Origin of the sequence: Halorubrum sp. Atlit-26R (genome assembly GCF_003666015.1) — an archaeon.
GTDB lineage: Archaea > Halobacteriota > Halobacteria > Halobacteriales > Haloferacaceae > Halorubrum.
Genome location: NZ_QPLT01000021.1, coordinates 1 through 55,828, shown reverse-complemented (window position 1 = coordinate 55,828; position 55,828 = coordinate 1). Strand labels below are relative to the sequence as shown.

The window sequence follows — 55,828 nt, the reverse complement described above, 5'->3', positions numbered from 1 at the left end:
GACCTCCGGGACGTTCCGGCGACTGAACGCGACGTCACTTCCGTCGAGCGGGTGATGCGGGACGCGGTCCGCGTCCGGTCGACGGCCGACGCGTTCGAGACGCTGACGACCCTCCAACAGGCGGGAACGTCGGCGCTCCTCGTCGAGGAGGGCGGCGTCGTCACCGGTGTGCTCTCCGACGCCGATTTCGCGCACGCGCTCACGATACAGCGCGGATTCAGATCGAGCGTCGGTGCGTGATAGCGGAGCGATACGACTCAGCGACCCCCTCGTGTTCCCCACCACCGCGCTCGACGGAGAAGACGCCGGAGCGCGGACACGTGGGCGCCGACCGCGTCGCGTAGATGCCCGAATGCGAGCGCGTCGCGTAGATACCCGAACGCGAGCGTGTCGCGTCGCTCGTTGTCGCGGCCGAAACCCTGGTGGCGCTCGGCGGAGACTGTCGATCCGGGTGCGCCCACAGTGACAGAGACAATCTACGCGGTCGAGCGTCGAGAGAGCGGCGTGTGGCGAGTCGTCGGGGAGCGCGTGTTCGCTGCTCGCGGTGCGGCGGAACGCTTCGCGGAGCGGTACGTCGAAGACGACCTCAGCGGGCGGGCGACGACGGTCGACGTTCGGGTCACCGCCTACGCTTTCAAGGAGTGACGGGCCGGGATCGGTGCTACCGAGCGAGGGTCGGGCGACGTGGTCGACCCGGCGTCGAGAGACGCAGCCGACCGACCGTCGAGCGATGTTGCCCGGCACCGGCGAAAAAGCAATCAGGGACCGCTCGGAATAGTTGGTATGGCTAGATCTCGCTAGAGTGACCTCGACGGAAAGGAACTGCGCTACCGCGACCACGCCTGGGAGCTCACCGGGGACGTCGACGTCCGCGAACAGGGCGAGCTGCTCGCGGTCGAGGCGCGACAGACCGACGACGTGGCGCATCCGACGGCGACCCTTCGGTTCGTCCTGTCCGCCGACGGCGACTCGCTCAATCCGGGGAACCTCGGCGCTCACTTCGACAGGCTCGAACGAACGGACGAGGGACAGTTCCTCCTCGTCAGGAAGGAGCGACGGACCTACCGGTACGCGCTGCGGGGACTGACGTACGATTGATCCGGCTTCGGGAAGACTCGATGAGCGTTCCGGGAGACCCGAGTCTCGCACCGAATCGGACCGAGCGACTCCGTTCCGCACGGAGTAGGCGGTGTATACGCCGCGGAAGGATCTTCCTACTCACCTCGGGGACTACCCGTGACGGGCCGTCCGTCACCCCGTTCCATTACACTTGTATGATTGTAATTTTCGAGGTATTGTACGGCTAACACACCGAACGAGGTACTCGCCCTCGGGTCCGATGAACCGCGCGTCGTTGCGCTCCAAGACGTCGCATCCGTGCCGACGGCGATGGCGACCTGCGGGGGATCCTCGAACGGGGGATGGAGTGGATGCTCGACAACGGCCACGCGACGGCGGCCGACCTCGATCACTGCGAGGAGAACGGTCGGCTCGACGGCGACCCCGACGAGGTCCCCGCGGAGGCGCGAAACCGGGGCCGCAATCAGGTCGGATCGCTCGGCTCCGGGAACCACTTCCTCGAAGTCCAGCGCGTCGCCGGCGTGTAGGACGAAGCGACCGGGGACGCGTTCGGCCTCGCGCGCGACCGCGCGATCATGAAATACCGATACACTCCGGGTCGCGGGGGCTCGGCCACCAGACGTGTACCGAACACAGCCGCCGGTTCGAGAGGTCATTCCCGGAGATGGCCGACTCCCGTCCCGACCGACAGCTGATCGACGCGCCGCTGCGCGAGCGGGTCACCGCCGACTATCGGGCCGCGATGTACGCCGCCGCGAACTACGCGTGGGCGAACCGGGAGGCGATGACGCAGGCAGTCAGCCGGGCCCGTCACGACGCCGATTGTTCGGCGTTATAACTCTCCTACCAGCTCGTCTGCCACGCAGCTGTCGGGTATGAACCTCCTACCGGACCGTCGAGGCGGGAGACACACCGCTATCGATGTGTTCGACGGTGCCGTCGAAAGGGACCCACACCCCCTTATCGATCTGTTTTGACCGCCTGGTCGACGCTCGCGGATGCGATCGCGAGTCGCCCCCGACGCACAGGCGCCGACGGTCGACGGTTCGGGCGTCAACCTCGGGGAGAGAGCGGATAGACCGTCGGCGGTCGTTCGTATCGAACACATCGATAGCGGTGTGTGTGTGTCGTCGATAGCGGTGTGTGTGTGTTGATAACGAAAGTAGACAGACGGAACAGACGAACGGGAGGAGAGGGCCGGTCGCGTGGTGAGACCGGCCGCCTCGCATCCGGACACGGTGATATCCGCCAGCGATCGGCGCACCGCGCTCGACGCCCCCACCGCCCGTCCGAAGCGCAGAACAGATCGATAGAGGGGTGTGTCTGCTCGCTTCGTCGAACGAGTCGTCGGAACCTGTCGGACTGAGCGAAGCTTTTTATCCGCCCGCCGTCTCCCCCGGTCCATGGGGATCGACCGCTCCGAGAACGCCCGATCCGGGGCGGGCCAGTCAGAGGACGGGTCCGGGAGAGAGACGGAGGCCGCAGCAGACGCGGCTCAAGGGAACTCCGCCTACCGGGGCGGCTCGGCCGCCGCGGACGCGTCCGGCTCCCAGTCGATCGAAGACATGCTGCTCGAGTTCGACGACGAGGACGGGTTGATACGCGACCGCGCCCTCCTCGATCCGAACTACGTCGTCGAGGAGGACCGGATCGTCGGCCGCGACGATCAGCTCCGCGAGGTCACCAGAATGTTGCGGGTCGCGCTCGGCGACAACCGACCGCCGAACCTCTTCCTCTACGGACCCTCGGGGACGGGGAAGTCCCTCATCACGAAGGCGGTGTGCAACAACATCGCCCGGATCTGCGACGGTCGGGAGCTCGGCTTCGGCACGATCGAGGTCAACTGCCAGGACCTCGACACCCTCGGCACCGCGGTGTACGAGCTCGCGGAGCAGGCGGCGGAGCAGGCCGACGTCGAGGTCGCGGTCCCGAAACACGGGGTCGCGACCAAAGAGAAGTGGGACGAGCTCTTCAGAATCCTGAACGAGAACTTCGACTCCGTCGTGTTCGTCCTCGACGAGCTCGACATGCTCGTCGGGCGGCGCGACAAGCAGGAGCCGGCGTTCTCACGCCTGTTGTACCAGCTGTCTCGGGCGGGAGCGGACGACGGGCTCTCGGCGTTCGTCTCGGTCGTGGCGATTTCGAACGACACCAAGCTGATGGAAGCCGTCGGCAGCCGGGCGCTGAGTTCGTTCACCCCCGAGGACGTCCACTTCGACGACTACGACGCCGACCAGCTCCAGTCGATACTCCGCCGCCGGAAGGACGCGTTTCGCGAGGGGGTCGTCGACGACGACGTCATCCCGCTCGCGGCGGCGTTCGCGGCGCAGACGCACGGCGACGCGCGGAAGGCGATCGACCTGATGCGGGTCGCCGGTGAACTCGCCGAACGCGAGGGGGAGAGTCGCGTCACCGAGTCGCACGTCCGCCGGGCGCAGGCGCGGGTCGAGAAGAACCGCGTTCTCGAAGTGATCCGGGGCATAAGCACCCAAAAGAAGCTCTGTCTCTACGCGACGGCGGCGGTCGCGGCCCAGCGGAACGACGGTTCCGCTCGCAGCACGACCGGGTACCGCGTCTACCAGTACCTCACGGACGCGATCGACGTCGACCAGTACCACCAAGAGACGTACGTCAACAAGATGAAGGAGCTGACGACCTACTCGCTCGTGGACTTCGAACGCCGCAGCCACGGCCCGAGCTCCGGGATGTTCCTCGAGTTCCAGTTCGGCGAGCGGCCCCAAACGATCCTCGAAACCCTGCGAGAGGACTCCCGGCTCGGGTCCATCTCCGCGGACGCCGTCCGGTCGGTCGTGAACGCGCAGACCTCCGGGCGAACCTGAGACCGCCCGCGCCCTCCGCTCGTCTCCGGAACCGCTCACTCGGGGTGCGGCAAAAACTGTGCGTGTGACACACAGACATGCTCATTAGTTGGCGTTGCTGCCGCATCGTCGTATTTTTCCTGCGTTAATAGCCTGTACGTCCGCTATAACAATGCTCGCATCGGCCCCAGAACGAGCCGCAGGTGTTCAACACGTGAACCAACCGTCACAGACAGCGATCGCGGCGCAGGCACCGATCTCCGAACAAGCGGCGGCCCAGCAGGCCGGACAGTGGCAGGCCGAGCAGTTCTTCCGCGCGCCGGACACGGGGCGCTACCTCACGACCGCGGAACGCAACGCCGTGGCCCAGCTCGCGCAGCGGTACCCGCAGCAGGTCAAACAGGCGTACGCGCAGAACGTCCCCTTCGAGGCGGTCGGCCTCTCGATTCAGGACGTCCAGCAGCCGGTTCAGGCGCAGACGGGGCTAACCGCCGCATCGTCTCTCGGCGCACCGGCCCCAACCACACCGGCCCCCGCCACGGCGGAGGCGGCATCGCAGCAGGTCGCGATGGAGCCCGCTCAGGCGGCGCCGCTCGCGACGCCGACTCCGCAGCTCGCGGCGGCCGGCCAGGCACGGCTCGGTCCGGAGGCGGCTCAGCCCGTACAGACGGAAACGCAGCCCGTGGCGCAGTCCCAGCCCGGCGCGGTGACGGCTCAGCCGTCGGCACCGGCCGCTTCGACGCCGGTTCAGGCGGCACCGCCGCTCGGGGAAGCGGCGAGGGCGCAGCCGACGGCGACACAGACCGGACGGGCGGCACAGCAGCAGGCGACGCAGCCGCAGACGGTACAGACGCAGCTGCCGGCCGGCACCGCCCAGCAGACGGCGACGACGGGCGGGCGGATCGCCGCCGAGGCCGCGCTCGGCCAACCGGCGCAGACCACGGCACAGCCGGCTCAGGCAGCGTCCCAGCCGGCTCAGGCAGCGTCTCAGCCAGCCCAGCCCGCTCAGGCGACACGGCCCGTCCAGACGCAGGCGATGGCGCAGCCAACTCAGGAGACGGCACAGCCCGCACAGACGATGGGGCAGCCCATCCGGGAGGGGATACAGCCCGCACAGGCCGGATTCGGGGCCGAGCAGCCGGCGGTGAGCCAGCAGTTTCCCGCCACACAGCAGTTCCGGACCACCGGCGCCGGAACCACACCGGGTTCGTACTAAGATACCCATGACGGTTCCAACCGGACCGAGGGCGAACTCGCCGGACCGTCGTTCGATCCCGGTAACCCGAGCGTCGGCCGGGGCCGAGTTCGGATCGTCGGCAGTCGGGGTTCAGGCCGCTCCCGCGGGGGCGACAGCGGCGCGGGCGACCGGGCATGCGGCGCGGACGGTCGACGAGTCGCCAGCGGCGGCCCAACCGCTCTCGCCGCGCCTCGACATAGTCGAGACGGCGGACGAGCTCCTGCTCGCCGCCGAGTTACCGGGGTTCGACGAGGACGACATCGTGCTCGAAGCGATCGACCAACAGATACGGATCTTCGCCGAGCGAGAAGGCGAGGACGACGTCGAAGACGGACGTCAGCACCTCAGAGAGCGCCTCTCGCGGGTCGAACGCACCGTCGCTCTCCCGACGCCCTCGACGTCGAGCGCGCCGACGCGTCCTTCGAGGACGGGATCTGCCGCATCGAGATTCCCAAGATCGAAGAGAGCAGAGCGCACCGCATCGGGTTCCACTGACCACGGTCCCTCCCGATCGGCGTTCCTCGACCGGTCCGCGGTTCCGCCGGGGGACGCGCCTATCGAACCGCACGGGTTTCCGCGGCCTGGGACTGCTTCCACAGCTCGGTAGTCGTATCGGCGTCCGAGGGGTCGCGTCCTCGCGGTAATAAAGACCTACATAACCAAGGGCCGGTCGGCCCGTGTCCGAGGCGAACGCATGACTGTCTGTACGCGTGTTTCCGTCGCGGCCGACGACTTCCTCCTTCCGTCGGTGCTCGCCGAGTGGCCGGCCGAACGGGCCGAGATCGAACGGTCCGTCCCGATCGGGTGGACCGTCATGCCGTACTTCTGGTGGTCCGGCGACGACACAGATCGGCTCAGGGAGCTGCTGGACCGCGATCCGACGGTCGAGCGGGTCGCCGACCTCGAACCCGTCGACGACGGCGTCGTCGCGGGAGTGACGTGGACGATCGACGCGCCGGCGCTCCTGCGCTCCGTCGACGGTCCCGAAGTGACGTGTCTCCGTGCGACGGGGCGCGAGGACGCGTGGACGCTCACGCTGCGGTTCGATACGCGGGAGGCCCTCGCGGTCAGCAGCGAACAGTGGCGCTCGTTCGACCTCGACGTGACCGTCGAGAGCATCAACGAGACGATGGAACGACCCGCAGGCGGGTCATCCCCGTCCCTGACACGATGTCAGCGGGAAACGCTTCGAACCGCGCTTCGGTCGGGCTACTTCGACGTTCCGCGCGCGGCGACGCTTCAGGACCTCGGGCGGGAACTCGGGGTTTCGGACACGGCTATCTCACAGCGACTCCGCCGCGGGCTCCGGTCGCTCGTGGCGACGAACGTCGGCTGACCGGGCGAGAACGCTCCGGGCCGACCGGTCCCGAACCACCTCAGCGCCAGGTGACAACCGACACGAACGATCCCTCGTTGGCCGTGATCCACGCCGTCGTCTCCCGGCCGTCGTCGGGCTCGACCGGATGGAGCGTACACTGGTCTGGCCCGTCGTCGCAGCTCACGATGGTCGCCTGGATCCGTTCGTCCGCGTCGGTCCCGTCGGCGGTCGTGCTCATGCCGATCGACTGGTGATCGATTGACACAATAGTTACACGGAGCCTACGCCGGTATCGGCCCGGCCCGTCCGGCGGGAGTCCGCCGAAACGCCGCGCGACCAGCCGCGCCGGTGACGACGCGGCGCAGTTTCCCGTGTGAATCCCTCTGTCAACCAAAGACGGACAATACGACCCATCTGGAACATAACGGTTTATTCATCGCGTCGCTGCGTGAGGTATGGCTACAGAGCTAGATACCGAGCGGACCGACCGGAGAGATTCCGTCAAACGCCGGCGCGTCGTCTCCGGCGCGGCGGGCCTCGCGCTCGTCGCGCTGGCGGGATGCGGTGGCAACGCTGCCGACGAAAACGGAACGAACGGAAACGACACGAACGGGGGTGGAGCGGACGGCAACGACACGAGCGGCGACGGAACGGACGGCGACGACATGGACGGGAACGGAACGGACGACGGGAACGAAACGGACGGGGAGGACGGGGCCGACGAAGAAGCGTTGGTCCGGGTCGTCCACGCGTCGCCGGACGCCCCGAACGTGGACGTGTTCGTCGACGACGAGTCGACGCTCCAGGACGTCCCCTTCCGGACGGTGAGCGAATACCTGTCGCTCCCGGCGGGCGAGTACGCCGTTCGGATCACGGCCGCGGGGGACGCCGACACGGTGGTCTTCGACGACACCGTCGCCGTCGAGGCGGGCACGGCGTCGTCGCTCGTCGCGCTCGGCGAGCTGAACGACGACTCCTTCGAGGTGCGCGCGTTCGCCGACGACGTCTCCGCCGTCGCCGACGGCGAGGCGCGCGTCAGGCTCGTCCACTGCTCGCCGGACGCGCCGGCGGTCGACGTGGTCCCGGCGGGCGGGTCGGACCCGCTCTTCGCCGACGTCGCCTTCGGCGAGGCGAGCGACCACGCGACGGTTCCGGGGGGCGCGTACACGCTGGAAGTCCGACCGGCGGGCGGCGACACGGCGGCGGCGACGTTCGACGTCGAGCTGGCGGGCGGCACCGCGTCCACCGGGTTCGCGATGGGCTACCTCGACCCCGAGAGCGCGGCGGCGGACGAGCCGTTCGACCTCACCCTCGCGGTCGACGTCGGCGGCGAGTGATCCGCCGGACCGAAGCCACCCGAGGATCGGTACGAGTTCGCGACGGCGGAGCCCGAGACGTCGGATCGGTAGCGCGACCGTACGCGCTACCGGCCTTGAGAAGGCGCTGACGCGTCGCAGCCGCCGGACTCGGGACGGCCGCTATTCAGGTTATAATAAAGTCCGGACGCGTGTTCGCCTCCGGTGATGACCGACAACTGGGACGAAGTGAGCTACGTTATCAGCTCTCAGTACAGAGTCGCCGTCATGGACGAACTCGCGGACGAACCGGCGACGCCGACCGAGATCGCGAGCGAGGCCGAGTTCGCGACCTCGCACGTCTCGCGGGCCGTCGGTCGGCTCCACGACCGGTCGATCGTCGAGCTGACCGTTCCCGAGTCGCAACACGTCAACCGACAGTACCGTCTGACAGAGAAGGGGCGACGGCTCTGGGACAACATCACCGAGGCCGAACTCGTCGGCTGAGGCGGGTGAAGGGTCAATTCCGAAAACGCGGTCGACTTCGAACGCTTCAGGCCTGATCCGGGTCGTCTGCCAGTCCCTGCCGAGTGATCTCCGCCCAGATGTCGGCGCCGTCCTCCGTGATCCCGTAGACGCGTCCCTTCCGGCGGTCCTCGGAGACGAGGAGATCCACCAGCCCCCGCTCGCGGAGACTCGAGAGCGCGTGCGAGACGGAAGCGATGCCGACGCTCTCGTCGCTCGCGATCTGCGACGGAGTCGCGGGGCTCTCTGACAGCCGATCGAGCACCGTGAGTCGGTACTGCGAGCTGATGACGAATCCGATCTGGTCCCAGTCGTCGCTCACGGCTCCCCCCCGCTGTCGGCGCGACGGGGCCGCCCGCCGTCGTCACCGAGTCGGTTCGCGCGTTCGCGGAGGCGGAGGCGCTCCGCGGCGACGTCGAGCGCGGACCGCGGTGGGAGCCCGGCGAGGCCCGCACGCCCGGCGGAACGCCGTCGCTCCCGCGCCTCGGATCGACGACGCCTTCGGGTCGCGGCGCCCGCGACGACGCCTCGTTCCCGGGTGGTGTCCGTATCAGTCATGTGAAGCTCCGGCTTGGTGCGTTTCGTCTCGCGGTGACGGTCGGGACGGTTTGTTATCATGACCATAGTCTCCGGCGACCCGGCCTCCCGGCCTCGACCGGGTCGGTAGCCGTGTCATTACCGTTGCGACCGCCGAAGCGAGGCTGCCAGCGCTCCGATCGGACCGTCTCCGGGCACCGGAAGGGCTAATTGGCCGCGTCGAGTCGCCCGACGCATGCCGCTTTACGCGCTCGAAGACCTGGAGGAAGCCTTCGACGTCACCCGGGAGTTCCTGACCCCGCTCGACGTCCGGCAGTGGCTGAAGCTCGTGTTCGTCGTGTTCTTCGTGGGGAGCGGGGTGAGCCTCCCGACGACGGAGTTCGGGACGTCGGCGCCGTCGGGGACGCCGCCCGCGGGCGAACTCCCGTCGGAGGTGCCCGCCGACGCCGTCGCGATCGTCGCCGCGGTCGCCGTCGCCGGACTGCTCCTCGCCGTCGGCGTCGCGCTGATCGGGGCGGTCCTGGAGTTCGTGCTGATCGAGTCGCTCCGGAGCGGCGAGGTGTCGATCCGACGGTACTGGCGCCGCCGCTGGCGACAGGGCGTCCGTCTGTTCGGATTCCGGGTCGCGATCGGACTCCCCGTGATCGCGCTGTTCGTCGGCTGGGTCGGGCTCCTCGTCGTCCCCCTCCTCGCCGGCCGCGAGGTCGCCGCCCCGTCTGCGGTGTTCCTGATCGGGCTGCCCGTGGTGGTCGTCGTCGCCGTGGTGTACTCGCTCGTGTCCGGCCTGACCACCGTGTTCGTCGTTCCGATCATGGTCCGCGCGGAGGTCGGCGTCCTCGCCGCGTGGCGGCGGCTCTGGGGATCGGTCCGAACGGCGTGGCGACAGTACCTGGCGTACGTCGCGGTCGCGTTCCTGCTGACGGTCGGGGCGAGCGTCGTCGCGTCGGTCCTGGTGGGGCTCGTCGCCCTCGTGTTCCTCGTGCCGGCGCTGCTCGCCGTCGGGGTCGCGAGCGTGACGGTCTCGCTGTCGTCGTCCGCCGGACTCGCCGTTCTCGCCGCGCTCGCGCTCCTGTTCGGGCTGGCGGTGCTGGTCTGCTGGCTGCTCGTTCAGGTGCCCGTCGTCGCGTACCTCCGGTACCACGCGCTACTCGTCCTCGGGGACATCGAGCCGTCGTTCGCGCTCCTTCCCGACCGCGGCCATTCGCCGGAGACGCCCTGAGCGCCGTCAATCGAGCCGCTCGACGACGCCGCGCGTCCCGTCGACGCGAATCCGGTCGCCCGTCTCGATCCGGTCGGTCGCGTCCGCCACCGCGACGACGGCCGGGATCCCGTACTCGCGGGCGACCAGCGAGCCGTGCGTCAGACGACCGCCGACCTCGGTGACGACCGCGGCGGCGTTTAAAAAGAGCGGCGTCCACCCCGGGTCGGTGTACGGGGCGACGAGGACCTCGCCGCGCTCGAGTCGCTCGCGCCCGGGGTCGGTGACGACGCGGGCGATCCCCTCTGCGACCCCCGGGGCCGCGCCCGTCCCGGTGAGCGCGGTCCCGGATTCCCGTTCCGGACGCGCTCGCGGCACCGTGCCGTCGCTCGTGACGATCCGCGGCGCGGACAGCCCTCGGAACCGCTCGAACTCGCGGCGCCGCTCGGCGAGTCCGATCCCCGCGAGCGTCCGCGGATCGTCGAGCCCGGCGAGCAGCTCGTCGTACGACAGCAGCCACACGTCGTCCCGGTCGGACAGCGCGCCGGCGGACTCCAACTCGGAGCCCGCGTCGAGGACGGCGTCCCGGAACAGATCGAGAAGCCGCGACAGCGCGAACTTCGGGTGTTCGCGGATCCCGAGGTTCCCGCGGTACACCGACGCGAGGCGCCCCACGATCGGTCGGATGAAGGGGGGTGACTCGCGGAGCAGGGCCCGCCGCGCCCGCCGCGCCCGCGATCCGAGCGCCGCCGTTCGCTCCCGGTGCTCGCCGCCGGCGGTTTCGAGCCGCCCGGCGACGGCGTTCAGGATCGGGGTCGGGTCCTCCCGGTAGCGGGGGCGACTCGGATCGATCTCGCCGACGGCCCTGAACCCGTACTCGTCGAGGAACTCGTCGAGCGCGTCGAGAAACGCCGCCGCGTCGACGCGGTCGGCGAGTTCCTCACGCGTCGCGCCGTCCCGGATCGCGGCCGCGACGGCCGGAGTCTCCCGCGCGACGTCGGCCAAGTCGCCGATGGACATCGTCATCCGATAGACCGCGTCGGCCTCGATCCCCAGCGCGAGCGCGTCGACGTGCTCGCGGTGTCCGGGACGGAGCCGGCGCAGTAGAAACCCGGAGAGCATCGCCGCGAGGAACGGCCCGTAGAAGGGGTCGAGGAGCCAGTCGAACGCGTCGCGGATCGCTCGATGCGCCGCTTCGACGCGGGCGGCGGGGGTCTCCGCCCCTCGGACGGTCCGCGCGGCGCGCTCGACGCGGGCGTCGTACGTCTCTTTGACCCGCTCCGGCGTCGCCGCCGGGTCGGAGCAGCACAGCGCCCGCGGCATGCCCCGGAGCGCCCGCGCGAGGAACGGCGCGACGCGGGTCGCGGAGCGGGCCGCCCGCCAGTACCCGCCGATCGACGGGGCGGACGCCGGGAACTCGTCGGGACGCTCCGCCAACAGCGTCCGGAGCGCGTCGCCGGCCGGCTCGTCGACGGCGGCGAAGTTCTCTAGGAGGCGTTCTCGGAGGCGCGGGCTCCGGAGGAACGGCGTCAGATCGAGGTAGAGCCGACCGCCCGCGGCCGCCGTGAACCGCACTCTGAGGCCGAACGACTCCCCGACCCGGTCGGTCAGCCGGCGCCAGACGTCGAGCGCGAGCGGCGGCATCGCCTCGGGCATCCCCTGCCGGTGGCCGAAGCTGTAGTAGACGTGCGTCCGGTCGTCGGTCGGTCGGGGTTCGGGGACGGGGAAGAGGGCGGTTATCGGCCGCGACTGGAGCACGTGTATCTCCCCGTCGCGGATCGCCCACTCCACGTCCTGCGGGCGGCCGAGAGCGGCCGCGATGCGGGCGGCGATCGCGACCAGCGCGCGCACGTCGCCGTCGGTGAGCACGCGTTCGGAGCGACCGTCTCCGACCGCATACGAGAGCGTCTCGCCGGCGTCTGCGTCGAACCGGACCGTGTCGGCCGTCGCCGTCCCGGACACCTGCGCGTCCCCTCGTCCCGGCCCCGCCTCGACGACGGACACCGTCCGGTCGCCGGATATCGGGTCCGCGGTGAACGCGATCCCGGACGCGTCCGGCTCGACCATGCGCTGGACGGCCACCGCCATCCGCGTCGAGGCCGTCGAGACGCCGTTCCGAGCGCGGTACGCGACGGCGCGGTCGGTGAAGGTGCTCGCGAAGCAGCGCAGGACGGCGTCCGCGAGGGCGTCGGTCCCCTCGACGCCGAGATAGGAGTCGTACTGTCCGGCGAACGACGCCTGCGGGAGGTCCTCGTTCGTCGCCGACGAGCGGACGGCGTACTGACCGGGAGGGAGCGCGGCGAGCGCGTCGGTCACCGGCGGCGGTAGCGACAGCGACCGGACGGCCTCGCGAAGCGTCGCGGCGAGGTCCTCGCGCTCGTCCGTCTCCCCCTCCGCGGCGTCGGCGAGGTCGGCGATCAGCGGCTCTATCTCGGGTGACTCGACGAGTTGACGGTACGCCTCCGTCGCGACGATACGGCCGTCAGGGACGGGAAACCCGAGCGAACGGAGCCGGGCGAGGGCCGCCCCCTTCCCGCCGGCCACCGACGGGTCCGCGGCGGTCGGGTCGGACAGCTGGAATACGAGGTCTGGCATGGGGCTACGTCCGTCACTACGCCGTCCAGCGGCAAGACCGTTCCCCGCGTCGAACGGGCGGCGGCCGGGCGGACCGTCCGGGCCCCGGATCGCGGAGGGCTTACCGGGCGGCGCGACGGCGGCGCGCGAGCAGCGCGGCGGCGAGCAGCGCGAGCAGCGCGGTCGTGGGGGTGAATCCGGGCGCCCCGTCCTCGGTCTCGCCGCCGCCCTCGCCGCCGGTGCCGTTCCCGCCGGGCGACCGCTCCGACCCGTCGCCGACCGCGATCGTCGCCGTTCGGTTCCCGGATCCGACGCGGTAGGTGCCGGGGGTCTCGAACCGCTGTTCGAACGCGACCCGAACCGTCTCGCCCGGCGGAACGGTGACGGTCTCGGCGCCGGCGACCGTCCCGTCGATCTCGAACGCGACGCGGTAGTCGTCGGGAACGGTCCCGTCGTTGCGAACGGCGAGGGTGACCGTCGTCGCGTTGCCGGTCGCTATCGCCTCGTCGCTCACCGTCACGCCGGTCACCGCGGTGTCGGTCGTCGGGTCGCGGACGCGAACCTCCGTCTCGGCTTCCCCGGCGCCGACCGTGACGGCCTCGCTCGTCCCGTGGGTGAGGGTCACCGTGGCGTTGACCCGACTCCCCGCTTCGACCGACCGCTCGACCGTCGCGACCCGGGTGCCTTTCAGCGTGACCGGAACGGTGATCTCGCCCGCGGCCGTCCCGCCGTTTTCGATGACCACGGTCGCCTCGAACGGCCGGTCGACGACGGCGTCGTCGGCCCGCACCTCGCTGACCCACACCACGGGCGCGTCGGCGCCGACGCCGACGACCAGCGGCCCCGTTCCGTCGCCGCTCGCGTCGACGGTCGCCTCGACGGTCACGTCGCCCCCGTCGATCCGGGTCTCGGTGTCCGTCGGTTCCCAGCCGCTCCCGGTCGCCCGGAACACCGTGAGCGCGTCCGGCGGGACACCGACCTCCGCCACCGCGTCGCGGTCGACGTCGAACCTGTACGCGACCGACGCTATCTCGGCGTTCGAGCGGAGTTCGAAGGCGGTCTCGGCCCGCGGGAGCGCGCCGGGCGGAACGCCGTCCGCGGGCCGGTGGAGCGACGCCTCGAACGAGTCGCGCCGCTCGGCGGTCTCGATGACCATCGCCTCCAGCCGCACCGGGTCCCCGGCTTCGAGGTCGGCCTCGACGGGCCGTCCGGCGTCCACGTCGCTCGCCGTCAGCCGCGCGATCGACCCGTTGCCGTTCGTAACGGTGGCCGTGACGGGGCCCGACGGCGCGGGAGCGGCACCGCCGCCCCCGCCGCCACCGCCACCACCACCACCGCCGCCACCGCCGCCACCGCCACCGCCGCCACCGCCGCCGTTGCCTCCATCTCCGCCGTCTCCGCCGTCACCACCGTCTCCGCCGTCTCCGCCGTCACCACCGTCTCCGCCGTCTCCGCCGTCACCACCGTCTCCGCCGTCACCACCGTCTCCGCCGTCGCCCCCATCGCCGCCGTCACCGGGATCGGTAACGGTGACTTCGACGGTCGCCTCGTCCGCCACGTGATCCGGTGCGGAGACCGTGACGGTCGCGTCGTACGTGCCCGGCTCGCCGTACGCGTGCGTCACGGTCCGGCCGGTCGCCGTCTCGCCGTCGCCGAACTCCCAGTCCGCGGTCGCGTTACGCAGGCTCGTCCCGTCGAGCGTGGATCCCGCCGCGTCGAAGGCGACCGATCCGTTCGGCTCGACGGTCGTCGGGTTCGCCGCTGCGGCGGCGTCGACTCCGTACTGTACATCGGTCTCGTCGTCGTCGGTGTCCGTTCGGTTCAGCCCGTCCGTCACGGTGACCTCGGTCTGGACCTCTCCGACCGCCTCGAACGTGACCTCCGTCTCCGGCGCCGCCGTCTCTCCCACCGTCTCTCCGTCGACGCTCCAGGTGTAGGTCGCGTCGCCGTACGCCGTCGAGTCGCTCGCGTCGAGCTCGACCGGGTCGCCGACGACCGCGGCCTCGGGCGCCGACAGCTCCGCCTCGGGCTCCGGCGCCTCCACCTCCACCGTCGTCGTCGCCGTGTCCGTGGCATTGGTCGCGTTCGCGACCGTCAGCGCGACCGTGTACGTGCCGGGCTCGGCGTAGTCGTGCTCCACGGTCGTCCCCGCCGCGCCCGCGCCGTCGCCGAAGTCCCACTCGTACGTCACGGGCGCACCGACCGACTCGGAGCCGTCGAACGCGACCTCGTCTCCGACGTCGACCGACTCGTCCGACGCGTCGACGACGGCCTCCGGCGGTCCGGAGCGGACGTCGACCGTGGCGTTCGCCGCGTCGGACGCGCCGGCGTCGTCGACGGCCGTCACCGAGACCGTAACCGCGCCGGGCGCCGAGAACGCCGTCTCGATCGTCGGCTCGTCGGTCGTCTCGTCGATCTGACCGTCACCGGAGAGGTCCCATCGGTACTCGTCGATCGATCGCTGACTCTCGGTGTCGGACGCGTCGAGGAGCACGGTCTCGCCGATCACCGGCGAGGGCGGATCGGCGGTCAGGCTCGCGATCGGCGCCAGCGACTCCACGGTGACGCTCGTCTCGGCGGTGTCCGTGGCGTCGGTCGCGTTCGCGACCGTCAGCGCGACCGTGTACGTGCCGGGCTCGGCGTAGACGTGCTCGACGGTCGCGCCGGTCGCGTTGGTGCCGTCGCCGAACTCCCACTCGTAGGTCTCCGGGGCGCCGGTCGACGCCGAGCCGTCGAACGCGACCTCCTCACCGACGTCGAACGACCCGTCCGAGGCATCGATGACCGCTTCCAGCGGTCCGGGGCGGACGTCGACCGTGACGCTCGCCGTGTCCGCCCTCCCTGCGACGTCGACGGCCGTCACCGAGAGGGCCGTCGCGCCGGCCGCGGAGAACGTCGTCTCGATCGACGGCTCGTCTGTCGTCTCGTCGGTCTGGCCGTCGCCGGTGAGGTCCCACCGGTACTCGGCGATCTGGCGCACGCTCTCGGTCCCGGACGCGTCGAGGACGACGGTCTCGCCGACCGCCGGCGACGACGGATCGACCGTCAGGCTCGCGTTCGGAGTCGGCGGTGACTGCTGCGGCGCGTCCGGCCCGCGGACCGTCACGGGCCCATCGAGGCTCGCCAGTTCGATGCGGGAGGTCCCGCCGGGGGTGGCCGTCACCAGCTCCCACTCGGTGATCGTCCCGTTCTCACCGGGCGTCCGGGGGTCGAGGCGGGCCGCGTCGTTGAACCGCGGATCGATCGTGATCACGGAGTCGCTCTCGACGCCGGTGAACACCGCGCCGTCCGTGCGCTCCTCCTGCCAGACCCAGTCGAGCTGACTCTCCGATCCGCCGTGGTCGAACCGGTCTCGCTGGCCCGAGTAGTCGTCGTCCTCGACCGTCCACTCCCCGGTCGTCGGGAGTCCGCTGACGTCGAACGATGCGGTCCCGCCGGTCGTTCCGCTCTCGTTGCCGGCGTACCTGTCGTGAACGACGACGAGGCTGAGGCCGTCGGACCCCTCGTACAGGAACAGGGTACTCGTGTCGTCGCGCTGGTATTCGACGGTTCCGTACGAGCTGTAGGCGCTGCCCGGGGGATCGCCGAACTCCGAGCGGTAGTCGTAAAACGCCGCGGCCGTCTGCGAGCCGCCCCGGATCGAGTCGACGGTGAAGGTGTCGTCGCCCTGCTCGACCCGATACGACTCGTTCTCTTGGACCTGCGCGACGGCCGGAGCATCGAGCGCGGCCGTCGGCTGTCCGTTCCGTGCCGCTTCGGTATCGGCGGCGACGGCTCCCGTGACCGCCGCGAGCGCAATACACACCGCGATCGCGAGGCACCCGAGTCGGCGGCTACGTCCGCTCGGCGAGGCGTTGCCGTTCATCGGTGGCCCCACGACCGCCACGCGCCGGCGCCGTTCCGTGCGCGCTCCGCCCGGCCCGCCGCCGCCACGAGCGCGAACTCGGTCGAGAGCGGCGCGAGATCGGTCGAGCACGGTGTCTCGCTCATGCGACGAGGGGACCGGCGTCCGGGCTTTGTTATACTCGGCCTGTCGCGCGCTCGTCGGCGGGCGCCGCTCGTCGACCGACGCGGCGACGCAGCCGCTCGGTCCCTCTCTCGGTCCCGATTCCCGGTCGAGAGGGTGTCCGTGAGCCCCGGCCGCGACGGGAGCGCTCGTCCGTCGGCGACGCGATCGGAACCGGTCGGTCGTCGCGTAGCCGGCCGTTACGGAGCCGCTCGCTGCGGGCGCACGATACCGGCGGAAGGGAACTGCGGCCGGTCGCCGTCTCGCGGCCCACTCCGCCCGACCGGGCGGTAACAGACGCATACCGACGTGGACGGCGTCGAAAGCATCTGCGGGTTTTAATTACTCGTGTCAGTATTAGCGACGTGGATTCCGGACGGCGGCCCGACACGTTTGGCCGTCGTCCGTCGCTCGAACGGGACGCGTAACGTTCCACGGGACACACTATGAGGACCGAAATAGCGGGCACAACGATCGGAGAGGGACGGAGACCGCGAGCCCGGGCTCGGACGCCTCGTCGGACCGGGGGGTCCGCCGCCGAGCGGCACCGGCCGGGAGACCGTACATCCGCGGCGAACCCTCAGCAGAACACACACGACGGACCCATCGATTATCAATGAGTGTTACAGAGACAGCTGACCGGCAGGACCAGACGGACCGTTCGCAACAACCGGGCTCGGAGCCCGCCGCGGAGTCGACCGAGGGAGATAACTCACAGCGAGTCTCGCTCGACGTGATCTTCGACGTGCTCCGGAACCAGCGACGGCGGCTGGTGATGGAGGCGATCGAAGAGGAGAACGGCCAGACGACGCTGAGCGATCTCGCGGAACGCATCGGGGGGATCGAGAACGACAAGCCGCCGAACGCGCTCAACGCCCAGGAACGAAAGCGCGTCTACGTCGGACTCTACCAGTGTCACCTCCCGAGGATGGACGACGCGGACGCGATCGAGTTCGACAAAAACCGGGGCACCGTCGAGCGCGGGTCGGCGGCCGACGCGTTCGTCGCGTACCTCGAAGAGGAGGACCGTTCCGACGCGACGCGGCACTGGCCGGCGTACTACTGCGCGCTCTCGGGCGGCGGCCTCGCCGCGTTTCTCTTCGCGTGGGGAGTCGGTACCGGCGCGGCGGCGGTCCCGCTCGCCGCCGCCCTCCTGTCGATCCTCGGGCTGGCGGGATACCACTGGACCCGCTCCGAGGCGGAGTGACCGCCCCGCCGGCGGCCGGAATCGGTAATCACCGCGTAACGAAGTGAGGGTCCGTCGAACGGACGTGTGACCGCTCGGCCTCAGTTCCCCCCCTACACCCAATCCAACTGGGCCGGGCGGTCAGTACAAGCGCTACCACCGACCGCGCTGCCCGTCGGTGCCGCCCGGTTGGTACCCGCCGACCGAGGCGGCACGGACGCGTCGCTCGCGCCGTCTGCGAGCTCCCACCGCCGCAACATCGGTGACGGAGACGGTTCCGGCGGGCAGTGTCCGGATCGGGTCCACGACGGCTACGGCGACTCCCGCCGCGCCGCCGTTTCGGGACGACCGCGTATCGCGGACGGTCGGTTCGTCGGTCTCACCGGGCGAGAAACGAGTAGCCTGCCCGTTTCGCGCGATCCCGGAGGGAACGCCGCGTCGGGCCGTGGGAGAGAGACGAGTACGGCGAGTCACACCGCCGGCATTGAGGTACATAACGAAGTCGACAGCGTGCTTAGTACACAGGCATGAGTACCGAAACGACGACCGACAGAGACCGAGCAATCGAATCGACACCCGGGATGGTCGGGTGGAAACGTGGCGCGATCGGCGGGCTCGTGGGCGGACTCCTGTTCGGGGTGCTGCTCTCGGTGTCGTCTCCGGGCGTGATCCACACGGCGATTCCGGCCCTGTACGGGCTCGGCCCGGAGGCCGGGGTCATCGGGTGGACGCTCCACATGAGCCACGCCGTCGTCTTGGGGGTCGCCTTCGCCGCGGTCACCGACACCGCGAGGCTCCGGGCCCAGTTCGACACCAACCGCGGCGGCGGGCTCGTCGGACTCACCTACGGACTCGTCCTCTGGGTGATCCTCGGAGCCGTCGTCATGCCGGTCTGGCTCGGTGCGGTGGGGTTCGCCGGAGCGCCCGCGGTGCCGAACGTCGACCCCACGAGCATGGCGGGACACGTCGCGTACGGGGTCGCCCTCGGCGTGACGTACGCGGTCCTTTCGGACGTCTCGTCGGCGGAGCCGGACGCGCCGTCGCCGGCGTGACCCCCTGCTGCGCGCCGCCGGGCGGGGGCACCTGACCACGGGGTCCCGGACGCGGTCGCCTGAGTCGTCTCGGGCTCGACCGCCCGCCCAGAGGCCTCCTACCGCCGAAGCCGACCCATAACAAAGGCTGGGTCGTCCCGTCGTCTCCCCGTTCCGTCCCGCGGCGGGAGCACCATGTCAGGCACTTCCCCATCACCGACGTTCAAGGGCGTGTTGACCCTCGGGTTCCTCGCGTTCACGGCCGCGATCGTCGCCGCGCACGCGTCGCCGGCCACCGGGTACGAGCTCTCGATCTACCGGGCGACGCCGGTCGCGTTCTGGCTCGGTATCGCCGTGGCGGGCGTCGCGGCCCTCTCGGTGCTGTTCGGCACCGACTCGCGGCGACTGGTCGACGGCGCGCTGCTGCTCGGGGCCGGGTGCCTGCTCGCGGTCACCGCGATCCCGATACTGCGCTCGTACGCGTTCTACGGCGCGGGCGACTCGCTCTCGCACCTCGGCTGGGCGCGCGAGATCCGGTCCGGCGCGCTCAACCCGGCGGGCATCGTCTACCCGGGCACGCACCTCGTCGGGATCTTCCTCGGCGAGCTCACCGGGCTCGACCTCACGCTGACGCTACAGTACGTCCCGGAGCTGGTGTTCCCCCTCGTGTACGTCACGGCGATCCCGCTCTGCGTCGGCGCGCTCACCGAGTCCCGGTGGGCCGTCCCGGTCGGGCTCGTGGCCGGACTGCTGTTGCTCCCGATCAACGAGGTCAGCGTCCACCTCGTCCAACACCCGTCGAGTCAGGCGATCCTCTTCGCGCCGTTCGTGCTCCTGCTCACGCTCCGCTACCTCACCGACGACGACGAGGACTTTCCGCTCCTGACGCCGTGGGGCGTGGCGCTGGCGCTCGGCGGCATCGGCCTGCTGTTCATCCACCCGCAGGAGACGATGACGTACCTCTCGCTGGTGGGGGCGCTCGCGGTCGTCGTCGGCCTCGGGCACTGGTTCGCGCCCGACGGAACGGTCGCGCGGTACCGGCCGCTCGGGGTCCACGCGGTCGTGTTCGCGGTCGGGCTCGTCGCGTGGATCACCCAACACGGCCGCGCGGTCGGTCGGATCGAGTACGTCGTCACCGGGCTCCTCACGGCCGGCGTCACGACGGGCGACGGAACGCAGACGCGCAGCGAGTCGCTCGCCGCTATCGGCGGGAGCGTCCCCGAACTGTTCGTCAAGCTGTTCGGGGTCACGACGCTCTTCTGTTTCCTCGCCGCGGCGGTCGTGGTGTACCACGTGGTCCGGTCGTCCGACTCGCCGCGGAACGCGCTCGTTCCGCTGCTCGCGATCGGCACCGTCCCGCCCTTGGGGCTGTTCGTGGTGATCTTCCTGGCCGACCAAGGGGACCACTACTTCCGGTTCCTCGGGTTCATCTCCGCGCTGGTGACCGTCGTCGGCGGGGTCGGACTGGCGTCGCTGATCCGGCGCGCGAACACCGAGGTCGCCTCGCCGGCGGTCGGCGGGCCTGTGCGGCGAATCGCCGACGGGGCGGGGCGGCTGGCCGGCGGCGGGCTCCCCGCGAAGCGGCTCGCCGTGGTGGTGGCGGTGCTCGCGGTGCTGCTCACCGGCCAGCTGGTCGCGGTCCACGCGTCGCCGTACATGTACCAGTCGAACAAGCAGGTGACCGCGGCCGACCTCTCCGGCCACGAGGTGCTCTTCGAGCACCACGACGGCGAGACGCCGTTACTCGGTCTCCGCGGCGGCGAAGGGCGATACGTCGACGCCTACTACGGGCGGAACGCCGGCGAGACCGACCCGGACCTCGCCCTGCTCGACGGCGGGGTGACCGGGGAGCAGTTCAGGGCCGGGCTCCCGTCGGCGTTCGACGAGGACCGGTACCTCGTCGTCCAAGAGGGCGACGTGCTTCAGGAGGTCGTCCTCTACGACGAGTTGCGGTTCCCCAGGTCGGGGTTCGAGCGTCTCGACCGCCACGATCGGATCGCTCGCATCCAGCAGAACGGCGGGATGGAGCTCTACCGGATCACCGAAGCAGAGCCGCCCGACGAGGGCGACGGCGGCTGAGCGGGCGCGGCGCCGCCCGACTCTCAGGCGTGTTCGAGCGGGTCGCGGACCGCCGCCGCGTCGGCGACGATGTAGGCGTCCCGTTCGAAGTCGTCCTCGTCCGCCGGGACGAGGACAAGCCGGTCGCCGCCTCGGTGGGTCACCCACCGGGCCTCCCACTCGGCGATCTCGTACCCGAGATCGCGGATCGGATCCGGGTCGAGCGTCGCCCGATCCCACCGGTCCGCGAGGCTCACGGGCATCTCAGTAGTCGTCGATCGTGACGGCCGCGGCGCCGTCGAAGTCGAGTTCGACGAGGTTCCCGGTGTAGCGGTAGCCGTCGATGCCCTTCCCGAGGACCCCGCTCACGGAGTCGTCGTCGACGAGGTCCTCGATGTCGTCGACCTCGTCCCACTCGGCGCCGTCGGGGTCGGTGCTGATCGCGTCGTCGCGGACGACCTCTCCCGTCACGCGGAAGCTGTAGGCCGTGATCGTGTCGGCCGCGGTGCCGTCGAAGACGGCCGTCTTCCAGTTCGCGGCGCCGCCGGCGGAGTCGTCGTCGGTCGCGCCGTCGTCGCCTGCGCCGTCACCGGACGAGCCGTCGTCGACCGGCTCTTCGTCGGCCGGCTCTTCGTCGGCTGGCTCTTCGTCGACCGCTAGCAGGTCCGCCTGCGTCACTTCCTGTCCGTCCGCGATGAGGGCCATCTGGTCGACGGCGCCTTCCGCGGAGAAGTCGGTCATCGCGCCCTCGTACCGGAAGGAGTCGCCGCTGGTGCTGCCGCCGCCGATGGAGCCGCTCGCGGTCCAGGTGCCGTCGTCGTTCTCGACCGCCTCGTCGACGGGCGCCGCGAGGTTCGCGTTGTACGTGTCCCGCTCGTACAGGGGCTCGATCGCGCCGGTCGTCGTGAACTCGTAGTCGACGCCGTCGGAGTTGTTGGCGGTGATCGTGAGCTCGGTCCCGCCGGTCCCGAGGCTCGGGCCGTCGTCGACCGACTCCTCGTCAGTCGTATCGTCGGTCCCGCCGTCGCCGGACGAGCCGTCGTCGACCGGTTCCTCGTCGGTCGTCCCGTCGTCGGTCCCGCCGTCGGCCCCGCCCGCCGCCTGGGGATCCTCACCGGTCGGCACCGCGCAGTCGTCGCCGACGCAGACGCCGTCCTCCAGCTCCGGGGGGTACTCCAGGTTGCCGCCGCCGGTGATCGAGACGTTCTCGGCCGACCATCCCTCCGCCGTGTCGCCCTTCTCGTTTATGGCGTCGATGTCGCTCTCGTTGCGGATGAGGACGTTCCGGATGGTGCCGGTGCCGCCCTCCGCGTCGTCGTGGAGCTCGATCGGTCCGCCGGCGCCGTCGTAGGAGTGGACGACCTCGCAGTCCTCGATGACGATGTCCTCGCCCACGTCGCTCACGCGGATTCCCCGCATGTTGGTGCCGCCGTCGGACTGTTCCGGCGGCGCGCCGTCGTTCAGCACGAGGCAGTTGCGCGCGACGCTGTCGGAGGACCCGAGTCGGATCCCCGCGATGTTGTTGTTGTGGACGAAACAGTTCTCGACGATCACCTGTCCGTCCTCGCCTTTGCCGGGCGAGCTCGCGTAGATACCGTTGTTGGAGGTGTTCGCGATGTAGCAGTTCCGAATCTCGACCACGCCGGCGTGGCCCGACGGCACGTAGAACCCGCGGGAGTCGCCGCCCTCGACGACCCCGTCGGGGAGGTTGAAGTTGTCGATCAGGACGCGACCGCTGCTCTCCGCCTCCAGGCGGAACCGCGTCTTCTCCGGTCCGGACTTCCCCCGGAGCGTGATGTTGCGGATCGCGACCGTGCCGTCGGTCGCCTCGATCGTCTCCTGGTACGCGCCCGCCTCGTTGGCGAGGATGACCTCGCCCTGTCCGACCACAGCAGCGTCGGTCCGGCTGCCGCCGAACCCGGAGCCGTCGTAGACGTACTCGCCCGCCGGGATGCGGACCTCGACGCCGTCCTCGAAGTACTCCTCGAGGTAATCGTCGATCACGTCGCCCTCGGAGAGGCCCTGCGCCCCGAGGTCGACGACGTCGTCCGCGCTCTGTGCCGCCGTCCCGCCGGCGACGGCCGCCACCCCGACTGCCGTCCCCACCAGTCCGAGGTACGACCGCCGTTTGAATCCGAATCGATTCGTGTCGTCGTCGTCATGGCCGTTTGCCATACCGGGTAGGACAGGATTAACTCAAAGAGCGTTTTTGTGACTTCGTTGGGGCCGACGGTAATTCCGACTTACTTAGGTGCCACTTAGTTGCGAGATACCTGTGAATGGCCTCTTTTCGCTGGATATCTGACGGACACAATCGGCGTTCCCGCCGGAACCGCTGGCGCGCAGTCGATGTCGGGTAGGAGATGCTTTCTGTTCCGATCCGGAAGGGTCGATCGCGCTGCGAAGCGATAAGCGGCGCTTACCCCGCACCGAGACCCCCGATATCTCGCCGTTCGACCGACGAGCGAGACTCGGGCCCGGTACGCGCGCCATAACAAACCGGTCACCGGGGAACTCGTGGGCGAATGGCTCGCGTCAGCATCCGCGCTCCCGTCTCGCCGGGAGCCAGCGGGACGGAGGCGTAGACGTGTCGCTGTCGGACCGCATCGCCAGCGGCCTGAAGGCGACGCTGGGTGCGGGCGTCGTCGACGCCCTCGCGAACGGCGTGTTGATGATCCTGCTCGCTCGGTACCTGCTGTCGCCCGCCGAGTTCGGACTGCTCCACTACGCGCTGTCCATCATCGGCGTCGTCGCCATCCTCGGGACGCTCGGGCTCCCTTCGTCGGCCGCGCGCTACGTGACCGAACTGACCGAGACCGACCCCGAGCAAGTGCGCTACGTGATCCGGTTCGGGGTGACAGCCATCCTCGGACTCTCGGTGGTCGTCGGCGCGGTCCTGGCGGTCGCGAGCCCCCTCATTGCGGACGCGGCGAACGAGCCCGCGCTGGTGCCGCTGCTCGTCCTCGGCTTCGGCTACGTCCTCGGGAACTCGCTTTTCAAGACGTTCAGCCGGCTGTTTCAGGCGACAAACCGCGTCGACTGGAGCGGCCGCCTCGTGGCGCTCTCCGGTACCGTCCGCCTCGTTTCGGCGATCCTCCTCGTGCTCGCCGGGCTCGGAGCGGTCGGCGCGCTCGCGGGCTACCTCGTCGGGTTCGCCGTCGCGAGCGCCGTCGGGGCCGTCGCGTTCTACCGGCTCTCGTACAGGACGCTCCCGTCCGCGGAGCGCGTCGCGGAGGGGCTCCGCCGACGGATCCTCGAATACAGCGTTCCGCTCACCGCGACGCGGGGCGCGAACGTGCTCGACAAGCGCATCGACACGGTGTTGGTCGGGCTCTTTCTCGGCCCCGTTCCGGTGGGGTATTACACGATCTCGAAGCAGGTCTCGCAGTTCGCGTCGATCCCGGCCACGTCGCTGGGGTACACGATCTCGCCCGCCGTCGGCGAGCAGCACGCGGGCGAGGACGCGGGCCGGGCGCGGCAGGTGTACGAGGCCTCGCTCCGCCACGTGCTCCTGTTGTACGTCCCCGCGACCGTCGGGCTCGTGCTGGTCGCGGAGCCGACGGTGACGCACGTGTTCGGGTCGGCGTACGCCGAGGCGGCACCGGTGCTTCAGGTGCTCGCGGGGTTCATGCTGATGAACGCGATCAACAAGGTGACCAGCGACGGGCTCGACTACCTCGGTCGCGCCCGGTCCCGGGCGATCGTGAAGACGGCGACCGCCGTCGCGAACTTCCTACTGAACCTCGCGTTGATCCCCGCGATCGGGGTGGTCGGCGCCGCCGTCGCGACCGTCGCCACGTACACCGTGTACACGCTCACGAACGTCTACATCATCCACGACGAGCTCGACCTCGACCTCGCCTCCATCGGCCGCCTCCTCGCGGGGGTCGTCGGCGTCGCCGCGGTGATGGGCGCCGTCGTCCGGCTGCTGGTCCCGCGCGTGACGGGCCTGGTGACGCTGTTCCTCGTCGTCGGCGTCGGAGTCGCCGTGTGGGGAACGCTCGCCGCGCTGGGCGGCCTGCTCGACGTCGGGCGGATCCGGCGGGTGCTCACCTAGCCTCGTCCGACGGGTGCTCGCCTGACTTCGTTCGGTGCGTTCTCACCGGGCTCCGTTCAAATCGTGTCGGGCGAGCGGCCCTCCGTGAAGATCGGTTCCGAAACCGATCGGCTTTTACTCCTCCACTCCTCAGAGTCGGTGGGTTAACAGTGGCACACCGAGACATTCCAGCAGAAAATCACATTTCCGCCGAGCCGCCGTTCGACGGGGGGCACCGCTTCGAGTACGACGGTGAGACGGAGGTCGCCGTCGCCGTCGTCGAGGCGGTGGCCGAGGTCGCCGACGTGGATCCGACGGAGCTCGTTCCGCGCGTCAACGACGTCATCGACCCGGACGCCCTCGATCGGTGCGTCCGGAGCGGCCCGCCGGGAGCCGCCGTCTCGATCCCGTTCGACGACTACCGCGTCACCGTTCGGGGCACCGGTACGCTCACCGTCGCGGAAACGCCGTAACGTCGCTCGAAGCGATCGGATGCGGTCGGAAGCCGGTCGTCCGGTAGCCACGGCCAGCGGTAACCGCGAGGTACCTCGGGCGGTCGGCGGGTATTAACCCCGATACAATGAGGGTGGCGGCCCGATCGAGACGGTATCATGTCACACTCCGATCGGTCGCGGGGCGACGCCGGCTCGCAGACCGAGGCGGTGTACTCCTCGGAAGAGGCCGTCGAGCGGTACGGGCGTGCGGCCGAGGAAGGGCTCTCGGTGGTCGAAGAGCGAGTCCTCGACCGGCACTTCGACCCGGACGCGGGGACGGTCCTCGACGTCGGCTGCGGCGCGGGGCGGACGACGTATCCCCTCACCGCGCGCGGCTTCGACGTGATCGGGATCGACGTCAGCGAGGAGATGGTCGGCGAGACGAACCGGCGCTACCCGGGGCTCGACGTCCGGGTCGGGGACGTTCGCGACCTCGACTTCGACGACGACCGGTTCGCGCACGTCCTGTTCTCTTACTGCGGGATCGACATGATCCAGCCGGAAGCCGGCCGGTTCGAGGCGCTCGACGAGATCGAGCGGGTGCTCGAGCCGGACGGGACGTTCGCGTTCAGCACGCACAACTGCCTGTACAACCTCCCGGCCCTCCTGCTCGACCGCGGCCACATCCGGAACCTGTACGTCGAGAACGGCAACTGGCGGCGGCTCCGCTCGCGGTACAAGGTTGACGGGCGCGAGTGGGGACTGCCGCTGTACGTCTCCAGTCCGTGGCGCACGAAGCGCCAGCTCGACCGGAGGGGATTCTCGTTCGTCGAGTACGTCGGCGAGCGCCGGCGGCCGTTCCGCTACTTCGAGCGGCGCCCGTACTACGTCGCGCGCAACGACGCCGAGGGCGCCGAGTAGTCGGACGGCGGAACGCGTTCACTCCCGTCGAGCGTCGATCCACCGGTAACCGCGCTTCAGCATATCGAGGACGGTCGAGCTCCGCTCTAACGCGAAGTACTCTCGGACGTCGGGCGCGAACTTGGCCTTGTAGTTACAGAGTCGCTGGTTGTTCGCCCCCACGAGGTCGTACCGCGGTACCCCCCGGTCCATCGCCTCCCGCATCACGTGCCAGTCGAGGTGGTCGTTCACCGCGACGTCGGCGTCGTGGTCGCCGACGCCCTGCCAGGCGTACACGTGCCGGTCGTCCTCTAAGGTGATCTGTCCGCCGACCGCCCTACCGTCGCTGCGGCAGACGTAGGTGCGCATCGTCCCGTCCGGGAGCGCCCGGTACAGGTCGCGCGCGAACTCCGCCGACACCGGGAAGCGGATCCCCTGTTCCTCGTGGCGCGCGTGGAGCCGGTCGAAGATCGGATCGATCGCGTCGACGCCCCCGCGCTCGACCGCGACGTCCCGGTCTCGACCGTCTCGGATGTTCTCGCGCAAGTCGCCGCTGAACGACCGAAACAGGTCCTCCTCCGACTGGTCGAGGTCGACGACGTACGTGAATCGGGGCCTGGCCTCGTACCCGTTCCAGACGAACGGTCGCGGGTCGTCGTACGCCGGCGTCGAGCGGACGTGCGCGTACGCGACGCCGCGCTCCCGGAGGCGCTCCTCGACGGCGTCGACGAACCGCGTCCGAAGTCGCTCCACCTGCGAGCGACGGCCGGGGTCGAGCAGCGCCGGCCCGAGGTAGCTCACCTTCAGGTCGGGCGGCGGCGAGAACGCGGTTCGTATCGGGCCGTACCGCCGTTCGAACACGGGGAACAGGCCGACCGGATCTCCCTCGTAAAAGCCCGCGAACGGCGTCAGCTCTCCGCCTGAGTGGCGCGCCATCTCCCGCAGCGCCTCGAACCGGTGAAACGGGGTCGCCTCGGGGGCCAGCTCCTGAAGCTCGTTCCACCGTTCGGGATCGCTGATCTGCCGGACGTTCACGCTCATTCGAGGTACCCCAGGTTCGACAGCCGGTCTTCGACGTCCGCGTCGTCGGTCCGTTCGCTGCCGCCCTCGTACGGGGGCGGCGACTCGCGTCCCAGCTCTTCGACGACCGGCAGGGCGGAGCCGTCCATCCGGTCGCTGACGGGGACGCCGAGCGCGGACAGGACGGTCGGCGCGACGTCGTACAGGTGGGCTCCCTGAAGGTCGAGCGGCGGGATGTCGTCCCCCGCGACCGCGGCGATGCCGTGGAGTTTGTGGCTCCAAGACTCCTGTGCGGGACCGAACGCGTCCTCCCGAACGGTCGCCGAGAGGAAGACGTCGAACTCCCGCGGAACGAGGAGCAGATCCGGCGCCTCCTCTACGTGGGGACCGTCGTACACCTCCTCGCGGGCGAGCACGTCGTCGAACACCGGCTCGCCGTCGGGAGCCGACAGCGCGGCCAACTCGTCGACGAGCGACTCCCGAAGGGCCTCGTACGCCGACGTCTCGACCTTCCCCTCGGGCTCGCGACCGGCCTTGTTGATCCGCAGTCCGAGCTCGATGCGGTCTCGCATGTACACCCGCGAGTCCGCGAACGAGACGTGTTCGGAGCCCGCGCGGACCAGATCGGACGGGACGATCCTGGCGACCGCGTCTTCGAGGCCGACCGCTCCGAGCGCCGCGCCGATCCGCTGGCTGGTGAGCCCGACGCGCGCCAGTCCCGACAGGACGCGCTCGGCGAGCGCGAGCGAGGCGGAAGCGCCGTCGTCGTCACCGTCGCCCTCGCCGCTCGTCCGGAGCCGCTCGCGGGAGAGCTGCGACCAGGACGGTTTCTCGGCGGTCGCCGACGTGCGGACGTCCCCGCGGTCGCGCAGGTAGGCGTTCGGTCGGAACTCCACGTCGCCGATCGGGCCGATCCCGTGGTCGCTCACGAGGAGCGTGACGTCCGGGTCGGTCGCGTCCAGCGTCGCCGCGATCTCGTCGTCGATCGCGCGGTAGACGCGCTCGACGGCCTCGTCGTCGTCGGGGAACTCGTGGAACACCGTGTCGCTCTGCTGGAACTGGAGGAAGCCGAAGTCCGGCCGCTCGCGGCCGAGGAGGTAGCGGAACGCCCGTCCGCGCATGCCGACGAGCTCCTCGTAGCCGTCGACCCGCTCGTCGCGCGTAGCGCCTTCGACCAGCTGCTCGTTGTACAGCCGGTAGCCCCCGATCGCGTCGCGGACCTCCGAGAGGAGCCCCTCGGGGTGACAGGCGGGGTCGGCCGGCGCGACGTAGCCGGGGATCAGCGCCCCGTCGAACTCGCCGGGCGGGTGGGTGACCGGGACGTTGACGACGACGCTCCGGCGCCCGTGGTCCGAGAGTAGCTCCCAGACCGCGTGTTCGCGGACGTCCGTCGCGTTCACCACGTCCCAGTCGTACCCCTCGAACCGGAGAAACCCGAACACCCCGTGTTTCCCCGGGTTCACCCCGGTGTAGATCGACGGCCACGCGCTCGGGGTCCACGGCGGGAGCTGCGACTCCAGCGGCCCGCTCGCCCCCTCCCCGATCAGTCGGTCGATCGTCGGGGTCGCGCCGGGCGGCAGCCGAGAGAGCACCTCCTCACAGAGGGCGTCGACGCCGAAGACGAGCACGTCGCTCTCGAGCAGTGCGTCGCTCATACAGGTGGGCTACCGACGATCAGGTATTTGTTATGTCCGGCCTGACGGCGGTTCGTTCCCGGCGAGCGAGACCCGGGCGCTCGGCGGGCTCGAACGACGCAGCCCCGCCGTCAGACCGCGTCTCGCGGCGACCGCTCTCCGGCACGCGCTCGGGGCCGAAACGGAACGCGACGGTCGGCCTCGGACGTGAAGTATACGACACGTATACTGTATATATTTATGATGTTTTTCGAGGGAGTCGGGGAGTAAAGCGCAGTCGAGCGGCACGGACCGCCTGGATGCTCGCCGGAGTAGGCCGTCGGCCGGCGCTCGTTCCACACGGAGTTCGGATAGATTCTGCCGACGCAAGAGCCAAAACGGGGTTATCCACGGGTTTCCGACCGGCGATCCGAATCGATCGGCGGGCCGGAGCCTCGACGTGGAGTCGGTAGGGAGGGTATACGACGCCCGACAGTCGAGGCCCTCGTCTGACCGATTCCGTCGAAACGCGGACCCGATGAGAGGGGATTCGTCGAGGTTCGGCGCTGACGGGGATGTTCTCGGGTGTATAAAGGTTTCACAATAAAAACTAATCAAACAAATAGTAAGAATAAGAACTATTGGAGAGGCGCCGGTTGAGGCGATCGGGCGACCGGCCGAAGCCTACCCATAACAAACCCCTTCGACGCCGGACCGAGAACGATGTCGAGCGACGACGAGTACTCGATCCGGCTCTACGAGCCGACGGACAGAGAGGGGTTCCTCCGGCTGTACGACGAGGTGTTCGGCGGGGGGACCGAGGAGTGGTTCCGGTGGAAGTACCCCGACAACCCGTACGTGGCCCACGTGCCGATGTTCGTCGCGGAGCGCGACGGGGAGATGGTGGGAGCGCGACCGTACATGGCGTTCCGACTTCGGGTGGGGGACGGGACCGCTCTGGGGCTCCAGACCGGCGACACGATGGTCCACCCGGACCACCAGCGGAAGGGGCTGTTCACCCGCATGACCCAGCGGTCGTTCGACTACTACGGCGACGTCGACGAGGACGTGCTCACCTTTAGCATCCCGAACGCGCTCTCGCGGCCCGGGTACCTGAAGCTCGGCTGCCGCGAGGTCGGACGGCTCGCGACGTCGTACCGGGTCCACGATCCCGAGACCCTCGGCTCCGGGACGCCCCCTCGAGTCGGCGGGGCGCTCTCGCCGCTCGTCCGACTCGGACAGTTCCTCTGGAGCCGACGGACGTCTCCGCCGGACGACGTGACCGTGATCCGGCACCGCGCCGTGCCGGCCGGGACGCTCTCCAACCTGTACGAGCGGGACGTTCCCGACGGGATCCACGCGCTCCGCGACGAGCGGTTCTACCGCTGGCGGTTCGACCGCCCGGACTGGGAGTACGAGGCCTACGTCGCTCGGACCGCCGAGCGGGCGGACCCGATCGCCGGAGCGGTCGTCGGCCGAAGCGACGAGGGGGAGACGGCGACCGCGGCGGTGACCGACGTCGTTCCGCTGACGGGCGGGGAGGACCGTCGCCGGGGGCTCGCGGCGATCCTCCCGCGGATCGCGGCCGATCACGCCGACGCCGACGTGGTGGTCGCGAGCCGCTCGGCGGTTCCCGACGACCTCGCGGGCGCGTACGGCTTCCTGCCGGACGACGACCTGCCCCTGTCCGCGGTGACGACGCCGACGGTCCTCATCTCGCGGCTCTTCGACGGGACCGACGACCCGGCGTGGGAGCTCGGCGGCGCGCGGTTGGACGAGCCCGAGGACTGGTCGCTGGGTCTCGCCGAGCGGAACACGTTCTGACCGCCGCCGGCGCACTGCCCGCCACCGGCGCTGTGCCCATCGCGTCGGCGTCGCCCCTCACTCCGCGTCGGTCTCGGGCCGAGATCGCTGCCCCGCGCCGACCTCGGTTCGTACTCGCCGCCCCGCGTCGGTCTCGCTCCGCACTCGGCGCGCCACGTCGGCCATCGTTTCCACCTCGATTCCGCCGTCGGCCCGACGCCGATCGATGTGTTCGACGACCGCTCGGAGCCGCGCGACGTCGTCGTCCGTGACGAGGTTGTTCGGATGGTACCACAGGTGGAACACGCCGTCGCTTCGCGCGGCCGCGTCGATCCCCCGCCGAGCGGCGGCGACGATCGGGTCTCGCCACACCAGCTCGCAGAGGCGGCGCGCCGCCCCCTCGAAGCCGAAGAGGTACAGCGACGCCGGCACGTCCACGAGGCCGAACTCGTCGACCGACGGCTCGACGAGCGGCGGCGTCGCCCCGGTGACGAGCGCCGCCTTCCTGAGCGCGTCGGGGCCGAGCGCGTCGGCGTTCGGGTCGGTGCCCCGGTAGCAGGTGAACCCCGACCGCGCGAGCACGTCCCGGTGGCCGACCCAGTTACGCGGGAACACGACCGACGTCATCGCCGGCTCGACGGACGCCGACGCCGCGGCCTCCAGCGACGCCACGAGCTCCGCGCGCGCCGTCTCGGGGGTCGTCTGCGGGTCGCCGCACTCGACGTGCGAGAAGGTGTGACACCCGATCTCGTGGTCGGCGTCGGCGTCGGCGACCGCGGCGATCAGGTTCGGCGCGAACCGGAGGTCGCGGCGGTCCGCCCACTCGCCCCGCTCCCGGGCGAACCACCCCTCGGGCGTCGGGTGGCCGTCGTGACGACCGTCACAGTCCTGTAAGAAGAGGTGGCCGACGACCGCCCACGTCGCGGGGACGTCGTGCTCGTCGAGGATGTCGAGGGAGGCGCGCCACCCGGGGCGACCGGCCTCGACGCGGTCGGTCGGCGGCGAGTCGAGGTCGTGGTGGCCCCAGCCCAGCTCGGCGTCGATCGACAGGACTACTGACCCCAGCGTCGCTCACCCCCGCTGACCGGCGGTGCGTCGCGTCGGCTTCCCGATCGATACATGCCCACCGCTCGACCGGGTTCCGGCTTTGTTATCGTCGGCCAACTGCGGGGTAGTCGGTGACCACTCCCTCGGGAATGGTGATGAGGTTCGCGGCCCTCGGCGTCGCGGCGACGCGTCGACGCTCGAGGGGTTCGGTCCGGACGGTCGCTACAGCCGATGCGGCGGCGCTGGGCTCGTCGACGGCGGCGCCCGCGGTAGCAGCTGGATACTCCCGTCGTCGGGGGCGCGAGGCGGCGAGTACGCTCGGGTTTACAAAGCGGTTCTCGCGACTCGGTCCGCCGAATGAGACTCGAACACCTGTCTCTCTCGGAGTGGGACGAGGCGCTCCCGGCCGAGGGCATCGGCGTGTTCCACACCGCCGAGGCGCTCTCGGTCCTCGACGACCACACCGGAGGCGACCTGGTCCTCCTCGGGGGGTTCAACGGCGACAGGCCGGTAGCGCTTTTGCCCCTCTTCGTCCGGTCGCTCCCGGCCGGGACCGTCGTCACCTCGCCGCCGCCCGGGAAGAACGTCCCGCGGCTCGGGCCGGTTCTGATGCCGGCGAGTCCGAAGGCGCGGAAGCGAGAGCAACTGAACCGGGAGTTCGCCGAGGAGGTCGTCGACGAGATGGCGCTCGACCGGCCGCTGACGCTGTTCCGGATGACCTGTCGCCCCGAGTTCGACGACCCCCGCCCGTACGGGTGGACGGACATGGACGTCGGCGTCGACTTCACCTACCGGCTCGACCTGTCCGACGCGACGCCCGACGACCTGCTCGCGGCCGCGAGCAAGAGCCTCCGGCGGGAGGTGGGCGACGGGGCCGAGCTCGACGTGACCGTGGAGCGGGAGGGCGTCGAGGCGGCCCGTCGCGTCTACGAGGCGACGCGCGAGCGGTACGAGGCGCAGGGCGTTTCCATGCCGACGGAGTGGCCGTACGTGCGCGACCTCGTCCGCGCGCTCGACGAGCGGGCCCGGGTGTACGTGGTCCGGTCCGACGACGGAGAGTTCCTCACCGGAATCACGGTACTGTACTCGCCGTCCGAGGCGTACTTCTGGCAGGGCGGCGGCCTCACAGTCCACGACGGGGTCGCGGTCAACAGTCTGCTCCACTGGCGGATCCTCGAAGACGTCCACGCCGACCCGCCGACGGAGACGGTGCGTCGGTACGACCTCTACGGCGCGAACACGCCGCGGCTCTGCGAGTACAAAAGCAAGTTCGGCGGGGAGCTCGTCCCGTACTACAGCGTCGACACGGGCGGGCTCCCGATGGCGCTCGCCGAGCGCGCCTACGAGCTCGGGGTCCGGTGACGGGCGACAGTGGCGTCGAGCGCGGGCGGGACGCGACGGACCACCGGGCCGCAGACCGGCTCGTTCGGGGTAACGCGGACATTACAATGCGTTCGTCGGGGCTCGGAAGCCGACATGAACGAGTTCCGCACCCGCCTCGCCGAGACCCGACCGGACGAGGCGTCCGCGTCCGGCGCCGGGGGCCTCGACTTTGCTTCCGACGGTCAGGGCGGAGACCTCCCGGAGGCCGCGCTCGTCACCGGCGGCGCCGGATTCATCGGCAGCCACCTCGCGGGCCGGCTCGCGATCGACGGGGACGTGCGGGTCCTGGACGACCTCTCGACCGGCGATCGAGACGCGGTGCCGGAGGCGGCGACGCTGATTCAAGGGGACGTCACCGACTACCAGTCGGTGGTACGGGCCGCGGAGGGCGTCGACGTGATCTTCCACCTCGCGGCCGTCGTCAGCGTCGAGGAGTCGGTTTCGGACCCGGTCGAGACGAACCTAACGAACGTCGACGGGACGGTCAACGTCCTCGAGGCCGCCAGGGAGGTGGGCGCGCGCGTGGTGTTCGCGTCGAGCGCCGCCGTGTACGGCCCGCCGGAGACGCTCCCGGTCACCGTCGACGAGCCGCAGACCCCCCGGTCGCCGTACGGGGCGTCGAAGGCCGCCGCCGACGCGTACGTCCGCGCCTACGAGGCGTCCTACGACGTGCCGACCGTCGCGCTCCGGTACTTCAACGTCTACGGTCGGGGGCAGCGCGGGCCGTACAGCGGCGTCATCGACGCGTTCCTGAGCCGCGCGCTCGACGGCGAGCCGCTCGTCGTCCACGGCGACGGCGAGCAGACGCGCGACTTCGTCCACGTCTCGGACGTGGTTCGGGCGAACCTCGCGGCCGCGACGACCGACGACACGGGCACCGCGTACAACGTCGGCACCGGTCGGAGCGTGACGGTCAACGAGCTGGCGTCGATCGTCGCCGCGGCCGCCGACGTCGACGCCGAGGTCCGACACGACTCGCCGCGCCCCGGCGACATCCGCCACAGCCGCGCGGAGACGGGGCAGGCTGCGGACCGGCTGGGGTTCCGCGCGCAGGTGGACCTCGAAGCGGGGCTCGCGGACCTGGTCGACGCGCGGCGCGGGAGCGCGGAGCTGTCGGCCGACTCGCGCGGGTGACCCGACAGGCGAGCGCGGCTGCCCGACGGACGAGTGCCGCTGCCCGACGGACGAGCGCCGCCGGTCGCCGTGCGCCCGGGTCGCCGCTCAGCCGTCGTCCGCGAGACGGGCCACGTCGGGATGCCCGTCGAGCGCGGGCGGGAGCTCACCCGTTCGTTCGACGTGTCTCGCGGCGGCGTCGCGCGTGTCGATCCACTGCGTGTGCCGCCGGAGGACAATGACCGGGATCTCGTCGACGCCGAGGAGCTTCGCCATCGCTAGCCGGTTCCGTCCGTCGGCGTAGAGGAGCTCGCCGTCGCGCCCGACGTCGACGGCGATCTCGTCGTTGATGATCCGCGCGGCGAGCGTCGCCCGGTCGCGGGACGCCGGCTCCTCGCGGTCGGAGGCGGCGAGCTCTCGCTGCGTCCGGACCCCCTCGTCGCGGAGCGACGCGTACAGCTCGTCCAGCTCCCGACATCGTCGTTCGAACGCCGCCTCGCTGTCGCAGCCCCAGGGCCGGTGTCCCTCCCGTATCTCTCCGACGACGCGCTCGAAGAACGCCGTCCGCTCCCACGGGACGCCCTCGCGGAAGTGCGCGGCGAACGAGCGATAGAGGTCGGTCTCGACGAAGCGCACGTCGCGCCTGTCCCAGTCGCCGTCGAGGACGGTGCCGGCCCGTCGGAACCGGGGGCGCGCCGCCGGGGACGACAGGCGGCGTATCCGGTCGGGGTCGACACGGAGGACGCGGAACGGGTCGATCGGCGCGGCGTGTCGCAGACGGTGACGGAGCGCGACGGACCGGACGTGCGCCACGGCGTACCAGTCGCGACAGATCCGGAGCGGCCGATCGAGCCGCGGCACCGCGTCGAACAGCTTCCGCCCGGCGCCGCGAACGAGCGCGTCGACCCCTGCGCCGACCCCGTCGTCGGGCCGGCACTCGGCGGCGCCGGTCGCGCGCCGCGACATGACGTACCCGTCGCCCTCGGCGGCGCGGCGCTCCGTTCGGTCGTCGGCCGTCGCCCCCTCGACGCCCGGGTCGGGTGGGGCGTCCGGCATCCTCACTCGATGCCGAGGATGTCGCGCGCCTCGTCGGGGGTCGCGACGTCGCGGTCGAGCCGGTCGAGGATCGCCGCCGTGCGCTCGACGAGCTGGGCGTTGCTCTGGGCCGGTTCGCCCTGTCTGAAGTAGAGGTTGTCCTCCATGCCGACCCGGACGTGTCCGCCGAGTATCGGGGCCATCGTCGTCAGCGGCAGTTGGTGTCGGCCGGTCGCCAAGAGATTGAACTCGCTGTTCTCGGGGAGGTTCGATACGAGGTTCATCACGTTCTCCGGAGAGGGGATAGAGAACGTCCCGCTGCCGAAGATGAGGTTGATGTAGTACGGCTCCTCCAGCAGGCCGGTCTCGATCAGTCGGTACACCTCGTTGAGGTGCCCGTTGTTGAACACCTCCAGCTCTGGTTTGATCCCCTTCTCTTTCATCTCGCGGGCGAGCCGCTCGATGTTGTGGCGGTTGTGCTCGGTGATGATGTGTTTCCCGCGGTTGAACGGCCCCATGTCGAGCGACGCCATCTCCGGGACCGGGTCCGTCCGGATCCCCTCGACGCGGGCCTCGAACTCGGACTGTCCCCCCGTGGTGTTCTGGATGATGATGTCGTCACACCGGTCGCGTATCGCGTCGTTGACCGCTTGGAGCCGGGCGGCGTCGTTCTCCCCGTGTTCGTCTCTCCCGTGGACGTGACAGATCGCGGCGCCGAGCTCCTCGCAGGCGGCGACCTGTTCCGCGATCTCCGCCGGCTGCTCCGGGAGGTTCGGGTTCGCGTCTTTGCCGTGGACCCCGCCCGTCGTCGCGACGGTGAGGATGACTTTGTCGCCGTTTAGATAATCCGTGTAGCTCATGTGTCGGCCCCGGCGACGCCGGAGTTGCTCCGGGAAAACGGGGACAGTCGCTTTGTATTACCCCGGGTACCAGTGTTAGTCGGACGCTACGCGGCGGCGACCGTCGGCGGCTCGGGGCGGATCGGCGGCCAGACGGATCGCCTCGCGGTCGGTCTCACGGGCGAGGGGTCGCGCCGTCCGCTCCCGACGCCGCTGATAGCAGTCGCATACCGTCGGCGGACGCGGAGAATGCCCTGAATTACTAACCCCACTTCGGAACCTGGTCGAGTGGAATGAGCAACGCACACCGGGACCTCGCGGACCCCGCGTTCACGTACGACTGGTACCGGGAGTTCCTCGAACGGCTCCGTTCGGCCGGGTACCGATTCCGGTCCTTCGACGACGACCCCGACGACGGCGGCGTGTTCCTGCGACACGACGTCGACCTCTCGCCGCGGCGCGCGCTCGAAATGGCTCGGCTGGAGGCCGACGCGGGGGTCAGCGCCACGTACCTGTTCCTGCTATCGTCGCCGCTGTACAACCCGTTCGAAGGCGAACAGCGGACGAACATCCGCGAGATCGCCTCGCTCGGCCACGACGTCGGGATCCACTTCAGCACCCATCAGTACTGGGCGAAAGATGATCCGCCGACGGACGCCGCCCTCCGCGACCGCGTCGCCGCCGAGCGGTCGGCGTTCGACGCGGTGATCGACGCCGACGCGGCGCCCGCGGTGTCGTTCCACATCCCGCCGGACTGGGTGCTCGACCGCGGCTTCGACGGGTTCCGCAGCTCGTACGAACCGGCGCTGTTCTCGGAGATCGGCTACGTCGCCGACTCGGGGCAGCGCTGGCGCGAGGATCCCCCGCGGATAGCCGAGCTCCCGGACGCGCTCCAAGTGCTCACCCATCCGGGCCTGTGGGGCGACGAGGACGCGTCGTTCGAGCGGCGGATCGAGCGGGCCGCCGTCGACGCCGGCTCGCGAGCGTGGGAGCTCGCGCACCGCGAGTTCGTCGACGGGGTGTACAGCTGATGTCCGCGGCGGACGCTACCGGAGGGGCCCATGTATAGGGAAATGACCGTCGCGGTCGTCGTGCCGGCGTACAACGAGGAGGGGTACGTCGGCGAGGTGATCGACTCGCTCCCGGCGTACGTCGACCGCGCGTACGTCGTCGACGACGGCTCGACCGACGGGACCTGGGCGGAGATCACCCGTCACGCCGAGGAGCGGAACGAGCGCCACGACGGACACTTCGACGACCTCGTCGTGGCGATCCGACACGAGGCGAACCGAGGGGTCGGCGGCGCGATCAAGACCGGCTACCAGCGGGCCCGCGACGAGGGGATCGAGGCGACGGCCGTCCTCGGGGGCGACGACCAGATGGACGCCGCGGAGCTGACGCGGTACCTGGACCCGCTGGCCGACGGAGTCGCGGACTACACCAAGGGCAACCGGTTCACCCGACCCGCCCACTGGGACGCGATGCCGCGGTTCCGGTTCGTCGGGAACGTGGTCCTCTCGTACCTCACGAAGATCGCCAGCGGCTACTGGCGGACGATGGACTCGCAGAACGGGTACAGCGCCATCTCGCTCGACGCGCTACGGGAGACCGACATCGGCGGGATGTACGAGTACTACGGGTACTGTAACGACCTCCTGATCCGCCTCAACACCGCCGGGATGCGGATAGCCGACGTCCCTCGGTCCTCGGAGTTCGCCTACGAGGACGGCTGGAAGAGCCACATCGACTACCGCGAGTACGTCCCACGGGTGTCTGTGATGCTCCTGCGCGGCTTCGGCAGGCGGCTCCACCGCAAGTACCTCCTGGCGGACTACCACCCGATCGCGCCGCTGTATCTGCTCGGGACGGCGCTCGCCGGCGCGGGCGGGCTCGGGCTGCTGGCGTCGCTCACCGGGCGCGGACGGGACGGGGCGGCGAACTGGCTTCAGGGGTTCGTCGCGGGGCTGTTCGTGTTCCTCTACGCGACGCTGCTCGACCGGGACGACAACCGCCACCTCGAGGTCCGCGCCGACGAGTCGCCGCCCGACGCTGACGGCGAGGTGGCGGCCGCAGGTGACGCCGACACGGACGGCGCATCTGCGGTGGCGACCGGCGGGCCGCCGCGGGAGACCGACGGGTCGGACCGCGAGCGCCGCGTCGACGCGACGGTGTCGGGGGGTGACCGATGACCGACGCGGGGCGGGGCGACGAAGTCACCGTGCTCATGACCGGGGCCGGAGCTCCCGGCTGCGCGGGCATCCTGCGGGGGCTCCGGGCCAACGACGAACGGTCGGTGCGGGTCGTCGGCGTCGACATGAACCCCGACGCCTACGGGTTCGCACTCGTCGACGAGTCCGCGGTCGTGCCGGCCGGGACCGACGACGATTACATCGAGCGGATGACGGCGGTCGCGGCCCGCGAGTCGGCGGACGTGGTACTCCCGCTCACGACGGCCGAGCTCGGGCCGCTGTCCCGGAACCGGGACGCGTTCGACGCGACGGTCATGGTCTCCGACCCGGAGCCGCTCGGCGTCGCGAACGACAAGGGGCGACTGTACGGCTTCCTCGACCGCGCGGGGCTCGACTGCGCGCCGGCGTTCCGGCGGGTCGAGACGCTCGACGGGTTCCTCGACGCCTGCGCGGAGCTCGGCTACCCGGAGCGACCGGTCTGTTTCAAACGCCCGGTGGCGAGCGGGATGCGCGGGTTCCGCGTGCTCGACGAACGGGAGGACCGGCTGTCGCGACTCCTCACGGAGAAGCCCGACAGCGCGGTCACGACGCTCGACGATGTCCGACCCGTGTTGGACTCCGCGGAGACGTTCCCGGAGCTGGTCGTGATGGAGTACCTCCCCGGCGAGGAGTACAGCGTCGACGTACTGGCTCGGGGGGACGCGGTGGGGCCGGTCGTCCCTCGGTCGCGGTCCCGGACCCGGGCCGGGATCAGCTTCGAGGGGACCGTCGAGCGCGACGAGCGGCTCATCGAGGCGGCCGCCGAGATCTGTCGCGAACTCGGCGTCGAGTACAACATCAACGTCCAGTTCAAGTACGACCGCGACGGCGTGCCGAAGGTCCTCGAGATCAATCCGAGGGTGTCGGGCACGATTGTCATGTGTATCGGTGCCGGCGCGAACATGCCGTATCTGGGTGTGAAACAGGCTCTCGGCGAGCCGCTGCCGCCGGTGGACGTCGAGTGGGGAACCCACATGGTCCGGTACTGGCAGGAGGTGTTCCGGTCGCCCGACGGGGACCGGTTCCACGTCGAGGCCGGCGACGGGCGGGTCGGCGTCGAGTCGGCCGGGGATCGCGAAGATGTCGGCTCTGCCAGCGACTAATGCGTCCCGACTCGGTCTGTTTCGACCTCGACGACACGCTGTACCCCTACGCCGAGTACGCGCGGACCGGGCTCCGGGCGGCCGGGGATCGCCTGACCGCGCGGACCGGGAGGCGGCTCACCGACGAGCTGCTGGAGCTGTACTTCGACGACGGCGTGACGACGGGGACGTTCGACCGGCTCGTCGAGCGGTACGACGACGTGCCGCCGTCGGTCGTCTCCGAGCTCGTCGCGGCGTACCACGACGCTGAGGCGCCGATCGAGCCGTACGAGGCGACCGTGCCCGTGCTTCGAGCCCTCCGTGACGAGTATCGGCTCGGCCTCGTCACCGACGGCCGCAACGGCGGCGGCAAGCTGCGGCGGCTCGGGTTAGCGGACGGGTACTTCGGCGCCGTCGTGGTCGCGCCCGAGCACGACACGTCGAAACATCACCCCGAGCCGTTCGAGGAGGCGCTCGGGTCGTTGTCGGTCGACCCGGAGCAGACCGTCTACGTCGGCGACGACCCGCGGGTGGACTTCGCCGTTCCGAACCGGCTCGGAATGGGGACCGTTCGGCTTCGGCGCGGTCGGTACGCGGACCTCGACGCGCCGGAGCCGCGAGCGGCCCCCGACGCCGAGATCGAGAGCCTCGACGAGCTGCCGGCGGTCCTCGGGTCCGCCGGCTCCGTGCTCGACGCCGGTCGGCAGGGCGAGGCGTGACGGTCGTCCCGACCTCCGGGAGGGACACGCCACTATCGATGTGTTCCGGCAGCGACGGCGACTTCCGACGCCGGCAGACGAGACGCCGTGAGCGGTGCGGCCCTCGGACGAGATGAGGCGCCGACCGCCGGTCAGTCGTCGACAAGCTCGTCGACGTCGACGCGGTCGCCGTCGACCCGGATGAAGAAGTCGGCGTCGCCGCGGCTCTCGAACTCGGTCACGTCGCCGGTGACTCCGAAGGCGTCGCCGTAACCCCTGTTGCCGGTCGCACCGCGGACGGTGACGGTGCCGTCGCGGTTCTCGCGGATTCGATCGTCGTCCTCGTCTTCGGCCTTGATTCGCTCGCTCGCCCACGCACGCACCGCGTCCCCGTCGGTAGTAAACTCGTAGCGCACGTCGCCCTGTTCGGTCGCGACGATCTCGAGCAGGTCGATTTCCGCCCCGCTCTCGTCGTCATCGTCGTCGTCATCACCGTCCACGAGTTCGTCGACGTCGACGCGGTCGCCGTCGACGCGGAGGACGAAGTCGGCGTCGCCGCGGCTCTCGAACTCGGTGACCCTGCCGGTGAACCCGAAGGCGTCGCCGAAGCCCTCGTTCCCGGTGGCGCCGCGGACGGTGACGGTTCCGTCGCGGTTCTCCCGAATCCGGTCGTCGTCCTCGTCTTCGGCCTTGACGCGCTCGCTCGCCCACGCTCGCACCGCGTCCCCGTCGACGGTGAACTCGTAGCGCACGTCGCCCCGTTCGGTCGCCACGATCTCGAGGAGACTGATCTCCTCGTCATCATCGTCGTCATCGTCGTCATCGTCGTCGTCATCGTCGTCGTCGTCCACGAGTTCGTCGACGTCGACGCGCTCGCCGTCGAGACGGATGAAGAAGTCGGCGTCGCCGCGGCTCTCGAACTCGGTCACGTCCCCGGTGAAGCGGAACGCGTCGCCGAATCCCCTGTTGCCGGTCGAACCCCGAACGGTGACGGTGCCGTCGCGGTTCTCGCGAATCCGATCGTCGGCCTCGGCCTTGATGCGGTCGGTGACGCGGGCGCGTTCGACCTCGCCGTCGACGGTGAACTCGTAGCGCACGTCGCCCGACTCCGTCGCGACGATTTCGAGGAGTCGTTCGTCGTCGTCATCGTCTCCGCCGTCCCCGCCGCCGTCCGCGTCGAGGTCGGCGGCGGTGAGGCGAGTCCCGAGACCGCTCGTGCTCCCGCGTCGGCGCCCGTAGCCGATCGGGTAGAATTCGCGCCGGGAGTTGCGGCGGCCAGCGGCCACGTCCGCGTAGCCGCTGCCGGATATCGACGGCCGATAGCTGCCCAGCCGGTCGCCGTCCCCGTCGTAGGCCACCGCCCACGCGCGGCCGTCGCGACGGCCGACGAACACCGCGCCGTCGCCGGCCGGCTGGACCGCGTAGAATCCCTCTCCGCCCGGGGCGTCCTGCCACGCGACCCGGCCGCGCTCGTCGAGCTTCGCCGCCCACGCTCGGCCGCGCATCTCGTAATCGTGGAGTTCACTGACGAGGTCGTCTCGGCCCGCGACGCCGGCGACGAGGTACCCGTCGTCGACGGCGACTACGTCGCGGAACTCGTTGTCCCGATTCGGGCTGAGCCGGTAGGTTCGACCGTCGTCGCTCCACCCGCGGCCCGTGAGCGGGTCGCCATCTTCGTCGATCCGGAGCGCCCACGCGGCGGTGTTCGTGTCCTGTGTCCGCCCGTCGGGGGAAGTCTCGCCGACGACGAGGTAGCCGTCGTCGATCGCCGTCACCGCGTTGAACTCCGAGTGGCGGTCGTCGTCTCTCCAGCCGTCAGCGGACCCGGCCGGGTCGTAGGCCTGCTCCCACCGGATGCGGCCCTGACGATCGTCGATCCTAGCGATCCAGCCGTCCCCATTCCTCTCGTCGGTGTACTGGGTGGCGATCGTTCGCCCGACGAGGAGGTAGCCGTCGTCGGTGACCACGCCGTCGGCGAAGTCGTCCCGGAAGGAGGCCACGCCGTCCCGGTTGTACGTCCGGGTCCACCGCGGGAAGCCTTCGCTTCCCACCCGAGTGACCCAGCCGAAGCGGGTGTCTGGTCCCTCGTCGTGCCACCAGCCGGCCAGCAAGAAGCCATCGTCCGTGCCTGGGAGCACGAACTCGATCCCGCTGTGATCTTCTCCGGCATCGGTCGATCTGAGGTGCGGGATCGAGAGGTACGTGCGGTTCCACACCACGTCGTATTCGTCGTCCAGTCGGACGCCCCAGCCGATCTGCTCGTTCGATTGACTGGTCCGGATGCCGGCCAAGAGGAGGCCGTCGTCGAGCGGGAGGACCGAACGGAACGACGACCAGCGCGGCGTGTCGAACACGCGGTCGCTCGCCGGGGCGGCGGCGGCGGTTTCGGCGCCACCGATTCCGCCGAGTGCGAGACCACCGGCCGTCAGCGCCGAGAGCCCGAGGAACCGTCGTCGTCCGAGTCGCCCGTCGGCAGCTTCCGATGACCGCTGTTCGTTTCGGGTCATGAGGGGTGTCCGTCGGTGACCGACTTTGTTACGCGACCGTTGGACTCGCGGGACCCCGACGTACGTTCGCCATAGCGACGCGCGTTATGGAGACCGTGGCACGCGCTTCGACGGTCGCCGGGGATCGATCGGTATGGTCACCGTTCGGCAGCGCCCGTGGCGTCGCGGCGACGTCGGTATCACCGACGTACCGTTCCGGGGCCGGGCGGCGTCGCTGAAGCGACGCTCAACGCGTTGTGCCGAGTCGTCGGTTATCGATCGTATCTGCCGAAGCGCGTGAAACAGGCTCCTAAACCCGATATGAGACGGATACTGAATAGCGCTTCCGCCCAATGACTACGCGGATCATGGCAGACGACACACTGGTACGAATCGGTCACTGTAGCCCCGATGCGCCGAACGTGGACGTGAGCGTCGACGGCGACATCGCCTTCGAGGACGTCGCGTTCGAAACGATCAGCGACTACGCGGAGCTCTCCGCGGGGCGTCACGAAGTGGCGATCACCCCGCACGGCGAGGACGACGCCGTCTTGGAGACGACGCTGGAGCTCGAAGAGAACACCAACTACAGCGTGCTGGCGACCGGGATGGTCGACGACGACCTCCAGGCGACGGTCCTCACCGACGACCCGGGAGTGATCGCCGCGGATCAGGCTCACGTCCGGTTCGTCCACTGCTCGCCCGACGCCCCGGCGGTCGACATCCGAGTCGCCGACGACGGGCCGATGCTGTTCGAGAACGTCTCCTTCCGCACTGCGAGCGAGTACGCTCCGGTCGACGCGGGCGCCTACGACATCGAGGCCGTCCCGACGGGGACCGATGAAGTGACGCTGTCGCTCCCGGACACCCCGTTCGAGGGCGGGGCGGCGGTGTCGGCGATCGCGGTCGGGCGCGTCGCGGACGACTCGCTCACCGTGATCCTCGCCGAGGACGCCCGTGCGGCGGTGCCGGCCGAAGACGACTGACCCGACGCTCGGAGCGAAACCCACTTGCCCGGGGTTCACCGAGCTGAACGCGAAATGCCCGCCCGTGACGCGGAGCTCGTGATAGAGACGTGGCGCGTCCGCGAACGCGATCTCCGCGGGTTCCGCCCGCCGGTTGGGGGAGCGCGAACCGACTCCGCGAGGCCGTCTGTCTCGCGGTGGCGTGTAGCGTCGATGGCGTTGAACGCGTCGACTCGTTCGAGGGACCGGCAGCGGAGCGCGAACGGTTCAGCGCCCGCGTGACGGCGGACGCGGTCGACGACGGCCTGGTCCACGTGCGCACGCCCCGTTCGGCGGGTTCCGAGGAGTCGGACCGGGCGGCCGAGCGCGGCGACGACTTCGAGGAGACGACCGAGCAGTTCGACCTCGACGACGCGCTCGACCGGCTGTAGGGACGGCCGACGCTCCACCGTCGCGAACAGCTTTTCGAGGGACCATTACGCGGTATGTGAACTCGAACCGACCGACTCGATCACGTTAAGAGGAGCTCGGGCGTGACAAAGCCAATGGCGAGGAGAGCCACCAGTACAGCGATCGCCGTGAGTCGGAGGACACCGGCGGCCCGTCGTCGAGATTTCGGCAGGGACTCGGCGATTCTCGAGAGGCCCATGCCGGCAGCCACGAACAGTCCGGCGTAGAACGGCGTCGCCCCTTTCAGGATGACGTAGTAGCCTTGTTGCCCGATCAGTAGAAGTGCGCCACAGAGGAAGACCAGCCCGAGCCTTCTGGAGGGCTCGCCGAACACGGTCTCATCGATCACGAAGGGCATCGAGCGTGTCGTCTCCCGCGGTGTTCAAATACTGCGGGGGTTCGCGTACCCTCCGCTGTGACGTGTATAGTTCGGTCGTGAAACGGTACTGATGGCGCCGACCGATCGGGCTCTATCTCGGTCGGTCTCCGAGAGCGTGCCACAGATTTCGGATTTCAACACAGCCGCGAAGACGTGACTCAGGGACCGAGCGCCGCGATGTCGGCGCCGACCGCGGCGCGCGCATCCGCCGGATTGGGATCGCTGTCGGCCAGGTGCGTCCACTCGCAGGCCGGGAGCGCCGCGATGCGCTCCGCGATCTCGGACCTGTACGGCGCCGCGGACGCGATACCCTCGTTGGTCCCCCAGACGTCGTCGATCACGGTCGTCGAGTCGATGCGCACCTCCACGGCCGTCGGGGCGCACCGCGCGGCCACCGCTTCGAGCCCGAGGTGGAGCGCGGCGTACTCCGCGGCGTTGTTCTCGGCGTTCGACCCGACCGGCCGACCTAAGCGAGCGATCACGGCGTCGTCGACCTGGAGTACGGCCCCCGCTCCCGCAGGTCCCGGATTTCCCCGGGAACTCCCGTCGACGTAGAGCACGACGTCGACGCCCTCGGGGTCCGGAGAGAGGTCCTGAGTGGTTGGCGGGCCGGCGGCGAGTACGTCCTCGACGGCGGCCCGGATCTCCTCGTCCGTCGTGTTCGGGTCGAACAGCCCTCCGTACCCGGGGACGGCCGCGTCGATTGCGTCGATCGCAGACCCGATCTCGTACCCGTACAGCGCGAGCACGTCGTCGACCCGAGCCGCGAGCGGCGACAACGTCTCCGTGGGGAGCCGGTTCACGGCCGCCGGTCAGTCGGCCGGTGTGCGTCTCGAAGTTTCATCGAGTGAGTGTAGTCGAGAGCGGACAAAAACGGCACGCCGGTATTGGTCGGCTCGGTTTCCGGCGTCGGTCGGTTCACCCTCTGACGTCAGTCGGTTCATCCTCTGACGTGGGCGCCAGCCCCGGACGCCGCGCGGCGCGGACGCTGCCCTCTCGACGGTGGTGTTCTCGATTATATACTTATAACAAACCGGGTGCCGAACAGGATCGTATGGAGCACATCTCCATTGACGAGGTCGAGCCCAGCGCATTCGGCGGCGACGTCGACCGACGAGGGTTGACCGAGCCCCTCGGCGCCAGCGACGTCGCCATTAACCGCTACCGGCTTGCTCCCGGCGAGCGGTTCAGTCAAGGGCTCCACGCCCACATGGATCAGGAGGAGATATTCGTCATCGTCGAAGGCGACGCGACGTTCGAAACGATGGACGGTGACGTGACCGTCGGCGCGGGCGAGGCGATCCGCTTCGCACCCGGTGAGTTCCAGTCGGGCAAAAACGACGGCGACGAGGCGATCGTCGCCTTCGCGCTGGGCGCGCCGCGCGACAGCGAAGACGTTCGGATCCCGCAGGAGTGTCCGGAGTGCGGCCACGACAACATGCGGGCGATCCCCGGCGACGACGGGTTCACGTTGCGGTGTCCGGAGTGTAGCGCCGAGTTAGAGGGGTAGCGGCTCCGGCCTCGGTAGTTGACCTTCAATTAACTATCTCCGGAGTGATGGCACGACCGTCGCAAAGATGATCGACATCGTCGAGGACGCGATCGCCAGACGGGAGGCGCTCGAAGACGGCAACCGCGCGGATACCAACGAGTTCGCTGAGCCGCGGGTCTGTCTAGTGGGCTACGGTGACCGGGGTGTCAAGTTGGCCGAACAGGGGTGGGACGACCGCTACCCTGATCCGAAGTACCCGGAGGCGACCGCTCACTGTGTCGAGGGTATCGGTGCACTTCCGCGAAGCGTCACGACCGCGGACCACGTTATCTTAGTCGGGCACGCGACCGATCACGAGCTCGCGGTATCGATCGGGGACGCTCTCTCCGACGAGACGACCAGTGTCGCCGTCTCGGTCCCCGCCGCGAACGAACCGACGAGACACGTCGGGCCGGTCGACACCACGATCCCCTGTGGTCCGGACGACGTCCAGGAACTGATCACGGACGTGTTGACTGTTCTTACCGCGCGGATCGAAATCTCACCGCCGCCGCAGATCTACGACGAGCTTCGTGCGGTCGGCCGTCTCGACGGCTTCCGTGGACAACGGTGTCGGGACGATTCGACCGCGCCGCCGAGAGATTTCGCGGAGCGGCTAGTGAGCGACGCCCTCGCGTCCCCGATCGCTCCCGGCTCCGACGTCGGGACCGAACACGTCTTCAGCCTCCTCTCCGCCGACGAGACGGTGACCCTCGAAACGGCCGATGCGATCCGAGATGCCCTTTCGGCGAGGCTGAACGCGAGGACCGAACCGATCCTGTTCGCCGTGGACGCAACGGTAGATGGGCGAGCCGGCTACCGGCTCTCGGTTCTCTGTGCCTGACTCGGGCGTATGCCGATCGGCGAAGTACACGTCTTACCAGACCTCCGGTATGCTCCTTCAGGTCGCCCTCTGACGATCGCGACAGGACACTAGCCGCGTTTTGCGGTACACGTGGAACTCAAATTGAGACGCTGGCGGACCCCGGATTGCCGCTGTAAACGCGGTGGTCGGGGGCACCCCAGCCCGTGACGCTCGCGACGTTGGGTGAGGCACACCCCACGTTGCCGCTGTAAACATCGGAGAGATGTCCTGGAAAACCACAAACCACGCAGTCCAGCCGAATTGTCATTTCTTCTGAATAACCAAAGATGAGTAGGTTTATAACCCCTCGTGCCGTTTACTACCGTACCACAATTTTGGCGTACTTCGACGCCTAGTGGTTTTGGCGTCGAAGACAGGAAACGACCCTTGCGGCCCTATTGTATTTGATTGTATACCTTTGGTTTACCGGCAGATGACGGCCTCGTTTGGACAGTTCACAACGACAACCATGTTTTCACGTCGAGGCTGGACACCGTTCGCGCTTACAGCGGCAACGAGGGGTGTGTGACCCCGCCCTCTCTCGGCCTTACAGCGGCAACGAGGGGTGCGACCGAACGACCGGCCGTCACGTTCGATGTCGAAAGACGGTATACACCCGAACTTCATCGGGTTACGTCAGACAGGGCGTGCTTACAGCGGCAATCCGGTGCCGAAGATTGATATGGGTTGCCTGTGAGGGTGTTCACATGAGCGACACGGAGTCATTCTTCGGGGATCCGGACCCCATCTTCGCCGATAAGGAACTCCTCCGCGTGAGTCATCTCCCCGAGGGAGACCGGATCATCGGTCGCGAAGAGGAACTCGGGAAGCTCGCGAACGCGATCAAAGACGCCCAGCGGGGTGGAACCCCGAACAACGTGTTGATCTACGGGAAGACGGGGACGGGCAAAAGTCTCTGTTCGAAGTATATCACACAGGACCTGACCGAGGCAGCGGCCGAGAACGGCGTCAACGTCGACGTCGCGTACATCGATTGTTTCCAGGACTCGACCGAGACGCAGGCCGTCCGGACGATCGCCGAGTCGTTCAACGACCGCGACGAGACGGGCGTGAGCGTCCCGGCGTCCGGCGTCTCGACGTCCGACTACTACCGCCGACTCTGGAAGATTCTCGACGCCCAGTTGGACGTCGGGATCATCATCCTCGACGAGATCGACAAGCTCGAAGACGACAACGTCCTGATGCAGCTGTCGCGAGCGGCGGAGGCCGGAAAGGTCGACGACAGCACCCTCGGCATCATCGGGATCAGCAACAAGATTCGGTACAAAGAGACGCTCAACGAGCGCGTCAAGTCGAGCCTCTCCGAGCGCGACTTCGTCTTCCCGCCGTACGACGCGAACCAGCTCCGTGCGATCCTCTCTTCGCGGGCGGACGCGTTCCGAGACGGAGTGCTCGACGAAGACGTGATCCCGAAGGTCGCGGCGCTCGCGGCGAAGGAACACGGCGACGCCAGGAAGGCGATCGACATCCTCAGATACACCGGGGAGATCGCCGACGAACACGGCGACGACCGCGTCCGCGTCGAGTACGTCGACGAGGCCCACGAGCGCGAGGAAGAGGCTCGGCTCGCCGAGCTCATCGGCAAACAGCCCGAACACTCGAAGTACCTGCTTCAGGGGCTGGCGATTCAGCTACAGCAGTCGACCGACCCCGACGCGATGATCCCCTCGAAACAGGTGTATTCCGCCTACGAGATGGTGTGCGAACGGGAGGGGACCGACCCGCTCAAGATCCGTCGCGTCCGCGATCTGCTCTCCGAACTGGCCTTTCTCTCCCTGATCGAGCAAGACCGCAAGGGACGAGGCAAGGGGAAGGGCGCCCACACCGTCAACGAGCTCGTCGACGAACCAGAGCTCGTCGTCGAAGCGTGTAAATCGGCGTGACAGCCGCCAACGTTCGCACGCCAAATTTCCGAACAGTTCGACTGACCACGCTCGAAAACAAGGTAGCAGTCCCGAGGCAGCCGGCACGCTTTTAAGTTACTATATTATAGTAACTAACGTAGCCAACGACATGCCGAACCAACTGACGACCGCGGGCGACGGACTCGCGCTTCAGGTGACCGGCCCCGCTCGCAGCGCCGGACTCGTCGAGGAGGACGCCGACGGTGCGACGACGCACCGCTCCGCGGTCGTCGCGTACGGCTTCGACGGCTGTATTCTCGTCATCGACCGCGACACCGACCGCGTCCCGATGGTCGACCGCGTCGAGCTCGTCACACGGGCGGCCGCGGACTCCGAGTCGATCCATCGCGGAATCGACACCAAGATACAGCACTCTGGAAACGGGTATCGCGTCCAGGTGCCGACAACGGGAACCGGGCTCGCGGCCGGAGACGGACTCCCCTGTCACGCTGCGCCCGGGCTGCTGGTCATGGCCCCGCTCGACGCCGCGGTCCGGCCGCGGCGGCTCTTGGAAACGCGTCGCACGCAGGCAGTCAACTCCGACCCCGCGTGAGGAACGCCGCGCCGCCGCGACCGTCGCCGCTCCGTCGCGTAGCGCGTTCGAGGCGACCGGTTCGTGCGGGCTCCCCCGAGCATCTGGTGCGCCCCCGAGCATCCGGTGCGCCCCCGAGCATCCGGCGCGCCTCCGAGCGTCCGGCCCGCTCCGAGGGGTTCACGCGCGCGGTTCGGCCTGCCCGACGACGATAACCAACGACAGGACGAGCGAGCCGACGACGAACCCCCCGAGGAACACGACGAGTGCCGCGACGGTCGTTTCGGGCGAGACCTCTGCCATCGGGACGAACAGCCGCAGGTCGACCACGAGGACGAGTAGCGCGCCGACGACGTCGAAGAGCAAGTCCAAGACGGTGTCCCGTCGGCCGTAGTGGTCGAGAACGGACGGGACGTCGAACCTCCTCGCGAAGTCCCGCGCGAGAAGTTCGATCAGCTCCCAGAACACGCCGGCCAAGAGCGTCAACAGTACGACCGTGGCCCAGACGAGACTGATTCCGACCGAGACCGACGTCGAATCGACGGCGACCAGCAAGCCGGCGTACAGCAATGCGGCCACGAGCGCCGCAGACAGCGTGTGGGTGAGGTGGTCCCACCAGGCGATGTCGTCGTACGGTCCGAGCATGCCGTAGGAGTGAAGCAACCCGGCGAGGCCGACCCACAGCGGGACTTCGGGGGACAGTCCCACGCGGACCCCGTACAACCGGGAGGCAAAGAGGTCGACCGCTATCGGGACGAGGACGAGCAGCAACGACGCTACCGCGTTGAGCGCCGCGGGAGCGTTTTCGTCTCGGACTGCGACAGCAAAGATCACCGCGATACCCACCAGACAGACGACCACGCCGAGACCCAGCAGGTCCTCCATTAGTGATTGGCTCTCGACACGAGGGGTTAATTACTTCGCCCCGGTCGTCCGACTCCCCTCACGGCCGGCGCCGCAGGGTTCTCGCGCGTCTCACGATCGTTCCGACGATCCCGGGAAATAGACCGGATCAGCTGCTACAGCAGCAGAAGCGCTATTGCCGCTCCGACCAAGTTCTCGTATGGGGATCATCGAGTCCGTGGTGGACCGAACCGAGTACCGAGACACGTTCGAACGTGTCGATACACGGATCTCCGCGTGGATGCGGCGGTGGAGCGTACCGATCGTTCGAACCGCCATCGGCGTCGTGTTCATTTGGTTCGGGGCGCTGAAGGTCATCGGAATTTCACCGGCCGGCGAGCTCGTCGCGAGGACGGTGTACTTCTTCCCGCCGGAGGTGTTCGTTCCCGTCCTCGGCGTGTGGGAGGTTCTGATCGGACTGTTCTTCCTTTCCCGGCCGCTGATCCGCCTGGCGATCTTGTTGCTGTTCATCCAGCTTCCCGGGACGTTCCTCCCGATCGTCTTACTTCCGGACGTCGTGTTCACGACGTTCCCGTACGGGCTGACCGTTGAGGGACAGTACATCGTCAAAAACCTCGTCATCATCGGCGCCGCGCTCGTCATCGGCGGATCGCTCTCCGAGGACGAGAGCCCTGCCAGCGACTCTTGATGTCTTCCCGCGGCGACGGCCGTGGGGTTCCCGTGCCAGTCCGACTACAATCTGGACACGGACCGAACGTGTCGAGAGATTAATACAGACCTCCGTTGAAGTGGTTCGCATGCCCGAGGCATCGACGCTCGATCCAGAAACGGTGGACTGGTTGACGCTTGACGCGGACGAAGTGATTGTATGGTCGGGGAACCCACACGAGAGTAGCCTGATCCCGGCGCTCGTCGTTGGAATACCCTTATCTATCGTTCTCGTCGGACTGTTCATCATCGGCGGGGCGTATCTCCAACGCGAGAACACCCAGTACGTGGTGACGACCGATGCGCTGTACAAGAAGACGGGGGTGCTGTCACGCGACGTCCAGCGCATCGACTTCGGGAAGGTACAGAACACGTCGTACAGTCAGGATTTCTTCGGCGCTCGATTCGGGTACGGAAACGTCGACGTCTCGACGGCCGGCGGCTCCGGCGTCGAGATGCAGTTCTCATCGGTTCCCGATCCGCGAGAAATACAAGAGCTGATCAATAAACGCGTCAAGGGCAGCCGCGGCGAGCGGACGACGGAGTCGGGCGAAACGAAGCGCGACGTGCTCGATGACATCCTCGTCGAACTTCGAGAGATCCGGACGACGCTCGACGCGCAACAAGAGTCCACGGGAAACGCCGCAGCGACGACGTCGACCGTCGGTAGTACGGTGGCCGAACAACCGACCGGTGGCGACGACACCGCCCGGAACGACACCGAGAGTAGCGATCGGGACACGACGGACTCGGCTCCCGACGACGAGTCGGAGAGCGAACGGTAGCCACCCATGACGGAGTCAATCGACCCGGCTATTCCGCTCGACGCGACCGAGTCCGTCGAGTGGGTCGGCCGCCCGCGAATCACGACCGTCCTTCCGGCGGTCGCGGTCGGGATTCTCTTCGCCGGCCTCGGGGTCGTCGTCGGCGTTGGTGGGGAGTCTCCGGTGTTCTTGCTCGCCGTGCCGCTCGGTGCGGCGATCCCGGTGTGGCAGTATTTCGCGTTACGAGGCGTCCAGTACGTGGTCACGGATGCGGCTCTGTACGTGAAACGCGGCGTGTTGACGCGGTCCGTCACGCAGGCGAACCTCGAAACCGTTCAGAACAGCTCTTTCGAGCAGGACATCACGGGGTCGATCTTCGGATACGGATCGGTGACGTTCGAAATCGCCGGCGGAGAGGACCTGTCACTCAGAGCGATCGAGGACCCTCGTGCCATCCGGGCGCTCGTCGATCAGGCAGCAATGAACGACGACGGTCTCGGTGGCGGCGATCGAAGGGCATCCGATATTCCCGGGGACCTAACGCAATGGCAGCACGTACGCGACGAACTCCGAGCAATTCGCAGTTCTCTCGAACGCTAATCGATCCGCTTCAGCGGAATCTAAGATAATTGTCTATGGTGTCTCTATAAGACGTATATCTAAGACAATAATCTAAGATACAGAGATCATCGATCTGGTAACGCCTCTCAGAGTGATCTTAACTGCGGTCTGCTTCTACTGGATTCTGCCTGCCAGACGATGGACTCCAAACGCTCGCTCGAAATTCTCGGCGTGGCTATTCTCTATATATCGGTGTTTGTCGTGGTGGTCGGACCTGTTCTCGAGTCGGCTATCGGCTTGGAAACGCTCTCGACGGACACTACGAGAGGCGTCGAGCGCACGTGGGGCCTCGTCTCGAAGCCACAGGGCTGGTTGCTCTGTCTCGGCTACGTCCCAGTCCATTTCACGTACCTGTTCGTCCGCGCGCGACTCGCCGGCGAATCTGTTGACTCCTACTGGGAGTAGCAGTCTAGAACGCCCGCGCATATCCCTCGAGTCATGTCCGTTGTCAGGCGTTAAACGCTGGTTTCCGCGCTTCGATGGTGGCAGAGACGAGATAGTCACTCAGGTCGCGGTCGGCGTCCCACTCGCTGATGAACTCGGCACTCTCGTCTTTGGGGGCAATCTCGATTGCTTCGAAACCGGCGCTATCGAGCATCGATTCGAGGTCCTCGACAGTCGACGCACCGGCGACACAGCTAGTCAGCGAGTCCGGATCCGTCTTGACGTCGTCCGGGAACGGCGCGGTTTGGACGACATCTGAGATGGCGACGCGTCCACCGGGCCTGAGAACTCGATAGGCGTCGTCGAACACGAGCTGTTTCTCTGGGGCAAGATTGACGACGCAGTTCGAGATGACGACGTCGACGGTCGCGTCTGCGACGGGGAGGTGGCTGATCTCGCCGAGGCGAAACTCGACGTTGTCGGCGTCGTTCTTCGTGACGTTCTCCCTCGCTTTCGAGACCATCTCCGGCGTCATGTCGACGCCGATGACGCGGCCGTCCGGACCGACCTCCCGTGCGGCGAGGAAGCAGTCGAAGCCCGCCCCTGAGCCGAGGTCGAGCACCGTCTCACCGGGCGCCATCTCGGCGACCGCCTTCGGGTTGCCACATCCGAGCCCGAGGTCTGCGCCGTCGGCGACAGATGCGATATCGTCCGTCTCGTACCCGAGGCGTTCGCTCCCGCTCGCGGCCTCGTTTCCGTCACAACAGCCACCGCTGTCAGCGACGTCAATACCCACGTCATCACAACAGCCCTGATCGTCCGTCGCGATTGCCCCGTAGCGTTCGCGCACCATCTTCCGCGCCTCCTCGGGGTCGCGGTCACCGGCCGCCGTCTCGGTATCGTTACTCATTGGCTCCTCGCAGGTCGTCGAGCGTTCCGAGCAGGGCGGCGGCCGTCTCGGTCGGCTCGTAGTACCGCCAGGAGCCCTCTTTTCGGCGCGTGACCAGTCCGGCGGTGTACAACCGCGAGAGCGCTTGGCTCACGGCGCTCTGGCTGACGCCGACCGCATCTTGGAGGTCGCAGACACAGACGCCGTCGTCGGCGTTCGCGACGTAGCGAAGCAGTTCGTATCGCGTGTCGTTCCCCATCGCGGTCAGTAGTTGGAGGTCCGCCGCCAAGGCCTCCGAATCGATATCGGCGAGCGGAACACAGCACGCATCAGCCCCTTCCGCGGATTCGTCAGTGACTGTACTTTCGCTCATATTAGGTATAGCTTATACAAGCAGCTACTAATATGTTTCCCGCGAGGCCACGGCTACCGTCGTGATCGGCGTCTGCTTTCGTTGTGGTCCGCGCGCTCACGGCTGGCGCATTCGCTACGTGCCGTGTCTCGGTTGTGGAGCCGCTTTGAGTTCCGGGAAGTACCGACCGTGGAAGTCGAACGGAACCGCATGCGGCAGCGTGACTCGGGCACGCTCCGTGAATGACTGCCCGTCGAGCACGAGCAGCCGCGAACGCCCCGCCTCGACGTCGAGGACGACGGTGACGACGACGCCATCGTCTTCTGTATCGTCGGTGGGCGCTGGGATGAATATTGGCTCGCCGAAGTAGTCGCCGCCACCGTCGAACGTCCGCGTCGTCTCCGTCTCGACGTCGAGTTTCACGATCCGCCGGGCCCACTCCGTGACCGGCGTGTCCATTCCCATCGCGTACACGAACCGATGGGGCTGACACCACCGCGCCGGTGACGACGTCGGGAGCGCCGTCCCTTCGTCGGACACCGTCCGGCGTTCGACGGTCACGTCTCCCGTCCGGTACCGTCCTGCGCCGGTCGGTGATCCGAGATCGACGGTGAAGCGATCGATCTGGCCGACGATCGCGCCCATTTCGCCAGCTCGGACGTTCTCCAGATAGAGGGAGTCGATCGTCGTCGCATCCGGAACCGTCTCCAAGTCGAAGACGACCTCCGTCCCGCCGTCCCGTTCGAAGGCGTTCACGTGGTGGAAGCCGAACACGGGCTCCGTCACCGGGTCGGCGACGACTGCGCCGGTGGTCCGGTCGATGACGACGATCCGAGTGCCCCGGCCGGGTTCCCACTCGAACTGCTCGATGAACGCCGGTTGTCGTCCGGGCTTGAGGAACCGACGCGGGTCAAGTCGGAGCGGGAATTCGGTTAGGACGACGTAGCGTGGCGTCAGCGCGAAGCTGTGCATATACGCCGGCTTCTCTGTTGCGACGGTGGCGACGTGGCGTCGGTCCCCGTCCGGGGTCCAGGCGGTGACGTGGTAGCGACTGGTTCGCCCGAACTCCGTGTCGACCGTGAGCAACGCGCCTGTCGCGGGATCGCGCTTGAAATGCGCACACGAGAGCTGTCCACTGGGAGCATCGCCGTCGCGGCCGACACGCCCTGTCGTGGCGAGCGTGTTCGGATCGAACGAGACTCCCCGAGGCGATTCCGTGAGCGCAACGTACTGGTCGCTGATCCGTTCCGCGATAATATTCGTGTTGTCGTACGGCGCAGTCAGGAACCCGGCCAGCCGCGACCGAAGCGTGGTCTCCCCGGTCGCGAACCCGCCGTCAAACTCGCCAGTCCGTGCGGCTTCATACGCATCAGTTCGGAGGAACCGGTTCCGGTAGTGGATCGCGTCGCCGTCCGTTCGTCCCGCTTGTCCGCTCGGGTCGAACGTGAATCGGTACAGCATCGCCAACCCGTCGAACCAGTGATCGACGGCGCTACCGTCCGAGAATGAAAACGCCCCTGGTCCGTTTCGGATGAGGCTCCCTCGGAGCCATGCTGGCAGGTCACCGGTTACGGAGAGTGAGGCCGTGGTCTCCTCGTGGAGTGAGTGAAACCCCGCGTGCGATTCCATACGTTCGTGTGGGGACGAACCGGGTTAAGATCTGGCGGAGATCAAGTGAACAACAGCGGAGCTACGAGGCGTGAACTGAAGCATTCCACGTGTCTTCTCACTCTGGATCTGAGAGCCTTTGTCGTATTCTGACTGGCGTACACAGGGCTGTCTTTCTTCGAGGAGAGAACCCCACCGTGACTTCCTCCCCACCCTACTCGCTCACCGCTGACGCGGTTCGCTCCTTGAGGGTGGGGCTTCCTGCTTCCATGACGCGCTTTGTAGACACCGAATCGGTGTCCGTAGGGAGCGCAGTCTCCACAGGCGGTGATTCGGGACAGCCCATCCCTACTTGTTCGAGACCGCGAGAAAGAATGTTCCACGACGCATTCGCGTCTCTGTCCGCCTCG

Annotated in this window: 55 protein-coding genes and 1 pseudogene (1 of these 56 cut by a window edge); 35 read left to right on the top strand and 21 right to left on the bottom strand. The window is 68.8% G+C overall.

All coding sequences use genetic code 11. The features are described 5' to 3' along the window. The 8 genes from DVK07_RS17380 to DVK07_RS17350 form a co-directional block, all read left to right on the top strand. A protein-coding gene (locus DVK07_RS17380; RefSeq protein WP_342765651.1) for a site-2 protease family protein crosses the window boundary here: on the top strand, positions 1–240 show its 3' portion. 708 nt of this gene lie to the left of the window's left edge; the window shows 240 of its 948 coding nt (coding positions 709–948); the start codon falls outside the window, past its left edge; the stop codon is at positions 238–240. Positions 241–462: 222 nt separating this feature from the next. Continuing rightward, on the top strand, positions 463–645 hold the full coding sequence (locus DVK07_RS17375; RefSeq protein WP_121598200.1) for a hypothetical protein: 183 nt from the start codon (positions 463–465) through the stop codon (positions 643–645). A 273-nt stretch (positions 646–918) separates the two neighbouring features. Then, positions 919–1,098, top strand: coding sequence for a hypothetical protein (locus tag DVK07_RS23405; protein WP_199719581.1), 180 nt, complete (start codon positions 919–921; stop codon positions 1,096–1,098). Positions 1,099–1,430: 332 nt separating this feature from the next. Next, positions 1,431–1,607, top strand: coding sequence for an RtcB family protein (locus DVK07_RS24235; protein WP_255410496.1), 177 nt, complete (start codon positions 1,431–1,433; stop codon positions 1,605–1,607). Beyond that, positions 1,553–1,918, top strand: coding sequence for an RtcB family protein (locus DVK07_RS17365; protein WP_255410495.1), 366 nt, complete (start codon positions 1,553–1,555; stop codon positions 1,916–1,918). Before DVK07_RS24235 ends, DVK07_RS17365 begins: the two co-directional genes overlap by 55 nt. Positions 1,919–2,645: 727 nt before the next feature. Further along, positions 2,646–3,920: an orc1/cdc6 family replication initiation protein gene (locus DVK07_RS17360; protein ID WP_121598202.1), complete on the top strand. Its 1,275-nt coding sequence runs from the start codon at positions 2,646–2,648 to the stop codon at positions 3,918–3,920. Positions 3,921–4,113: 193 nt separating this feature from the next. After that, positions 4,114–5,115, top strand: coding sequence for a hypothetical protein (locus DVK07_RS17355; RefSeq protein WP_147441201.1), 1,002 nt, complete (start codon positions 4,114–4,116; stop codon positions 5,113–5,115). A gap of 715 nt (positions 5,116–5,830) precedes the next feature. After that, entirely contained in the window at positions 5,831–6,472 is a 642-nt protein-coding gene (locus DVK07_RS17350; protein ID WP_121598198.1) for a helix-turn-helix domain-containing protein, read from the top strand. Positions 6,473–6,512: 40 nt separating this feature from the next. Here the strand turns inward: DVK07_RS17350 and DVK07_RS17345 are convergent, their stop codons facing one another. Beyond that, a complete protein-coding gene (locus tag DVK07_RS17345) occupies positions 6,513–6,692 on the bottom strand; it encodes a hypothetical protein (RefSeq protein WP_121598201.1) in 180 nt (59 codons plus the stop codon). A 217-nt stretch (positions 6,693–6,909) separates the two neighbouring features. Here DVK07_RS17345 and DVK07_RS17340 point away from each other — a divergent pair, with 217 nt between their 5' ends. Together DVK07_RS17340 and DVK07_RS17335 are read left to right on the top strand one after the other, a co-directional pair. Further along, entirely contained in the window at positions 6,910–7,791 is an 882-nt protein-coding gene (locus DVK07_RS17340; RefSeq protein ID WP_121598197.1) for a DUF4397 domain-containing protein, read from the top strand. Positions 7,792–7,977: 186 nt separating this feature from the next. Beyond that, a complete protein-coding gene (locus tag DVK07_RS17335) occupies positions 7,978–8,256 on the top strand; it encodes an ArsR family transcriptional regulator (RefSeq protein WP_121598196.1) in 279 nt (92 codons plus the stop codon). A gap of 46 nt (positions 8,257–8,302) precedes the next feature. Here the strand turns inward: DVK07_RS17335 and DVK07_RS17330 are convergent, their stop codons facing one another. Together DVK07_RS17330 and DVK07_RS17325 are read right to left on the bottom strand one after the other, a co-directional pair. Then, on the bottom strand, positions 8,303–8,596 hold the full coding sequence (locus tag DVK07_RS17330) for a winged helix-turn-helix domain-containing protein (RefSeq protein WP_121598195.1): 294 nt from the start codon (positions 8,594–8,596) through the stop codon (positions 8,303–8,305). Continuing rightward, on the bottom strand, positions 8,593–8,832 hold the full coding sequence (locus DVK07_RS17325; protein ID WP_147441200.1) for a hypothetical protein: 240 nt from the start codon (positions 8,830–8,832) through the stop codon (positions 8,593–8,595). The genes DVK07_RS17330 and DVK07_RS17325 overlap by 4 nt, the downstream gene beginning before the upstream one ends. A 214-nt stretch (positions 8,833–9,046) precedes the next feature. Between DVK07_RS17325 and DVK07_RS17320 the strand changes: the two genes are divergently transcribed. Beyond that, positions 9,047–10,030, top strand: a complete 984-nt coding sequence (locus DVK07_RS17320; protein WP_121598193.1) for a hypothetical protein — start codon at positions 9,047–9,049, stop codon at positions 10,028–10,030. A gap of 6 nt (positions 10,031–10,036) precedes the next feature. Here the strand turns inward: DVK07_RS17320 and DVK07_RS17315 are convergent, their stop codons facing one another. From DVK07_RS17315 to DVK07_RS24230, 3 genes are all read right to left on the bottom strand, one after another. Beyond that, complete coding sequence (locus DVK07_RS17315; protein ID WP_121598192.1) at positions 10,037–12,604, bottom strand: PEP/pyruvate-binding domain-containing protein; 2,568 nt, start codon at positions 12,602–12,604, stop codon at positions 10,037–10,039. A 100-nt stretch (positions 12,605–12,704) separates the two neighbouring features. After that, positions 12,705–16,448, bottom strand: coding sequence for a PKD domain-containing protein (locus DVK07_RS17310; protein WP_121598191.1), 3,744 nt, complete (start codon positions 16,446–16,448; stop codon positions 12,705–12,707). Continuing rightward, the gene (locus tag DVK07_RS24230) at positions 16,445–16,573 is read right to left on the bottom strand and encodes a hypothetical protein (protein ID WP_255410494.1); all 129 of its coding nucleotides are present in this window, start codon (positions 16,571–16,573) and stop codon (positions 16,445–16,447) included. The genes DVK07_RS17310 and DVK07_RS24230 overlap by 4 nt, the downstream gene beginning before the upstream one ends. 632 nt (positions 16,574–17,205) lie before the next feature. On the opposite strand from DVK07_RS24230, the gene DVK07_RS17305 reads away from it, so the two are divergent. The 3 genes from DVK07_RS17305 to DVK07_RS17295 all read left to right on the top strand — a co-directional run bounded on the left by DVK07_RS17305 (position 17,206) and on the right by DVK07_RS17295 (position 20,885). Then, on the top strand, positions 17,206–17,796 hold the full coding sequence (locus tag DVK07_RS17305) for a hypothetical protein (RefSeq protein WP_121598190.1): 591 nt from the start codon (positions 17,206–17,208) through the stop codon (positions 17,794–17,796). A 506-nt stretch (positions 17,797–18,302) separates the two neighbouring features. Beyond that, entirely contained in the window at positions 18,303–18,827 is a 525-nt protein-coding gene (locus tag DVK07_RS17300) for a histidine kinase (protein WP_121598189.1), read from the top strand. Between the two features lie 174 nt (positions 18,828–19,001). Further along, complete coding sequence (locus DVK07_RS17295; protein WP_147441199.1) at positions 19,002–20,885, top strand: hypothetical protein; 1,884 nt, start codon at positions 19,002–19,004, stop codon at positions 20,883–20,885. A gap of 23 nt (positions 20,886–20,908) precedes the next feature. Here DVK07_RS17295 and DVK07_RS17290 read toward each other — a convergent pair whose 3' ends face one another. Continuing rightward, positions 20,909–21,127, bottom strand: a complete 219-nt coding sequence (locus tag DVK07_RS17290; protein WP_121598187.1) for a hypothetical protein — start codon at positions 21,125–21,127, stop codon at positions 20,909–20,911. Position 21,128: 1 nt separating this feature from the next. Further along, complete coding sequence (locus tag DVK07_RS17285) at positions 21,129–23,039, bottom strand: right-handed parallel beta-helix repeat-containing protein (RefSeq protein WP_158603175.1); 1,911 nt, start codon at positions 23,037–23,039, stop codon at positions 21,129–21,131. 412 nt (positions 23,040–23,451) lie between these two features. On the opposite strand from DVK07_RS17285, the gene DVK07_RS17280 reads away from it, so the two are divergent. The 3 genes from DVK07_RS17280 to DVK07_RS17270 all read left to right on the top strand — a co-directional run bounded on the left by DVK07_RS17280 (position 23,452) and on the right by DVK07_RS17270 (position 26,255). Further along, positions 23,452–24,921 carry an oligosaccharide flippase family protein gene (locus tag DVK07_RS17280; RefSeq protein ID WP_121598185.1) on the top strand — a complete coding sequence of 490 codons (1,470 nt, stop codon included), beginning with the start codon at positions 23,452–23,454 and terminating at the stop codon, positions 24,919–24,921. A gap of 149 nt (positions 24,922–25,070) precedes the next feature. Then, positions 25,071–25,373 carry a HalOD1 output domain-containing protein gene (locus DVK07_RS17275; protein ID WP_121598184.1) on the top strand — a complete coding sequence of 101 codons (303 nt, stop codon included), beginning with the start codon at positions 25,071–25,073 and terminating at the stop codon, positions 25,371–25,373. Positions 25,374–25,511: 138 nt separating this feature from the next. Beyond that, positions 25,512–26,255 (top strand): bifunctional 2-polyprenyl-6-hydroxyphenol methylase/3-demethylubiquinol 3-O-methyltransferase UbiG, encoded by a 744-nt coding sequence (locus DVK07_RS17270; protein ID WP_121598183.1) that lies wholly within the window; start codon positions 25,512–25,514, stop codon positions 26,253–26,255. A gap of 18 nt (positions 26,256–26,273) precedes the next feature. Here DVK07_RS17270 and DVK07_RS17265 read toward each other — a convergent pair whose 3' ends face one another. Further along, positions 26,274–27,275, bottom strand: a complete 1,002-nt coding sequence (locus DVK07_RS17265; RefSeq protein ID WP_121598182.1) for a GNAT family N-acetyltransferase — start codon at positions 27,273–27,275, stop codon at positions 26,274–26,276. Next, on the bottom strand, positions 27,272–28,909 hold the full coding sequence (locus tag DVK07_RS17260; protein WP_121598181.1) for an alkaline phosphatase family protein: 1,638 nt from the start codon (positions 28,907–28,909) through the stop codon (positions 27,272–27,274). The genes DVK07_RS17265 and DVK07_RS17260 overlap by 4 nt, the downstream gene beginning before the upstream one ends. 681 nt (positions 28,910–29,590) lie before the next feature. On the opposite strand from DVK07_RS17260, the gene DVK07_RS17255 reads away from it, so the two are divergent. Next, the gene (locus tag DVK07_RS17255; protein ID WP_121598180.1) at positions 29,591–30,691 is read left to right on the top strand and encodes a GNAT family N-acetyltransferase; all 1,101 of its coding nucleotides are present in this window, start codon (positions 29,591–29,593) and stop codon (positions 30,689–30,691) included. A gap of 57 nt (positions 30,692–30,748) precedes the next feature. Here DVK07_RS17255 and DVK07_RS17250 read toward each other — a convergent pair whose 3' ends face one another. After that, on the bottom strand, positions 30,749–31,618 hold the full coding sequence (locus tag DVK07_RS17250) for a polysaccharide deacetylase family protein (protein ID WP_233565505.1): 870 nt from the start codon (positions 31,616–31,618) through the stop codon (positions 30,749–30,751). Here DVK07_RS17250 and DVK07_RS23725 point away from each other — a divergent pair. The 3 genes from DVK07_RS23725 to DVK07_RS17240 all read left to right on the top strand — a co-directional run bounded on the left by DVK07_RS23725 (position 31,571) and on the right by DVK07_RS17240 (position 34,234). Then, entirely contained in the window at positions 31,571–31,729 is a 159-nt protein-coding gene (locus DVK07_RS23725; protein WP_233565502.1) for a hypothetical protein, read from the top strand. The genes DVK07_RS17250 and DVK07_RS23725 overlap by 48 nt on opposite strands. 345 nt (positions 31,730–32,074) lie before the next feature. Next, a complete protein-coding gene (locus tag DVK07_RS17245; protein WP_121598178.1) occupies positions 32,075–33,079 on the top strand; it encodes a GNAT family N-acetyltransferase in 1,005 nt (334 codons plus the stop codon). Between the two features lie 114 nt (positions 33,080–33,193). After that, positions 33,194–34,234 (top strand): NAD-dependent epimerase/dehydratase family protein, encoded by a 1,041-nt coding sequence (locus tag DVK07_RS17240; RefSeq protein WP_121598177.1) that lies wholly within the window; start codon positions 33,194–33,196, stop codon positions 34,232–34,234. A gap of 87 nt (positions 34,235–34,321) precedes the next feature. Here the strand turns inward: DVK07_RS17240 and DVK07_RS17235 are convergent, their stop codons facing one another. Together DVK07_RS17235 and DVK07_RS17230 are read right to left on the bottom strand one after the other, a co-directional pair. Next, complete coding sequence (locus DVK07_RS17235; RefSeq protein ID WP_121598176.1) at positions 34,322–35,269, bottom strand: hypothetical protein; 948 nt, start codon at positions 35,267–35,269, stop codon at positions 34,322–34,324. A 2-nt stretch (positions 35,270–35,271) separates the two neighbouring features. Next, positions 35,272–36,108 (bottom strand): 3-keto-5-aminohexanoate cleavage protein, encoded by an 837-nt coding sequence (locus DVK07_RS17230; protein ID WP_121598175.1) that lies wholly within the window; start codon positions 36,106–36,108, stop codon positions 35,272–35,274. 272 nt (positions 36,109–36,380) lie between these two features. Between DVK07_RS17230 and DVK07_RS17225 the strand changes: the two genes are divergently transcribed. Genes DVK07_RS17225 through DVK07_RS17210 form a run of 4 tightly spaced genes read left to right on the top strand, consistent with a single transcriptional unit; the run spans position 36,381 to position 40,116 of the window. Then, positions 36,381–37,118 carry a hypothetical protein gene (locus DVK07_RS17225; RefSeq protein WP_121598174.1) on the top strand — a complete coding sequence of 246 codons (738 nt, stop codon included), beginning with the start codon at positions 36,381–36,383 and terminating at the stop codon, positions 37,116–37,118. Positions 37,119–37,148: 30 nt separating this feature from the next. Next, positions 37,149–38,276, top strand: coding sequence for a glycosyltransferase family 2 protein (locus DVK07_RS17220; RefSeq protein WP_121598173.1), 1,128 nt, complete (start codon positions 37,149–37,151; stop codon positions 38,274–38,276). Next, positions 38,273–39,418 (top strand): ATP-grasp domain-containing protein, encoded by a 1,146-nt coding sequence (locus DVK07_RS17215; protein WP_121598172.1) that lies wholly within the window; start codon positions 38,273–38,275, stop codon positions 39,416–39,418. Before DVK07_RS17220 ends, DVK07_RS17215 begins: the two co-directional genes overlap by 4 nt. Beyond that, complete coding sequence (locus tag DVK07_RS17210) at positions 39,418–40,116, top strand: HAD-IA family hydrolase (RefSeq protein ID WP_121598171.1); 699 nt, start codon at positions 39,418–39,420, stop codon at positions 40,114–40,116. Before DVK07_RS17215 ends, DVK07_RS17210 begins: the two co-directional genes overlap by 1 nt. 131 nt (positions 40,117–40,247) lie before the next feature. Here DVK07_RS17210 and DVK07_RS22755 read toward each other — a convergent pair whose 3' ends face one another. After that, on the bottom strand, positions 40,248–42,602 hold the full coding sequence (locus DVK07_RS22755; RefSeq protein ID WP_158603174.1) for a hypothetical protein: 2,355 nt from the start codon (positions 42,600–42,602) through the stop codon (positions 40,248–40,250). Between the two features lie 347 nt (positions 42,603–42,949). Here DVK07_RS22755 and DVK07_RS17200 point away from each other — a divergent pair, with 347 nt between their 5' ends. Both DVK07_RS17200 and DVK07_RS17195 read left to right on the top strand, forming a co-directional pair. Continuing rightward, positions 42,950–43,567, top strand: a complete 618-nt coding sequence (locus tag DVK07_RS17200) for a DUF4397 domain-containing protein (protein WP_158603173.1) — start codon at positions 42,950–42,952, stop codon at positions 43,565–43,567. Between the two features lie 89 nt (positions 43,568–43,656). Continuing rightward, on the top strand, positions 43,657–43,977 hold the full coding sequence (locus DVK07_RS17195) for a hypothetical protein (RefSeq protein ID WP_233565501.1): 321 nt from the start codon (positions 43,657–43,659) through the stop codon (positions 43,975–43,977). 80 nt (positions 43,978–44,057) lie between these two features. On the opposite strand, the gene DVK07_RS17190 is transcribed toward DVK07_RS17195, so the two are convergent. Together DVK07_RS17190 and DVK07_RS17185 are read right to left on the bottom strand one after the other, a co-directional pair. Continuing rightward, entirely contained in the window at positions 44,058–44,354 is a 297-nt protein-coding gene (locus DVK07_RS17190) for a hypothetical protein (protein ID WP_121598169.1), read from the bottom strand. Positions 44,355–44,533: 179 nt separating this feature from the next. Next, entirely contained in the window at positions 44,534–45,178 is a 645-nt protein-coding gene (locus DVK07_RS17185; RefSeq protein ID WP_121598168.1) for an RNase H family protein, read from the bottom strand. Positions 45,179–45,429: 251 nt separating this feature from the next. On the opposite strand from DVK07_RS17185, the gene DVK07_RS17180 reads away from it, so the two are divergent. The 4 genes from DVK07_RS17180 to DVK07_RS17165 all read left to right on the top strand — a co-directional run bounded on the left by DVK07_RS17180 (position 45,430) and on the right by DVK07_RS17165 (position 49,249). Beyond that, a complete protein-coding gene (locus tag DVK07_RS17180; RefSeq protein ID WP_121598167.1) occupies positions 45,430–45,885 on the top strand; it encodes a cupin domain-containing protein in 456 nt (151 codons plus the stop codon). A 67-nt stretch (positions 45,886–45,952) separates the two neighbouring features. Then, positions 45,953–46,750, top strand: coding sequence for a hypothetical protein (locus DVK07_RS17175; protein WP_121598166.1), 798 nt, complete (start codon positions 45,953–45,955; stop codon positions 46,748–46,750). A gap of 728 nt (positions 46,751–47,478) precedes the next feature. After that, positions 47,479–48,675 (top strand): Cdc6/Cdc18 family protein, encoded by a 1,197-nt coding sequence (locus tag DVK07_RS17170; protein ID WP_121598165.1) that lies wholly within the window; start codon positions 47,479–47,481, stop codon positions 48,673–48,675. Between the two features lie 130 nt (positions 48,676–48,805). Continuing rightward, positions 48,806–49,249 (top strand): hypothetical protein, encoded by a 444-nt coding sequence (locus DVK07_RS17165; RefSeq protein WP_199719577.1) that lies wholly within the window; start codon positions 48,806–48,808, stop codon positions 49,247–49,249. Positions 49,250–49,408: 159 nt separating this feature from the next. Here DVK07_RS17165 and DVK07_RS17160 read toward each other — a convergent pair whose 3' ends face one another. Continuing rightward, the gene (locus tag DVK07_RS17160) at positions 49,409–50,113 is read right to left on the bottom strand and encodes a hypothetical protein (RefSeq protein WP_121598164.1); all 705 of its coding nucleotides are present in this window, start codon (positions 50,111–50,113) and stop codon (positions 49,409–49,411) included. Positions 50,114–50,291: 178 nt separating this feature from the next. On the opposite strand from DVK07_RS17160, the gene DVK07_RS17155 reads away from it, so the two are divergent. The 4 genes from DVK07_RS17155 (at position 50,292) to DVK07_RS17140 (ending at position 52,590) form a co-directional block, all read left to right on the top strand. Further along, on the top strand, positions 50,292–50,780 hold the full coding sequence (locus tag DVK07_RS17155) for a hypothetical protein (RefSeq protein WP_121598163.1): 489 nt from the start codon (positions 50,292–50,294) through the stop codon (positions 50,778–50,780). A 109-nt stretch (positions 50,781–50,889) separates the two neighbouring features. Beyond that, a complete protein-coding gene (locus DVK07_RS17150; protein WP_121598162.1) occupies positions 50,890–51,585 on the top strand; it encodes a PH domain-containing protein in 696 nt (231 codons plus the stop codon). Positions 51,586–51,747: 162 nt separating this feature from the next. Then, positions 51,748–52,164 carry a PH domain-containing protein gene (locus tag DVK07_RS17145; RefSeq protein ID WP_233565500.1) on the top strand — a complete coding sequence of 139 codons (417 nt, stop codon included), beginning with the start codon at positions 51,748–51,750 and terminating at the stop codon, positions 52,162–52,164. Positions 52,165–52,323: 159 nt separating this feature from the next. After that, positions 52,324–52,590, top strand: coding sequence for a hypothetical protein (locus DVK07_RS17140; protein WP_121598160.1), 267 nt, complete (start codon positions 52,324–52,326; stop codon positions 52,588–52,590). Positions 52,591–52,633: 43 nt separating this feature from the next. Here the strand turns inward: DVK07_RS17140 and DVK07_RS17135 are convergent, their stop codons facing one another. The 4 genes and pseudogenes from DVK07_RS17135 to DVK07_RS17120 form a co-directional block, all read right to left on the bottom strand. Further along, positions 52,634–53,479 (bottom strand): arsenite methyltransferase, encoded by an 846-nt coding sequence (locus tag DVK07_RS17135; protein WP_121598159.1) that lies wholly within the window; start codon positions 53,477–53,479, stop codon positions 52,634–52,636. Then, on the bottom strand, positions 53,472–53,831 hold the full coding sequence (locus DVK07_RS17130; RefSeq protein WP_121598158.1) for a helix-turn-helix transcriptional regulator: 360 nt from the start codon (positions 53,829–53,831) through the stop codon (positions 53,472–53,474). Before DVK07_RS17130 ends, DVK07_RS17135 begins: the two co-directional genes overlap by 8 nt. 114 nt (positions 53,832–53,945) lie before the next feature. Then, positions 53,946–55,439 (bottom strand): carotenoid oxygenase family protein, encoded by a 1,494-nt coding sequence (locus DVK07_RS17125; protein ID WP_121598157.1) that lies wholly within the window; start codon positions 55,437–55,439, stop codon positions 53,946–53,948. A 193-nt stretch (positions 55,440–55,632) separates the two neighbouring features. Further along, positions 55,633–55,828, bottom strand: a pseudogene (locus DVK07_RS17120) (RNA-guided endonuclease TnpB family protein); the annotation flags it as partial.

Bases quoted from the DNA above. Each gene is read 5' to 3' on its own strand.
- DVK07_RS17360 (WP_121598202.1), top strand. From the start codon at position 2,646: ATGCTGCTCGAGTTCGACGACGAGGACGGGTTGATACGCGACCGCGCC.
- DVK07_RS24230 (WP_255410494.1), bottom strand. From the start codon at position 16,573: ATGAGCGAGACACCGTGCTCGACCGATCTCGCGCCGCTCTCGACCGAG.
- DVK07_RS17270 (WP_121598183.1), top strand. From the start codon at position 25,512: ATGTCACACTCCGATCGGTCGCGGGGCGACGCCGGCTCGCAGACCGAG.
- DVK07_RS17325 (WP_147441200.1), bottom strand. From the start codon at position 8,832: ATGACTGATACGGACACCACCCGGGAACGAGGCGTCGTCGCGGGCGCC.
- DVK07_RS17315 (WP_121598192.1), bottom strand. From the start codon at position 12,604: ATGCCAGACCTCGTATTCCAGCTGTCCGACCCGACCGCCGCGGACCCG.
- DVK07_RS17340 (WP_121598197.1), top strand. From the start codon at position 6,910: ATGGCTACAGAGCTAGATACCGAGCGGACCGACCGGAGAGATTCCGTC.
- DVK07_RS17150 (WP_121598162.1), top strand. From the start codon at position 50,890: ATGCCCGAGGCATCGACGCTCGATCCAGAAACGGTGGACTGGTTGACG.
- DVK07_RS17165 (WP_199719577.1), top strand. From the start codon at position 48,806: ATGCCGAACCAACTGACGACCGCGGGCGACGGACTCGCGCTTCAGGTG.
- DVK07_RS17345 (WP_121598201.1), bottom strand. From the start codon at position 6,692: ATGAGCACGACCGCCGACGGGACCGACGCGGACGAACGGATCCAGGCG.
- DVK07_RS17305 (WP_121598190.1), top strand. From the start codon at position 17,206: ATGAGTGTTACAGAGACAGCTGACCGGCAGGACCAGACGGACCGTTCG.
- DVK07_RS17255 (WP_121598180.1), top strand. From the start codon at position 29,591: ATGTCGAGCGACGACGAGTACTCGATCCGGCTCTACGAGCCGACGGAC.
- DVK07_RS17200 (WP_158603173.1), top strand. From the start codon at position 42,950: ATGGCAGACGACACACTGGTACGAATCGGTCACTGTAGCCCCGATGCG.
- DVK07_RS17260 (WP_121598181.1), bottom strand. From the start codon at position 28,909: ATGAGCGACGCACTGCTCGAGAGCGACGTGCTCGTCTTCGGCGTCGAC.
- DVK07_RS17245 (WP_121598178.1), top strand. From the start codon at position 32,075: ATGAGACTCGAACACCTGTCTCTCTCGGAGTGGGACGAGGCGCTCCCG.
- DVK07_RS17125 (WP_121598157.1), bottom strand. From the start codon at position 55,439: ATGGAATCGCACGCGGGGTTTCACTCACTCCACGAGGAGACCACGGCC.
- DVK07_RS17310 (WP_121598191.1), bottom strand. From the start codon at position 16,448: ATGAACGGCAACGCCTCGCCGAGCGGACGTAGCCGCCGACTCGGGTGC.
- DVK07_RS17180 (WP_121598167.1), top strand. From the start codon at position 45,430: ATGGAGCACATCTCCATTGACGAGGTCGAGCCCAGCGCATTCGGCGGC.
- DVK07_RS17300 (WP_121598189.1), top strand. From the start codon at position 18,303: ATGAGTACCGAAACGACGACCGACAGAGACCGAGCAATCGAATCGACA.
- DVK07_RS24235 (WP_255410496.1), top strand. From the start codon at position 1,431: ATGCTCGACAACGGCCACGCGACGGCGGCCGACCTCGATCACTGCGAG.
- DVK07_RS17235 (WP_121598176.1), bottom strand. From the start codon at position 35,269: ATGCCGGACGCCCCACCCGACCCGGGCGTCGAGGGGGCGACGGCCGAC.
- DVK07_RS17155 (WP_121598163.1), top strand. From the start codon at position 50,292: ATGGGGATCATCGAGTCCGTGGTGGACCGAACCGAGTACCGAGACACG.
- DVK07_RS17170 (WP_121598165.1), top strand. From the start codon at position 47,479: ATGAGCGACACGGAGTCATTCTTCGGGGATCCGGACCCCATCTTCGCC.
- DVK07_RS17295 (WP_147441199.1), top strand. From the start codon at position 19,002: ATGTCAGGCACTTCCCCATCACCGACGTTCAAGGGCGTGTTGACCCTC.
- DVK07_RS17175 (WP_121598166.1), top strand. From the start codon at position 45,953: ATGATCGACATCGTCGAGGACGCGATCGCCAGACGGGAGGCGCTCGAA.
- DVK07_RS17230 (WP_121598175.1), bottom strand. From the start codon at position 36,108: ATGAGCTACACGGATTATCTAAACGGCGACAAAGTCATCCTCACCGTC.
- DVK07_RS17220 (WP_121598173.1), top strand. From the start codon at position 37,149: ATGTATAGGGAAATGACCGTCGCGGTCGTCGTGCCGGCGTACAACGAG.
- DVK07_RS17215 (WP_121598172.1), top strand. From the start codon at position 38,273: ATGACCGACGCGGGGCGGGGCGACGAAGTCACCGTGCTCATGACCGGG.
- DVK07_RS17240 (WP_121598177.1), top strand. From the start codon at position 33,194: ATGAACGAGTTCCGCACCCGCCTCGCCGAGACCCGACCGGACGAGGCG.
- DVK07_RS17160 (WP_121598164.1), bottom strand. From the start codon at position 50,113: ATGGAGGACCTGCTGGGTCTCGGCGTGGTCGTCTGTCTGGTGGGTATC.
- DVK07_RS17135 (WP_121598159.1), bottom strand. From the start codon at position 53,479: ATGAGTAACGATACCGAGACGGCGGCCGGTGACCGCGACCCCGAGGAG.
- DVK07_RS17225 (WP_121598174.1), top strand. From the start codon at position 36,381: ATGAGCAACGCACACCGGGACCTCGCGGACCCCGCGTTCACGTACGAC.
- DVK07_RS17320 (WP_121598193.1), top strand. From the start codon at position 9,047: ATGCCGCTTTACGCGCTCGAAGACCTGGAGGAAGCCTTCGACGTCACC.
- DVK07_RS17285 (WP_158603175.1), bottom strand. From the start codon at position 23,039: ATGGCAAACGGCCATGACGACGACGACACGAATCGATTCGGATTCAAA.
- DVK07_RS17190 (WP_121598169.1), bottom strand. From the start codon at position 44,354: ATGCCCTTCGTGATCGATGAGACCGTGTTCGGCGAGCCCTCCAGAAGG.
- DVK07_RS22755 (WP_158603174.1), bottom strand. From the start codon at position 42,602: ATGACCCGAAACGAACAGCGGTCATCGGAAGCTGCCGACGGGCGACTC.
- DVK07_RS17350 (WP_121598198.1), top strand. From the start codon at position 5,831: ATGACTGTCTGTACGCGTGTTTCCGTCGCGGCCGACGACTTCCTCCTT.
- DVK07_RS17210 (WP_121598171.1), top strand. From the start codon at position 39,418: ATGCGTCCCGACTCGGTCTGTTTCGACCTCGACGACACGCTGTACCCC.
- DVK07_RS17140 (WP_121598160.1), top strand. From the start codon at position 52,324: ATGGACTCCAAACGCTCGCTCGAAATTCTCGGCGTGGCTATTCTCTAT.
- DVK07_RS17290 (WP_121598187.1), bottom strand. From the start codon at position 21,127: ATGCCCGTGAGCCTCGCGGACCGGTGGGATCGGGCGACGCTCGACCCG.
- DVK07_RS17335 (WP_121598196.1), top strand. From the start codon at position 7,978: ATGACCGACAACTGGGACGAAGTGAGCTACGTTATCAGCTCTCAGTAC.
- DVK07_RS17265 (WP_121598182.1), bottom strand. From the start codon at position 27,275: ATGAGCGTGAACGTCCGGCAGATCAGCGATCCCGAACGGTGGAACGAG.
- DVK07_RS17130 (WP_121598158.1), bottom strand. From the start codon at position 53,831: ATGAGCGAAAGTACAGTCACTGACGAATCCGCGGAAGGGGCTGATGCG.